55 protein-coding genes (2 of these 55 running past the window's edge) are annotated in these 57671 nt (G+C 59.1%); 33 read left to right on the top strand and 22 right to left on the bottom strand.

What is annotated here, in order from left to right; genetic code table 11:
- Positions 1-662, bottom strand: the 5' portion of a protein-coding gene (locus tag MJQ68_RS08140) for a methyltransferase domain-containing protein (protein ID WP_238750538.1). Its footprint begins 265 nt before the window's first position; 662 of the gene's 927 nt are visible here — the first part of the coding sequence; the start codon lies at positions 660-662; the stop codon falls past the left edge of the window.
- A gap of 110 nt (positions 663-772) precedes the next feature.
- On the opposite strand from MJQ68_RS08140, the gene ppk1 reads away from it, so the two are divergent.
- From ppk1 to MJQ68_RS08105, 7 genes are read left to right on the top strand one after another with little or no spacing between them, the layout of a single operon-like run.
- On the top strand, positions 773-2845 hold the full coding sequence (gene ppk1 / locus MJQ68_RS08135) for a polyphosphate kinase 1 (protein WP_238750537.1): 2073 nt from the start codon (positions 773-775) through the stop codon (positions 2843-2845).
- Entirely contained in the window at positions 2842-3444 is a 603-nt protein-coding gene (locus MJQ68_RS08130; RefSeq protein ID WP_238750536.1) for an acyl carrier protein phosphodiesterase, read from the top strand. Before ppk1 ends, MJQ68_RS08130 begins: the two co-directional genes overlap by 4 nt.
- Complete coding sequence (locus tag MJQ68_RS08125) at positions 3413-3883, top strand: type I restriction enzyme HsdR N-terminal domain-containing protein (protein WP_238750535.1); 471 nt, start codon at positions 3413-3415, stop codon at positions 3881-3883. The genes MJQ68_RS08130 and MJQ68_RS08125 overlap by 32 nt, the downstream gene beginning before the upstream one ends.
- A gap of 11 nt (positions 3884-3894) precedes the next feature.
- On the top strand, positions 3895-5403 hold the full coding sequence (locus tag MJQ68_RS08120) for an ABC transporter ATP-binding protein (RefSeq protein ID WP_238750534.1): 1509 nt from the start codon (positions 3895-3897) through the stop codon (positions 5401-5403).
- 17 nt (positions 5404-5420) lie between these two features.
- Complete coding sequence (locus MJQ68_RS08115; RefSeq protein WP_238750533.1) at positions 5421-6020, top strand: hypothetical protein; 600 nt, start codon at positions 5421-5423, stop codon at positions 6018-6020.
- A 44-nt stretch (positions 6021-6064) separates the two neighbouring features.
- On the top strand, positions 6065-7240 hold the full coding sequence (locus MJQ68_RS08110; protein ID WP_238750532.1) for a geranylgeranyl reductase family protein: 1176 nt from the start codon (positions 6065-6067) through the stop codon (positions 7238-7240).
- Positions 7237-7485, top strand: coding sequence for a 4Fe-4S binding protein (locus tag MJQ68_RS08105; protein WP_238750531.1), 249 nt, complete (start codon positions 7237-7239; stop codon positions 7483-7485). The genes MJQ68_RS08110 and MJQ68_RS08105 overlap by 4 nt, the downstream gene beginning before the upstream one ends.
- Here MJQ68_RS08105 and MJQ68_RS08100 read toward each other — a convergent pair.
- The 5 genes from MJQ68_RS08100 to MJQ68_RS08080 are packed head-to-tail and all read right to left on the bottom strand — an operon-like array spanning position 7433 to position 12472.
- Positions 7433-8464: a threonine aldolase family protein gene (locus MJQ68_RS08100; protein ID WP_238750530.1), complete on the bottom strand. Its 1032-nt coding sequence runs from the start codon at positions 8462-8464 to the stop codon at positions 7433-7435. The genes MJQ68_RS08105 and MJQ68_RS08100 overlap by 53 nt on opposite strands.
- Positions 8465-8467: 3 nt before the next feature.
- Positions 8468-9697 (bottom strand): NAD(P)-dependent oxidoreductase, encoded by a 1230-nt coding sequence (locus MJQ68_RS08095; RefSeq protein ID WP_238750529.1) that lies wholly within the window; start codon positions 9695-9697, stop codon positions 8468-8470.
- Positions 9698-9703: 6 nt separating this feature from the next.
- Positions 9704-10420, bottom strand: coding sequence for a phosphatase PAP2 family protein (locus tag MJQ68_RS08090; protein WP_238750528.1), 717 nt, complete (start codon positions 10418-10420; stop codon positions 9704-9706).
- 17 nt (positions 10421-10437) lie between these two features.
- On the bottom strand, positions 10438-12093 hold the full coding sequence (locus MJQ68_RS08085; protein WP_238750527.1) for an LptF/LptG family permease: 1656 nt from the start codon (positions 12091-12093) through the stop codon (positions 10438-10440).
- A gap of 52 nt (positions 12094-12145) precedes the next feature.
- Positions 12146-12472, bottom strand: coding sequence for a hypothetical protein (locus MJQ68_RS08080; RefSeq protein ID WP_238750526.1), 327 nt, complete (start codon positions 12470-12472; stop codon positions 12146-12148).
- 97 nt (positions 12473-12569) lie between these two features.
- Between MJQ68_RS08080 and MJQ68_RS08075 the strand changes: the two genes are divergently transcribed.
- The gene (locus MJQ68_RS08075; protein WP_238750525.1) at positions 12570-12860 is read left to right on the top strand and encodes a TIGR03643 family protein; all 291 of its coding nucleotides are present in this window, start codon (positions 12570-12572) and stop codon (positions 12858-12860) included.
- A 45-nt stretch (positions 12861-12905) separates the two neighbouring features.
- Positions 12906-14165 carry a diaminopimelate decarboxylase gene (lysA, locus tag MJQ68_RS08070; protein ID WP_238750524.1) on the top strand — a complete coding sequence of 420 codons (1260 nt, stop codon included), beginning with the start codon at positions 12906-12908 and terminating at the stop codon, positions 14163-14165.
- Between the two features lie 10 nt (positions 14166-14175).
- On the opposite strand, the gene MJQ68_RS08065 is transcribed toward lysA, so the two are convergent.
- The 6 genes from MJQ68_RS08065 to MJQ68_RS08040 all read right to left on the bottom strand — a co-directional run bounded on the left by MJQ68_RS08065 (position 14176) and on the right by MJQ68_RS08040 (position 22345).
- Positions 14176-15426, bottom strand: coding sequence for a tetratricopeptide repeat protein (locus tag MJQ68_RS08065; RefSeq protein WP_238750523.1), 1251 nt, complete (start codon positions 15424-15426; stop codon positions 14176-14178).
- 93 nt (positions 15427-15519) lie between these two features.
- Complete coding sequence (locus tag MJQ68_RS08060; protein ID WP_238750522.1) at positions 15520-17616, bottom strand: T9SS type A sorting domain-containing protein; 2097 nt, start codon at positions 17614-17616, stop codon at positions 15520-15522.
- A gap of 68 nt (positions 17617-17684) precedes the next feature.
- Positions 17685-19424, bottom strand: coding sequence for a DUF4331 domain-containing protein (locus MJQ68_RS08055; RefSeq protein WP_238750521.1), 1740 nt, complete (start codon positions 19422-19424; stop codon positions 17685-17687).
- Positions 19425-19615: 191 nt separating this feature from the next.
- The gene (locus tag MJQ68_RS08050) at positions 19616-20362 is read right to left on the bottom strand and encodes a copper homeostasis protein CutC (protein ID WP_238750520.1); all 747 of its coding nucleotides are present in this window, start codon (positions 20360-20362) and stop codon (positions 19616-19618) included.
- Positions 20355-21356, bottom strand: coding sequence for an isoaspartyl peptidase/L-asparaginase family protein (locus MJQ68_RS08045; RefSeq protein ID WP_238750519.1), 1002 nt, complete (start codon positions 21354-21356; stop codon positions 20355-20357). Before MJQ68_RS08045 ends, MJQ68_RS08050 begins: the two co-directional genes overlap by 8 nt.
- An 11-nt stretch (positions 21357-21367) precedes the next feature.
- Positions 21368-22345 (bottom strand): agmatine deiminase family protein, encoded by a 978-nt coding sequence (locus tag MJQ68_RS08040; RefSeq protein ID WP_238750518.1) that lies wholly within the window; start codon positions 22343-22345, stop codon positions 21368-21370.
- 39 nt (positions 22346-22384) lie between these two features.
- Here MJQ68_RS08040 and MJQ68_RS08035 point away from each other — a divergent pair, with 39 nt between their 5' ends.
- Entirely contained in the window at positions 22385-23173 is a 789-nt protein-coding gene (locus MJQ68_RS08035; RefSeq protein WP_238750517.1) for an SUMF1/EgtB/PvdO family nonheme iron enzyme, read from the top strand.
- A 505-nt stretch (positions 23174-23678) separates the two neighbouring features.
- Complete coding sequence (locus tag MJQ68_RS08030) at positions 23679-24938, top strand: putative DNA modification/repair radical SAM protein (RefSeq protein ID WP_238750516.1); 1260 nt, start codon at positions 23679-23681, stop codon at positions 24936-24938.
- Between the two features lie 145 nt (positions 24939-25083).
- On the opposite strand, the gene MJQ68_RS08025 is transcribed toward MJQ68_RS08030, so the two are convergent.
- Entirely contained in the window at positions 25084-26415 is a 1332-nt protein-coding gene (locus tag MJQ68_RS08025) for a tetratricopeptide repeat protein (protein ID WP_238750515.1), read from the bottom strand.
- 148 nt (positions 26416-26563) lie between these two features.
- Complete coding sequence (gyrA, locus tag MJQ68_RS08020) at positions 26564-29128, bottom strand: DNA gyrase subunit A (protein ID WP_238750514.1); 2565 nt, start codon at positions 29126-29128, stop codon at positions 26564-26566.
- A gap of 139 nt (positions 29129-29267) precedes the next feature.
- Here gyrA and ubiE point away from each other — a divergent pair, with 139 nt between their 5' ends.
- Positions 29268-30011, top strand: coding sequence for a bifunctional demethylmenaquinone methyltransferase/2-methoxy-6-polyprenyl-1,4-benzoquinol methylase UbiE (gene ubiE, locus MJQ68_RS08015; RefSeq protein ID WP_238750513.1), 744 nt, complete (start codon positions 29268-29270; stop codon positions 30009-30011).
- Positions 29954-30700 (top strand): type IX secretion/gliding motility protein PorT/SprT, encoded by a 747-nt coding sequence (porT, locus tag MJQ68_RS08010; RefSeq protein WP_238750512.1) that lies wholly within the window; start codon positions 29954-29956, stop codon positions 30698-30700. Before ubiE ends, porT begins: the two co-directional genes overlap by 58 nt.
- A 17-nt stretch (positions 30701-30717) precedes the next feature.
- Here the strand turns inward: porT and tpiA are convergent, their stop codons facing one another.
- From tpiA to gldG, 4 genes are all read right to left on the bottom strand, one after another.
- Positions 30718-31470, bottom strand: a complete 753-nt coding sequence (tpiA, locus tag MJQ68_RS08005; RefSeq protein WP_238750511.1) for a triose-phosphate isomerase — start codon at positions 31468-31470, stop codon at positions 30718-30720.
- Between the two features lie 27 nt (positions 31471-31497).
- A complete protein-coding gene (gene bioB / locus MJQ68_RS08000; protein ID WP_406612755.1) occupies positions 31498-32505 on the bottom strand; it encodes a biotin synthase BioB in 1008 nt (335 codons plus the stop codon).
- A gap of 130 nt (positions 32506-32635) precedes the next feature.
- Complete coding sequence (locus MJQ68_RS07995) at positions 32636-33844, bottom strand: zinc dependent phospholipase C family protein (RefSeq protein ID WP_238750509.1); 1209 nt, start codon at positions 33842-33844, stop codon at positions 32636-32638.
- 10 nt (positions 33845-33854) lie between these two features.
- Positions 33855-35576: a gliding motility-associated ABC transporter substrate-binding protein GldG gene (gldG, locus tag MJQ68_RS07990; protein ID WP_238750508.1), complete on the bottom strand. Its 1722-nt coding sequence runs from the start codon at positions 35574-35576 to the stop codon at positions 33855-33857.
- A gap of 64 nt (positions 35577-35640) precedes the next feature.
- Between gldG and MJQ68_RS07985 the strand changes: the two genes are divergently transcribed.
- From MJQ68_RS07985 to MJQ68_RS07970, 4 genes are all read left to right on the top strand, one after another.
- The gene (locus MJQ68_RS07985) at positions 35641-36615 is read left to right on the top strand and encodes an alpha/beta hydrolase (RefSeq protein ID WP_238750507.1); all 975 of its coding nucleotides are present in this window, start codon (positions 35641-35643) and stop codon (positions 36613-36615) included.
- A gap of 87 nt (positions 36616-36702) precedes the next feature.
- Positions 36703-38073, top strand: a complete 1371-nt coding sequence (locus tag MJQ68_RS07980) for a vanadium-dependent haloperoxidase (RefSeq protein ID WP_238750506.1) — start codon at positions 36703-36705, stop codon at positions 38071-38073.
- On the top strand, positions 38070-38330 hold the full coding sequence (locus MJQ68_RS07975) for a hypothetical protein (RefSeq protein ID WP_238750505.1): 261 nt from the start codon (positions 38070-38072) through the stop codon (positions 38328-38330). The genes MJQ68_RS07980 and MJQ68_RS07975 overlap by 4 nt, the downstream gene beginning before the upstream one ends.
- A 41-nt stretch (positions 38331-38371) precedes the next feature.
- Positions 38372-38749, top strand: coding sequence for a diacylglycerol kinase family protein (locus MJQ68_RS07970; RefSeq protein WP_238750504.1), 378 nt, complete (start codon positions 38372-38374; stop codon positions 38747-38749).
- Here the strand turns inward: MJQ68_RS07970 and MJQ68_RS07965 are convergent.
- Both MJQ68_RS07965 and MJQ68_RS07960 read right to left on the bottom strand, forming a co-directional pair.
- The gene (locus MJQ68_RS07965) at positions 38746-39582 is read right to left on the bottom strand and encodes a ChaN family lipoprotein (protein WP_238750503.1); all 837 of its coding nucleotides are present in this window, start codon (positions 39580-39582) and stop codon (positions 38746-38748) included. The genes MJQ68_RS07970 and MJQ68_RS07965 overlap by 4 nt on opposite strands.
- 118 nt (positions 39583-39700) lie before the next feature.
- Positions 39701-40612, bottom strand: a complete 912-nt coding sequence (locus MJQ68_RS07960; RefSeq protein WP_238750598.1) for an SDR family oxidoreductase — start codon at positions 40610-40612, stop codon at positions 39701-39703.
- A gap of 38 nt (positions 40613-40650) precedes the next feature.
- Between MJQ68_RS07960 and MJQ68_RS07955 the strand changes: the two genes are divergently transcribed.
- Positions 40651-41247 carry a WbqC family protein gene (locus tag MJQ68_RS07955; RefSeq protein WP_238750502.1) on the top strand — a complete coding sequence of 199 codons (597 nt, stop codon included), beginning with the start codon at positions 40651-40653 and terminating at the stop codon, positions 41245-41247.
- On the opposite strand, the gene MJQ68_RS07950 is transcribed toward MJQ68_RS07955, so the two are convergent.
- Positions 41238-41927 (bottom strand): hypothetical protein, encoded by a 690-nt coding sequence (locus MJQ68_RS07950; RefSeq protein ID WP_238750501.1) that lies wholly within the window; start codon positions 41925-41927, stop codon positions 41238-41240. The two genes, MJQ68_RS07955 and MJQ68_RS07950, sit on opposite strands and share 10 nt — an antisense overlap.
- An 82-nt stretch (positions 41928-42009) precedes the next feature.
- Between MJQ68_RS07950 and MJQ68_RS07945 the strand changes: the two genes are divergently transcribed.
- The 14 genes from MJQ68_RS07945 to MJQ68_RS07880 all read left to right on the top strand — a co-directional run bounded on the left by MJQ68_RS07945 (position 42010) and on the right by MJQ68_RS07880 (position 56055).
- Positions 42010-43725 carry a dynamin family protein gene (locus tag MJQ68_RS07945; protein ID WP_238750500.1) on the top strand — a complete coding sequence of 572 codons (1716 nt, stop codon included), beginning with the start codon at positions 42010-42012 and terminating at the stop codon, positions 43723-43725.
- A gap of 11 nt (positions 43726-43736) precedes the next feature.
- Positions 43737-44306, top strand: a complete 570-nt coding sequence (locus MJQ68_RS07940) for a pseudouridine synthase (RefSeq protein WP_238750499.1) — start codon at positions 43737-43739, stop codon at positions 44304-44306.
- Positions 44307-44336: 30 nt separating this feature from the next.
- Positions 44337-44552, top strand: a complete 216-nt coding sequence (locus tag MJQ68_RS07935) for a PspC family transcriptional regulator (RefSeq protein ID WP_238750498.1) — start codon at positions 44337-44339, stop codon at positions 44550-44552.
- A 176-nt stretch (positions 44553-44728) separates the two neighbouring features.
- Positions 44729-45712 (top strand): aminodeoxychorismate synthase component I, encoded by a 984-nt coding sequence (locus MJQ68_RS07930; RefSeq protein WP_238750497.1) that lies wholly within the window; start codon positions 44729-44731, stop codon positions 45710-45712.
- A gap of 83 nt (positions 45713-45795) precedes the next feature.
- Complete coding sequence (locus tag MJQ68_RS07925; RefSeq protein ID WP_238750496.1) at positions 45796-46416, top strand: aminotransferase class IV; 621 nt, start codon at positions 45796-45798, stop codon at positions 46414-46416.
- An 87-nt stretch (positions 46417-46503) separates the two neighbouring features.
- Positions 46504-47751: an inositol-3-phosphate synthase gene (locus tag MJQ68_RS07920; RefSeq protein WP_238750495.1), complete on the top strand. Its 1248-nt coding sequence runs from the start codon at positions 46504-46506 to the stop codon at positions 47749-47751.
- A 7-nt stretch (positions 47752-47758) separates the two neighbouring features.
- Positions 47759-48691, top strand: coding sequence for a hypothetical protein (locus tag MJQ68_RS07915; RefSeq protein WP_238750494.1), 933 nt, complete (start codon positions 47759-47761; stop codon positions 48689-48691).
- Positions 48682-49842: a class I SAM-dependent methyltransferase gene (locus MJQ68_RS07910; protein WP_238750493.1), complete on the top strand. Its 1161-nt coding sequence runs from the start codon at positions 48682-48684 to the stop codon at positions 49840-49842. Before MJQ68_RS07915 ends, MJQ68_RS07910 begins: the two co-directional genes overlap by 10 nt.
- Positions 49836-50825, top strand: coding sequence for a Gfo/Idh/MocA family protein (locus MJQ68_RS07905; RefSeq protein WP_264758997.1), 990 nt, complete (start codon positions 49836-49838; stop codon positions 50823-50825). Before MJQ68_RS07910 ends, MJQ68_RS07905 begins: the two co-directional genes overlap by 7 nt.
- Positions 50825-51676, top strand: coding sequence for an MBL fold metallo-hydrolase (locus MJQ68_RS07900; protein WP_238750491.1), 852 nt, complete (start codon positions 50825-50827; stop codon positions 51674-51676). Before MJQ68_RS07905 ends, MJQ68_RS07900 begins: the two co-directional genes overlap by 1 nt.
- Positions 51660-53129, top strand: coding sequence for a YcaO-like family protein (locus MJQ68_RS07895; RefSeq protein ID WP_238750490.1), 1470 nt, complete (start codon positions 51660-51662; stop codon positions 53127-53129). Before MJQ68_RS07900 ends, MJQ68_RS07895 begins: the two co-directional genes overlap by 17 nt.
- A 9-nt stretch (positions 53130-53138) precedes the next feature.
- Positions 53139-53987, top strand: coding sequence for a sugar phosphate isomerase/epimerase family protein (locus MJQ68_RS07890; RefSeq protein ID WP_238750489.1), 849 nt, complete (start codon positions 53139-53141; stop codon positions 53985-53987).
- 32 nt (positions 53988-54019) lie between these two features.
- Entirely contained in the window at positions 54020-55285 is a 1266-nt protein-coding gene (locus MJQ68_RS07885) for a glycosyltransferase family 4 protein (RefSeq protein ID WP_238750488.1), read from the top strand.
- Positions 55282-56055, top strand: a complete 774-nt coding sequence (locus MJQ68_RS07880; RefSeq protein WP_238750487.1) for a PIG-L deacetylase family protein — start codon at positions 55282-55284, stop codon at positions 56053-56055. Before MJQ68_RS07885 ends, MJQ68_RS07880 begins: the two co-directional genes overlap by 4 nt.
- Here the strand turns inward: MJQ68_RS07880 and MJQ68_RS07875 are convergent.
- Positions 56024-56659: an SRPBCC family protein gene (locus MJQ68_RS07875; RefSeq protein ID WP_238750486.1), complete on the bottom strand. Its 636-nt coding sequence runs from the start codon at positions 56657-56659 to the stop codon at positions 56024-56026. The genes MJQ68_RS07880 and MJQ68_RS07875 overlap by 32 nt on opposite strands.
- A 128-nt stretch (positions 56660-56787) precedes the next feature.
- Between MJQ68_RS07875 and MJQ68_RS07870 the strand changes: the two genes are divergently transcribed.
- Positions 56788-57671, top strand: partial view of a 3-keto-disaccharide hydrolase gene (locus MJQ68_RS07870; protein WP_238750485.1) — the 5' portion only. Its footprint extends 478 nt past the window's final position; 884 of the gene's 1362 nt are visible here — the first part of the coding sequence; its start codon is at positions 56788-56790; its stop codon lies off the right edge, out of view.

Genomic DNA, 57671 nt, shown 5'->3' with positions numbered 1-57671 from the left:
CCCTCGGCGTTAGGGCTTTTGCCCGGTTTGGGTTTGGTGCCGACGATGGCGATACCGTAGCGCTCGTTGTCTTGCCAGTGGGGGCGGATGTACGCCCAGTCCACCTCGGTGAATCCGGCCTGGTGGAAGTACATGTGGTAGTCGTTCTCGGGGGGGAACAACATCCAGGTATTGGCGATGAACTTACTAATGGGGTTGACCGGCTCGATGGGGCCGATCATGAGCGCCTGACCACCTTCCTTGATCACGCGGTAGGCCTCGTTCAGACCGCGCTGCGGATCGGGCCAGTACTCGATACTTCCGGCACTGACGTAGCGATCGAAGGTATCGTCATCGAAGGGGAGGTTCTCGGCGTCACCCAGCCGGAACCGGCAGCGCTCCAGGTCGGGCTTGACCATGGCACGTTCCATCTGCTGCGGGCTCTGGTCTACGCAAACTACGTTCCCGGCGGGTACGCGCTTGACGATGCCCTGAGTGGTGAATCCGGTACCCGAGCCGACGTCGACGACCCGAAGATTTTCGCCGTCGGACCAGTCTGCTACGTCCAGCGACTTTTCCCGCATCCGCTCCGTCCAGAACAGGGGGTTGACCAGTTTGTCGTAAAAGTTGGATAGGTAGCGGTAGAACCAGAAGGCCTCCCGTTTATGCTGCATCAGTCTCATCGGCGTGATTGGGTTGTTGCTTTAATACCTCGCGGACGTGAATGTTCGCACTATTTACTTCGCACCCGCGTTCCCGGCAAACACCTACCTTGAAGGCCAAACCTCCCCCCTTGCCGACCGAACTGATCAAACGCGATTCCTCCTGGCTCGAATTTAATGCCCGGGTGCTGCAGGAAGCATCCGACCCCCGCGTACCCCTCTACGAGCGCATCCGCTTCCTGGCGATCTATAGTTCCAACCTGGATGAGTTCTATCGGGTGCGCGTCTCTAGCCTGCGACAGTTTAAAAAACTTCCCAAGACCGAACGCCGGGAGCTGTTCGACTTTAAACCCAAGCGGGAGCTTAAGGACATCCGTGCCGCCGTATACCGGCAGCAAGAGGAGTTCGGTCGCATCTTCCGCGAGGAGATCCTGCCGCAACTGCGGGACGAAAATATCCACCTGATCCACTCCGATCAGATGACGAAGTCGCAGCGTGCCTTCGCCGCCGATCACTTCGACCATCATATTTCGCCCCACCTCGAACTGCACTGGCTTGCTACGGATGAGGATGGCGAAAGGGAATTACCCTACCTGGACGATGGGCAGCTGTGCCTGGCCGTATCCATGAATGAGCCGGAGGCCGAAGAGACCGGAGAAATAGCGCTGGTGCCCATTCCCGTCAAGCAGACCGGTCGCTTCGTCGTACTGCCTAGCCCGGAGAAAGACGCTGAGGGCTATTACGTCATTTTCACCGACAGTGTGATCCGGGCCAACCTGAGCCGCTGGATGGACCGCCGGACTGACTTCGGCTACAGTTTCAAGCTCAGTCGCGACGCCGAACTATACATCGATAACGAATTTGACGGAGATCTACTGCGCAAGATCGAGCGGAGCCTGTCGAACCGCGATACGGGGTTGCCGACCCGCTTTCTGTACGACGGCGACATGCCGAGCTGGATGCTAAAGCGACTCAAGACAGCACTGAAGCTGTCGAAGTACGATATGATCCCGGGGGCACGCTACCACAACTTCAACGACTTTTTCAGCTTTCCCCAGCCCCCCGGCAGTGATGCACTAGCCTATCCCCCGATGCCGCCCCTGCCGCACCCCAAGCTGGAAGGGGCGGACAGCCTGATGGAAGTGATCCAGCATACGGACGTCCTCCTGAGCTTCCCCTACCAAAAATACGATTACGTGCCCGAGCTGATCCGGGAGGCGGCCGATCATCCGGAAGTCACTACGATCCGTATCACCCTGTACCGCGTGGCCAAAAAATCGCAAGTGGTACAGAACCTGCTGTACGCCCTGCAGCAGGGGAAAAAGATAGAGGCTTTCGTAGAGGCTAAGGCGCGCTTTGACGAGGCGAGCAACCTGTACTGGGGAAAGGAGATGACCGAGGCCGGCGCCTACGTGCGGTACAGCTACCCGGCCGTCAAGGTGCACACTAAGCTACTACACATCGAGCGGCGCACCGGGCAGGGAGAAACCGTTCACTATAGCTACATCGGTACGGGTAATTTCAATGAAAAGACGTCCAAGCTATATACCGACCACGCACTACTGACCTGTCGGCCAAAGTTAGGCAAGGACGTGGAGCGGGTATTTGATCTGCTGCGCGGTAAGCTGATCCTACCGCGCTGTAAGCACCTGCTGGTGGCCCCCTTCAATCTGGAGTCTGAATTCCTGGCCCTGATCGATCGGGAGATCGAGACGGCGAAGTCCGGTGGACACGCCTACCTATTCCTGAAAATGAACAGCCTGGAGGAGCCCACGATGATCCAGAAGCTCCGGCAGGCCGCCCGCGCCGGGGTGGAAGTGCGACTGATCGTGCGTGGTATCTGCCGGCTGGTGCCTAAAGAGGAAGAGAACATACAAATCATCAGTATCATCGACCGCTTCCTGGAACACGCCCGGGTGTTCATCTTCGGCAACAATGGGGATGAACTGGTGTACATCGGCTCGGCCGACTGGATGAACCGCAACCTCTACCGCCGCGTCGAGGTCGTCACGCCCATCTACGATCACCTCATCAAACTCGAGCTGCGCCGCATCATGGATATGCAGTGGCGCGACAACCAGCGGGCCCGCCTGATCCAGCACGGTAAGCTCAATGACTACCGTGAGCCCCTGGCGACGGACGGACACTTCCGGGCCCAGATGGACATCTACGACTACTTTCAGGGGCAGCTCGCCGAAGTGTGAACTACCTAGCCCATCTAGCGCTATCTCACTTTTCTCCGGACCTGCAGGTCGGAAATTTCCTAGGCGATATCCTGCGGGGAAGTGAGGTCGATCTCCTGCCCGCCGGCATCCGCCGGGGCGTGACGATGCACCGTGCCATCGATCGGCTGACGGACGCGGACCCCGACGTACGGAGGCTGAACCGGCTGCTCACCGTCCGCCACAGCCGCTATGCCCCGGTACTGTCTGACGTCGCCTTCGACTACTTTCTGTGCCTCAACTGGTCGCAGCTGATGGACGTGGATATTGTTGCTTTCCGAACCCGGACCTATGGGAACCTGCAGGCTGCCCGGGAGCACATGCCGGAGCGGGCCGCCCGTCACGTGGATGGAATGACCAAAAGTGACTGGCTACGTCTCTACACCAGCGCCGCCGGTATGCAGCAGGTGTTTCTACGTATGCGCCCCCGGATGAGTCAGCCGCACTATCTGAATGACATTGACGAAAGCTTACGGGAATTAGCGCCTCAATTCAACCGCACCCTGCTGCTCCTGTTCCCCCGCTTACAAACCCTCGCCGACACCTTTCGTGATCCCACCCAACTCCCCGACCCCCATTGACCTGCGCCTGGAGCGTTTCTCTGACTACCTGTCGATCCGGCTGGAGGGAGACCGCCGCATGGTACTCGGCGACATCCGCAAGAAGTGGCTGGTACTACAGCCGGAGGAGTTCGTACGGCAGTTACTGCTGCAGTTCCTGATTCGGGACATGAAGTATAACCGCAACCGCATCACGGTCGAGCGTGGCGTGGCGGTTAACGGGGATCCGAAGCGGACCGACATCCTGGTGTTCGACAACGATATGCGCCCCTTCCTGCTTGTGGAGTGTAAGGCGCCCAAGGTGCCACTGAGCACGGATACCTTTCGCCAGGTAGCCCATTACAACGGACCCCTGCAGGTGCCCTTCCTGATGATCTCTAACGGGCGGGAGTCATACGTGGCCCGCATCGATTACAGCACCGAGTCGTACCACTTCCTCCCGGCGGTACCCGAGTGGTAATTCCCAGTGCCGTGACCGACTTACTCCACGTATCTGATCTATCCCTGGCCTACGGCACGGGTACGCCGCTGCTGGGCGGACTATCCTTCGAGCTAAGTCCCGGGGAAAGTGTGGGCATCGCCGGTCCCTCCGGTAGCGGTAAGAGTCTGCTGACCATGATGCTGCTCGGACTGGCTCCCCCCGCGGCACGGGTGGTAGACGGGCACGCAGCCTATCAACTCAAGTCCGGTCTGTCCATCAACCTGCTCGCTACGGTGCCCGGGCAGCGCGACGATCTGCGGGGTACGGAAATAGGTCTGGTGTTCCAGGAGCCGCAGCGCGCGCTTAACCCCGTTCTGACGTGCGGCGTCCAGTTGCGGGAAGCCATTCGCTACCTCTGTCCGGACGAGCCGGCTCCCGGGGCTTATCTGCTGCAGCTCCTCCGCTGGGTGGAGCTAGCGGAGCAGCAGGACCGCGTTCTCCGGTCGCTATCCAGTCAGCTTAGTGGCGGACAGCTCCAGCGCGTACTGATCGCTATGGCACTGGTGGGCCGGCCGCGGTTACTCATTGCCGACGAGCCCACTACGGCCCTGGATGGGATCACCGAGGCCGCCATAGTGCGCCTGCTGGACCGCCTGCGCTACGAGCTGCAAATGGGCTTGTTGTTCATTACTCACGACCGCGCGCTCCTCGAACGCGCCACGGACCGGGTAGTAGAACTGCCCAACCAACAACGTATAGTTCCCAAACCTAGGCCAACCCCCACGGTCAAACCGCTGAACAATAATATATCACTGCTGAAGATCGAGCAGCTGAGTGTGCGCTACACCCCGGCTACAGCGATGGTCCTCCAATCCCTGAACCTCGTGGTGCGCCGGGGTGAGTGGATTGCCATCACGGGTCCCAGCGGCTGCGGCAAGAGTACGCTAGCGAGTTGGCTGGTCGGACTGGTGGAGGGGTGCCAGGGTACGTTCACCGTGGCCGATACGGTATACGAAATGCCACTATCGGGCCGGGCGGTGCGTCTGGCTACCGGCGCCCAGCTCATTTTCCAGGATGTGGACGGCTCCTTCAACCCCTCCATGACGGTACGTCAGCACATCGCCAGTGTGCCGGGTAACGCGGGTGCGGGGGTAGAGCAATTGCTGCAGGAGGTGGGACTTTCTTCGGACCTAGGCGACCGACGGCCCGATCAACTGAGTGGCGGACAGCGGCAACGCGCGGCAATTGCCCGCGTGCTCGCCACCCATCCAAAACTGATCATCTTCGATGAGGCTTTCTCGGGGCTGGACGTTGATAGCCGGCAGGTCATTCAGGACCTACTGCACGCGCTCACTGTGGCGCGCGGTATCGGGGTGATGATGATCACCCATAGCCTAACGGATATTACGGCCTACGCCGATCGCGTGCTCATTATGGACCACGGTACGGTGGTCGAGTCCGGAACACCCGCTGCTGTATTTGACGACCCGCAATCTGCGATCGGTCGCAAGCTCGTAGCCGCGGCGCTACTGGGCCGCAATAAACCAAAGCGCCCGTAGCTCGCGTTATACGTGCCATGAGAATACTTCTCCTAGTAGCCACGCTGATCGTACCGTACGCCATCTGTGCACAGTCCTATGACGTGGCGCTGGGACTACGGGTCGGTACAGAGTGGGGGGCTACCGCACAGTTGCGCCTACCGCAGATCGACAAGAATTTTGTCCTGGAGGCCATCGTACTTTCCTCCCTCAGCAAGGACGAAGGGAGTCTTACGCTGCTCGGCAAGCAACATCAGCCATTGCTTTCCCGCCGGCTCAATTTATTCTATGGAGCGGGCCTCCACGCCGGCTGGAACAACGAGATCAACACCGAGACCGGACAAACCTTTAATGGTCCCAAGGGCCTCACGGGCGTCGTAGGTCTGGAGGCTACGGTAGGGAAGGTAAATCTGAGCTATGACTTCAAGCCGGCGCTAAACGTGACGGGCGGGGAAAGCATCTTGTACACCCACACGGCCGTCAGTGTACGCTACGTTATTGCCAAACGCAATAGTGTTTGGAGCAAGGATATGGAGCGCACTATCCGCAAGCGCCGCAAGGACCGCCGGCGTACGCAGCGGCGGGAGGAGCGCGCCGCACGCGACAAGCGCTGGTATGAGGTTTGGCGGCGCGACTGAACCGAGTGGGGGAGGCGGGGTTTGTTGGTATAACCACTGCATTGATGCCCCAAACAGACTACGACCTTATCATCATCGGCGCCGGCCCGGCCGGCTCCACCACCGCCCGCTTTGCCTCCACGGCGGGCCTGCGGGTCCTACTGGTCGATAAGCGGCAAGAATTGGGCTCACCCATCCAGTGCTCGGGCGCTATCAGCGGTCACGGACTGGAGGCCGCCGGCATTGATGCCAATCCTGAATTTATCCACGAAGCAATCTACGGCTTCGCGATCTACGACGAAGCAGGCGCACGTACCGTCCACGACTACCGTCAGCTTAAGCCCGACGACTACGGCAGCGGGCCGGGTAAAAAACCGCTGGGATACGTGGTAGACCGCCGGCGGTTCGATCGCTACCTGATGACGCAGGCCGAACGCGCCGGCACCGAGGTATGGCTCAAGACGGAGGGGGTAGGTTATCAGCCGCAGGCTGATGGGAGCTGTACTGTTGCACTCCGCCGCTACAACCAGGACATCACCCTGAGTACCCGCGTCCTAGTAGGCGCCGATGGACTACAGTCGCAGGTCGGTAAGTGGGCCGGTCTGCAGACCCACATCAAGATTACCGAACTGGCCGGCTGCCTGCAATTTATCGTCGACGGCGTAGAGACTGAGGGACTGCTGGAGATCGTCACCGGACACGAGTGGGCACCGGGTGGGTACGCCTGGGTGTTCCCGAAAGGGCACGGCTACGCGGAGATCGGCCTAGGTGTCATCGCTACGATGACCGATAAACCCGCCCAGTGGCACCTGGACAAGTTCATGCAACAGAGCTTCTTCCGGAAGCGCTTCGCCAATGCCCGTATTCTGGAGGTGCAGGGTGGGGGAGTCCCCCTGGCCGCGCCCCTGCGCACGCAGTATGCGGATAACATGATCCTCGTGGGCGATGCCGCCCGCCACGTCAACCCCATTACGGGAGGCGGACTGCACACCGCAGTGGCCGGTGGTAAGATCGCCGCTGACTTCTTAATCGGTCACTTGCAAGACGGACTACCTCTTCAGGAAGGTGCACTACAGGCCTATCAGAACGTATGGCTGAGCGAGCTCGGAGACAAGATGTGGAAGCTTTACGGGATCAAGACCGATATTTTCCACAACATGAACATTGCGCAGCGCGACGAGCAACTGTATGCTACTATGTCGGACTACTTTAGTCCCACCTCGGAATTCAAGAAAATATGAGTAAACAACAGCCCGTACTGTTCAGCATCGGTTGGAACGCTTGCATCAACTGTGGTGCCTGCGTGGCGATCTGTCCGCAGGAGGCTGGCTTCGTCAGTCCCTTCGATACCATCGCCGTCGATCGTCCCTGCGACATTGCCTGTCTGCTCTGTGAGTCGATCTGCCCCGTGGACACGATCACTCACGTGGCGGTCATGCAGCAGGTGCCTCAGCCCGCGCTCGTAGTCGATCCATCACGTAGCTGATCTGTTCCTCATCTACGCCCAAGTGGGTAGTGAATCGTACGGTCTTGGGTCCGAAGGCCGCGGCCTGAATGCCCTCTTTGGCTAGATCGGCCAGAAAATCAGCTGCCATCTGCTCCACCAAGTGAAAGATGCAGATGTTGGTTTGTGTCTGCTCTACGGAAGCTACGTACGGAAGCGTCGCAATCAGCTCGGCGAGCGTTCTGGCGCGCGCATTGTCTATCCGCAGGCGGTCCACGTGATGATCGAGGGCATACAGACCGGCTGCCGCCAAATAGCCCGCCTGCCGCATCCCGCCCCCGAACACTTTGCGGAAGCGCCGCGCGGCATCGATCTGCTGCTGCGAACCGAGCAGTAGGCTACCCACCGGGGCGCCCAGCCCCTTACTCAGGCAAATAGATATCGTATCGCATACCGCGCCCCACTGATCGGGGGTCTCACCCGTCTCCACCAGGGCATTGAACAGCCGGGCACCGTCCAGATGGACGGCTAGTCCATGGCCGCGCGCCTCCTCGGCCAGCGCAGTGGCCTCCTCGATGGTATAGATGCTGCCGCCGCCCTTGTTACAGGTGTTTTCCAATACGACCAGGCGCGTGCGTGCGAGCCAATCCTGCCTGGGCTTCACCGCCGCGGTGATCTGTCCAGGCAGCATTTTTCCGCGCTCCCCGTGCACGAGGTGCATACTGATACTTGAAAGCAAGCTGTACACCCCACCTTCGTACTGGTACACGTGACTCTTCTCCTCACAGATCACTTCATCCAGCGGCTGGGTATGCACCTTGATGGCCAGCTGGTTGGTCATGGTGCCGGATGGACAGAACAGCGCTGCTTCCATGCCGAACCGCTCGGCGGCGCTTTCCTCCAGCTGATTAACGGAAGGATCCTGCCGGAAGACGTCGTCACCGACCAGCGCCGAAAGCATAGTATCCAGCATGGCGGGGGTGGGCTGCGTAGCCGTATCGGAGGTCAGGTTGACGTGCATCGCTTAGGTACTAGCTTGAAGTTTGCCCGCGGCAAAGTCGCTCAGGTAGGTAAATTGTTCGCCTAACTCACCCGCCCGGGTGACCGTGGCTCCGTCCAGAATCTTGCTCTGCGGTTTATCGAACTCGGGCAGGATAGTGGAGAGTAGAATATCGCCGAAGGCCTTGCTCGCATCCCGGGGGAGCTCACTGGGAAGATTGTCGATGGACATCACGTCGATGGCATTCCGGTAGGGAGCAACCTCCTCACCGGTCTGCGGATCGAAGCCAAACACGGGATCGGCAATAGTTGATGCCTTCAGCGTTGAGGGTACGCTGGATAGCGGCGCGATGTCGCAGGTCACGTCGGCGATCGTCTTGATCCGAAAGGATTCCGTGGCCATATCCTCCCGGGTGAAGAAAGCCGGTGCTTTGCCATCCCAGTAGATTCCGTTGACAAACACATCCGCCACGGCGGCGTAGGGTAGGAACGTACTGACGTACTCTTCACTGTGCTTGTAGAAATGCTTGCGTACCACAGCCTTGCCGGACTGGTGGCGGGCGTACTTTTCGATGGTGAGTTGAGTAAACACGGCGTCCTCGGTCTCTTCCAGGAACTCCGCTGCAGACACTCTGCGCAGGCCTGCATCCGTGAGTACCCGCGCCGCACCTGCGCCCACCCGCCCGGTGCCCGTAAGTACGACCTTGAGTTTCGGCAGCTTGAGTTTGGCGTATACCGCTTTGGCAGCTGCGTAATCATACAGCTCGTGCAGGCGGGGTAGGGTGAACTGCCCCGTCCGCTTGCCGTAGGCCCACAGGCCGTTATGCGCGCCGACCATCCCGGCCCAGTAGCCGAAGGCAATAAGTCGTTTGCCTGCATCGTCGCGCAGGTACTCGTAGTCTATGTGGGTAATCCCCTTATCCAGCAGAGCGCGTAGCAGCGGCTGGTTGTAGGCCTGAAACTTGGCGACGTGAGCGAAGTTGCAGTAGGTCTTGCCGGCGAGCAGCCGATCGATGGGTACTTCCTTTATGCCGAGTAGGAGCGCCCGATCGCTTAGGTCTTCCTGTAGGGGTATGCCCAGCTTGCGGTACTCCTCATCGGTGTAGCAGCGGTGGGGGCTGGGCTGTACGACAATGTCATAGCCAGCCTTGCGCAGTTTGGCTACCTGGCGTGGCGTGAGGGCTACCCGGGCGTCGGGTGGGGTCTTGTCTTCGCGCAGGACGGCGATGGTGGGGGTGTATTCGGTAGGGGACATAGGGGGTTACTTAGGCGTACGCGTCCACCAGATACCGTCATTGAGCCGGGCATTATTGGGGTAGAGTTTCCACTGGAGGAAGAACATCGCAATGGCTACTAACAAACCAAGGAAGGCCCCGGCCGTGACGTCGCGCAAAAAATGATACAGCAGGTACATCCGGCTAAAGCCGACCATCAACGCCAGGAGAAAGCAAAGGATGCTGATGACGATCTTGGGTCGGCGGACATTGAAGCACACAAAGCTATACAGCGCAAAGGCCGAGGCGGTGTGCCCGCTCGGGAAACTGGAGTAGCCCCAGTTGCGCATGTTCTCATCAAACAGGTTGAGGCTGTGCCACGTAGCTTCGAAGTTGTCGAAGAAATACCGCATGGGTCGGGCCTCAGCGAAGTACAGTTTGAGCAGGCCGGCCACGACCGCCACGGTAGCACCGGTCAGTACGGTAAAGAGTGCCGTGCGCAGGCGAAAGGTCAGGGCGATCAGTAGCACTACGACGTAGGCGATGGGCTCACCCAGTTGCGTGCCGGTGATGAATACCCAGTCCAGCCGGTCCGTCCGTAGCCCATTGATCGCAATCAACTCGTCGCCCTGCTGGTTGGTAAACAGCAGATAGAGAAAGCCCAGCAAGAGGAGGAGTACGCCGATGAGGAAAAATCGGTTGGCCCGCAGGAAGGTCTTCAGACGCAGACTCGGGGGCGTATAGTGACGGCGAACGAACGGCATGCCGCGAAGGTAGCCATTTACCCCTTGCGCACCGCCCGGCGCAGGGCGGCTACCTGCTTGCTGTCGCGGGCGCGGCGGTAGGCCTGCCCCAGTTTCTCGGTACTGATCAGCTTGGCATCGTTCATGGCCCGCAGGGTGATCCACAGGCTGACCGGAAAGAGGATTACGCAGGGTAGCCAGCCGGCGAACACTCCATTGACCACGAAGCTTTCGGCCAGCTTGCGACAAAAGATGGTGAGAATGATGAAGATGACGAAAAAGATGATGCTCACTAGGATGGGGTAGCCGAAGCCCCCCTTGCGCACGATGGCCCCCATGGGCGCCCCGATGAAGATGAAGATGATACAGACCACGGCCATGCTGTATTTCATGTGCATGTCGTATACGTGCTTGACCCGTGATTCCTCTATTCCCGGTAGCAGGCGTATAGCCGACTCCGCCTGCCCGGTCACCGACCGCAGACTCGACCGGGATCGGTTGTACACCCTGTCCCTATCCTCATCAGTGAGGCTATTCACGATACTGTCGAGGCCCGGCCACTCCGCCCTACCGAAGATCAGTGGGTGATCCATCAGCTTGTCACGTAGTGCGCGATTGAGCGCTTCCTTAGTCTCGTTGTTCTCGACTACGGGAATAGCGTTTCGCCAGCTGCTGTCAACCTTCTCCTCCATATTCTCTACCAAGGCGAGCGAATCCCCAAGGTCCAGGTAGCGTGGCTGCGCCATTTGATCCGCCGCGATAGCCACCGGGGGCCGGATCACCGTCGTATCGCGGGGCAGTTCCGGTAAGTAGGCCAGCAAGTGGTTGCTCAGCCCCTGCTTGCGGGTAGCGATGTCCAAGCTGATCGAGTCCACCCCTTGCCGCAGCTGCCAGGTGGAAAGCATGGTCCGGTTCGTCGAGAACAGCGACGAAGCATGCCGCTGCAGCTCGAATTCACTAAGGTCGAAGATCTTCGTGTAGCTGGCGAAGTTGGTTCGCATGAAGGGCGTGCTACGGCCACTTGCTCCCCCGGGACGCTGTTCCACGTACTGGTGTCCGTCGTAGAGTTTCATCACAAAGAAGCGGCCGTCGCCAGCCGAGTACATCACGCCCTTATCCGCCATGATTTCGCTCAGCTCGCCCAGGTTCGCCTTCGTCTGATCGTAGATCAGCACGTCGCTGATGTCACGGCCGTTATCGCTGCGCCCACCGAGTCGTATGGTAAACTGACTGAAGTCTTCGTTGAATACCCCGGGCTCCATATTAAGCGTAGGCTTCTTCTGCTGAATGTCGTACATCCGTGATCCAAACTGCAGGTTGGCCGCCGGGATGACGTAATCCGAGCAGGCGTAGGACACCGCAGCGCTCAGCGCACCGATCACGATCAGCGGCCGCATCACCCGCAACAGGCCCACACCCGCCGACTTAAAACTCGACAACTCGTAGTGCTCCGCCAGGTTGCCCAGCACCATGACCGATGAGATCAGTAGCGCCAACGGCAGGGCCAGCGGCACCAAGCCTACGCACTTGTAGGCTAGCAATTCCATGATGAGGAAGAAGCTGAGCCCCTTGCCCGCAATATCGTCCAGGTACAGCCACAGGATCTGCATCAATAGCACGAACAGCGCGATCCCGAAGGTCACGATGAATGGACCCACGAAGGATCGGAGCATCAGTTTATCCAGCTGCTTCATGCTACGCAGGAAGACGCCCCGGTACGCTGCTTTGTTGCCCGCCCGGTCTACACTACTCGTCCTTCTTCATATCCTTGCGCAGCCGGTAGAATTCTTCGTCGCTGGGGATGTGGCCGGTCTCCTTCATATTTTCGGCTTCCTGTCGCGCTTCTTCGGCGGTCAGCTCTTCCTTCCCCTCCTTATCGCCCAGGCTGTCCTCATTGATATTGTAGCTGGTCGTATTGACCACGTTGTGGCGTGGATCGTTCGTTTTCAGGTGTTTGGCCCGCTGGGTGCTCTGCGCCCTTTTCGTGAGGAAGAGTACCACGAGCAGTACAATGAGCGCTCCGATGAACCAGTACAGGTCATCCCATAGTCCGCCAGCTTGTAGATATACCATAAGGTTTTATTCTTTAAACCCCCTTGCCCATATCCTGTGTTCACTCAGGGCGGGGCCGCCGGTGCCGTGTTTCTACTAAACAAGACCCCACACCCCAATGGACCTCATCAAAAAATATGATCTGAACGAGCGCGACGTAGACCGCATCATCGGTATGGCCTGGGAAGATCGCACCCCCTTCGAGGCCATCACGTTTCAGTTTGGTCTGTCCGAGGCCGAGGTCATCCGCCTGATGCGGGACCAGCTCAAACTGCGCAGCTGGAAGGTGTGGCGGGCTCGCGTGCAGGGTCGTAAAACGAAGCACCGCAAGCTGCGCGATAATACGGTGGGGCGGTTCAAGGCGGATCGCCAGCGCGCGATCAGTCACAACAAGATCCCGAAGCGGTAGTCTACTACCGGCTTACCGTACCTTTGCCGGCATAAGTATCCCCCCATGGAGTTTGTTGATGGCCGCTATCAGATCGCTGGCGTAGACGTGTTAAGCCTGGTCGAGCAGTTCGGTGCTCCCGTTTATGTATACGATGCTGCGCGCATGAAACAGCAGTACCATCGCATCAGCAAAGCCTTTGGGGGAGCAAAGCGGCTACGTATCAACTACGCCTGCAAGGCCCTCACGAATCTGAACGTCCTGCGCCTGTTCCAGCAGTTGGGTAGCGGACTCGATACCGTCTCCATGCAGGAGGTCGAGCTCGGTCTCCTGGCGGGTTTCGATCCCCATGACATCCTTTTCACGCCAAACTGTGTGAGCCTGGAGGAGGTGAACCGGGCGGTCAGCAAGGGTGTACGGATGAACATCGATAACATCTCCATCCTGGAACAATTTGGTGATCAGCACCGCGGCGTTCCCATCTGCATACGCCTCAATCCCCACATCATGGCGGGGGGCAACAGCAAGATCAGCGTAGGCCACATCGACTCCAAGTTCGGCATCAGCATCCACCAAGTGCCCCACGTACTCAAGGTAGTGAGTGCGCTGGGCCTCAAGATCGAGGGCCTACATATGCATACCGGCTCTGATATACTTGACGCGCAGGTTTTCCTGCAGGGTGTAGAAATTTTACTGCGCGCGGCGGTAGATTTTCCCGATCTGGACTACATCGACTTTGGGTCCGGCTTCAAAGTGCCCTACAAGGAGGGTGGTATCGCCACCGATATCGAGGACCTGGGCGCACGCCTGACCGATCGCTTCAATGCCTTCTGTGCTGACTACGGCCGCGAGTTGGCCCTGATGTTCGAGCCCGGTAAGTTTCTCGTCAGCGAAGCAGGTACCTTCCTGATGCGGACCAATGTGGTCAAGACTACCCCAGCCACCGTATTTGCCGGAGTAGACAGCGGACTCAATCACATGATTCGCCCAATGTTCTACGACGCCTACCACCACATCGTGAACGTAAGCAACCACGGAGGTAAGCCCCGTATCTATACAGTAGTCGGATACATCTGTGAGACGGATACCTTCGGCATAAACCGGCAACTGGCTGAGGTGCGGGAGGGTGATATACTCTCCATGGCAAACGCCGGAGCCTACTGCTACATGATGGCCAGCAACTACAACAGCCGCTTCCGACCCGCTGAAGTAATGATCCTGGACGGACGGGCCCACCTCATTCGTCGCCGCGAAACTATGGAAGACCTACTCGGCACCCAGGTGGAGCTACCCGCCCTGGCCCGACCCGTCGCTACCGTCGAGTAGCGGTATGCAATCACTTAGCTAGCGCCGCTTCCAGCTCCTGGAGTTCCGGGTGCTTCGACTCGGTGACCTGTGCCTTACTCAGATGCTCTTTCGCCTTAGCCGTGTCACCTCGCTTGAGGTAGATGCTGGCCAGCATGCGGTTCACGTCGATATTATTGGGACGCACCTGGTACTCCTTAAGCATATAGTCCAGGGCTTTATCGTAGTCTTCGTACTGGTCACGGTAGAGTGCGGCGTACTCCATATCCATATTGTGGCCGCTGTCTACATCCTCCTGTAGCATCACCAGGATCTCTTCCTTCAGCGCCTGAGCTTCCTCATCTCTGCCCTGTATCGTGTACAACTCCGCCAGGTCGATGTAGTAACCGACCTCAGGGATGATATTCTTAGCTTCGATCAGTAGCCGCTCAGCCTCTTCGTAATCCTCGCGGTCCATGGCCAGTTCGGCCTGCGCAGCGATAGCGAAGGGATAGTTGGGACGCTCCTGTAGAATCGTTTTATACTGGGCGGCCGCATCCTCCGGCTGTCCGTATCGGTGGTACAGTTCTCCGAGGGTGAGCCGTGCCCAGGCCGTAGACTCGTAGCCCGGCGCGCCGGCATTGACGGCGCGTTTCATGGCTTCGATGGCACCATCCACATCACCGTGAATTTCGCGCAGGTAGGACACCCGGCTGTAGGATCGCAGGTCTGGACGAATCTCGTTCATCTTATCCGCTGCAGCAATGGCGGCCGGATAGTCACCTAGCTCGACGTGGGCATCCACGACGGCTCCGTATACCTGTGCGTTGTAGGGGTTGATGCTAACCGCCTGCTTGGCCGTAGCCAAGGCTTCCTTGAAGTCGTGCTGCGAAAGCTGTACGCCGGCCTTTGTGGCTAGCGCATCGAATTCCAGGTTGGTATCTCTGGGTCCGTCGTGATTTAGTTCCAGGGCCTCATCGAGCATCTTTAGTGCGGCAGGGTAGTAGTGTCCGTGCTCCCCGGTCACGCGGGCCTCGTTCACAAAGATCTTTGCCAGGGTGATACGCGGCTCGATGGCCTGCGCATCATCCAGTCGTAGCGTACTGCTCATCTGCATGTAGCCACTCTGTGTCTTGTCCCATTCGGCCGCATTTTGTAGGGCTTCGGGACGCTTTAGTAGATCCGGAATATCAATATCCTTCCCCGTCGTGCTGGTGTCAGCGGTGGACGATTCATCACCTCCGCAGGATATGAGGAGACAGGAAATTAGGATCGGGAGGACAGATGTAAGAATAGTACGCATACGCAGTTTACTGAATGAGGCTAAATAAAAAGCGTGGTACTCCGAGTTTCGAAGTACCACGCTAAGGTGATGGTCACTGTCGCGACGGTTAGTTTAGTGCGACTTAACCATCCGTAGTGTCTGCATTACTTCACCGGAGCCGTTGCTGACTACTGCGAAGTAGATACCCTGTGGCAAGTTAGTCACTTGTACGGGAATCAGGTGCTCACCGGCGGGGAAGGCACGACGGGCCAGATTACTCATCCGGCGACCGTTGACGTCGTAGAGATCGATATTGACCGCGGTCGTCTCACGTACCCGCAACTTGATGGTCGTCTGGGTCTGGAACGGGTTAGGGAAGTTGATGCCCACTACACGGGGTGCATCGATACCCAAACCGTCGGTCGTGAAGAAGTCATCTACGGCGTTAGGACGGATCGCACCGCTACACTCACCCTTGGCACTGTGGGGCAGAGCCAGGTAGGGGAAGGTATCGCGGAAAGCCAGGTCGTTCTCCTCTACACCGGTGGTGTAAGAGTATACGCCCAACAGATCGGGACTGGCCAGACTTGCGTCTGCGTCAGTGATGTCGTAATCATCGTAGCCTAGACCCACTGCGGCGAGAACCAGACCAGCGACGGCCTGCAGCTCGATGCGGGTCACGTCATCCTCCAGGCGGCGTCCGTTGGGGAAGCCATCCATGTTAGGAATGAACTGGATCTCCGTATCTCCATTGAAGCGGGGATCGGTCAGACCGAGTACTGCGGCCTGAATAAGGCCGAGCGAGCTGAAGTCAGCCGAATCACGGGACGTAGCGGGTACAGCCATGTTCAGACGCAGCATGTCACCGCCATTGGGCAGGAAGTTGTTGATGAAGGGCTTACCGGCGGTTAGGGGGTTACCCGGAGTCTTGCCGGTCGCAAGTTGGTAGGGTGCGAGGTTAGGTACACCCGTATGGAAGATGGGCCACAGGTCAACGGAGCGTGGCTTACCGGCTCCGGGGAGCAGTAGATTGCCAAAGACGTCGTCATCTAGCGCGCTACCGTCGAGGGCAGCATTTCCCTTCAGTATGAAAAGGCCGTCCGCACCATTGGTGAAGTCGACGTTTCCGAGTACGGTCTGGCTAGCCGTTTGTACACGCAGGGGAGCGAACGCAGGAACGGCACCGCCGAACTCATCGTCGTCCATGTACAACGCCAGCTCGGGGTTGTAGAAGTGCTTATCCAGTAGGGTATCGGCAAGCTCCTCGTAGGGAGTCAGCGCATTCCAGTAGTCCTTCATGCCGACGGGAATGACCGCCTCATTGGTCAGTGGCATACCCAGACGGCTTACCTGTACGTAGGTGTTGTCGGTGATTTCTGGCTTGGAACCATCGTCCTGTAGCACCCGTACGCGGGGCCGGCTGGCCGAAGCCCAAACACCGATCACGTAGTCGCCGTCGAGAATGTCATCGGGCATACCGTCGTCATCGTCATCATCGTCGCGGGTATTATCGCGGCGCAGCATATCGATGGGTACGTTAAGTACCAGGGCATTCACGTTGAAACAGGCTAGTCCGTCAATGGGATCGCCATCCTGACGGGGAGTATCACCAAGGTCGAAAATACCACCCAGGTCTACGAAGAAGGGATCGTCTACCGGGCCGGCAAATACCATCATACCATTATCTAGGGTATCGACTGCACTGTTGGAGTAGCTTTCGTAGCTGTCCTGACCGAGGCCGACACCGGACTGGATGGAGCGAGGACCGATGTTCGGTGCAGGCACTACACCATCCGTGACCAGGCGGGTAGCCCTCGCACTGCGATCGATCATATCCAGATTATAGGTGGTCTTCAGGTTTTCCTTACCTAAGCGAATGTTGAAGAAGGTAGAAGGATCTTCGTTCTTGCGCTTGAAGGTGAAACGGAATACCATGTCGTCACCCTTGGTATCGGCATCGTTGTCGACGTGGATCTCGTAGCGGATGTCTTCACCGAAGTGGTACCAGTTTGGTCCACCGTGGGGAAGTTGCATGGGAATATAGGTAGCGATCAGCGTAACCATACCGTCCATATCGGGGGAGCGGAAGGCGTATACGTCGACGTTGTCCGCGAGCGGATCATCGGATATGAGGGGCGCTTCTCGGTGAGACGAGGCCAGCAGACCTGTGCCCATCAACACCCCGAGCAGGAGCAGGAGCGCGCTTTTAGTGGGTTGAATTAAATGCATAGTTAGTTTATGGTAAGCCCCGGTCGAAATCCGACCGGGGCGGTCGTTTAATGAGTTGGTCCGGTGGATTACTCCGCCAGGTTGGTGTGATCGACTTCGGTGCCGCGCCAGGGTAGGGCGACGTAGGGGAAGGTCGAGCGGAAATCCCGATCGTTAGATTCTACTTCGGTGGTGTAGTTGAGTACGCCGAGTAGCTGTTCGGTGACGGGACTTTCATCCGTGGCAGGGTCGTAGTCGTCGTACCACAGGCCGATCGCGGCCAGTACTACGCCACCTACGGCCTGAAGCTCGATCCGGGTCACGTCATCCTCCAGGCGGCGTCCGTTGGGGAATCCGTCCATGTTAGGAATCATCTGCAGACTAGCATCTGCGAAGTTGGCGTCCGTCAGTCCTATAACTGCGGCGGCTACGAGACCGCGTGAGTCGAAGGCATCGGAGTTGCGGGGCGTAGCGGGTACGGCCATGTTGAGCCGGAGCATATCGCCACCGTTCGGGAGGAAGTTGTTGATGAAGGGCTTTCCAGCAGCCAGGGGGTTGCCACCCTTGCCGGTAGCGAGCTGATAGGGGCGCGCATTAGGTACACCGGTGTGGAAGATGGGCCAGAGGTCCACCGAGCGGGGCTTACCGGCTCCGGGGAGCAGGATCGGGCCAAACGTAGGATCTGCGAATACAGTACCCATCTTCTGCTCGTCCGTAAGGCCGAACAGGCCGTCAGCACCATTTGTGAAGTCGAAGGAACCAAGGCTGGCTTCCTGCAGACGCAGCGGCGCAAAGGCTGGCACAGCGGCAGCGAAATTCGCGGTGTCCATATATAGGGCCAATTCGGGGTTGTAGAAGTACTTATCCAAAACGGTATCGCCGAGCTCCATATAGGGGGTGATCGCGTTCCAGTAGTCCTTCATACCCACGGGGATGATAACCTCATTGGTGAGGGGCATACCCAGGCGCGAGACCTGTACGTAATCGCCGGAGTCGACAATGGAGTCACCATCGACAATGGTGCGGATAGCCGGCCGGCTGGCGGAGGCCCATACACCAATGACGTAATCACCGTCCAAAATGCTGGTCGGCGTAGCGGCAGCTCCCTGCTTGAGCAGGGTGGTCTTAGGTACTTTGATGGCCAGCGTATGTACGTTGAACTGTGCCAGGCCATCGCGGCTGGCATCGTCTTCTCCCTGTCGGGGTGAATCACCCAGGTCGAACACACCACCCAGGTCTACGAAGAAGGCATCGTCGGAAGGACCGGCGAATACCATTTCTCCGGTCGTGGCCGTAGCGATGGAACCTTCCCAGATACTGGCGTACGTGGTGTCGAGGCCGGCACCACCTTCAATGGAGCGTGGCCCGATATCGTAAGGAGGTACGATACCATTGCGCACGATCGTATCGAAGGTCATCATGCCATCCATGCTCCGTTCGAGGGTGTAGGTGGCCTTAATGTTTTCCGCACCGAGGCGGATGTTAAAGAAGGTCGAAGGATCTTCATTGGTCCGTGCGAAGGTGAACCGGTAGGTGATCTCGTCTCCGACAACGCCGGCATCGTTATCCACGTGAATCTCGTAGCGGATGTCTTCGCCGAAGGTGTAGTAGTTGGGTCCACCCTGGGGCAGCTGCATAGGGATGTAGCTCGCGATGAGGGTTACGGTAGTAGAATCGTCAGGGGAGACAAACGCATAGACGTCGGTGTTGTCTGCAAGCGGATCGTCGGCAATCAGCGGGGCTTCCCGGTGGGAAGACGCCAGGGCGGTTTGGCCCAGAAAGACGATCAACGCAAAACAACCGAAACAGCGGAGGTAAAGCTTGGTCATAAAAATGGTGTCTGATAGAAGGTTAGTAAAAATGGATGGATGAACGGGGTTCACCTACCTGTAGGTACGTTGGACGTAGGCCAAGTAGATTTGTTTACCGGCAAATTAATTCACAAATCGCGTAATAAGAGCGAATTATATTCGCTAGCTCGGTTGTATGCTAAATATGTTGGTCGATCCTCCAAAAGTAGTCATTTACACGTCACTGCCGCGCGCAGGTATTTTTCTACTACCTCCTGATCCGTTACCGCTCTACGATACTCCGGCCATCCAGGTACTCCCATGTAGATGCGATCGTTGCGGTGCTGCATCCGACTGTCCACCTCCCGAAAGGCCGTCGCGTGAAATTGCCGTGCCCCGGTGTACCGTAGTACGTGGGCCACATTGTTTACGGTTATCCCACAGCCCGGCAGGATCTCTATGTCGCTTCCCGCCCGGTCCACTAGCTGCTGAATTAGGTCTAGCCCCTCTGGTACCGTAGCGGCCTGCCCCGAGGTAAGTACCCGCCGCACCCCGAGATCTCTAAGTATATCGAGCGCTTCCAGCGGATCGCGACATACGTCGAAGGCCCGGTGGAAGCATACCTGTAGCGGTCCGGCCGCAGCCAGTAAGCGTTGCACCTGCGGCCGCGCCACCTGACCCTGGGGGGTTAGCATACCAAAGACTACCCCCGCTACGCCAAGCTCCCGGCAGTGTGCGATGTCGGCCTCCATGACCGCCAGCTCGCGCGCCGTGTAGTCGAAATCGCCACCGCGTGGACGGATCATCACCATGACCTCAATGGGTAGTGCCGCGCAGGCCGCAATGGTGGCCAGGCTCGGAGTCACGCCTCCCTCCACGAGGGCAGCGCAGAGTTCTACCCGCTGGGCGCCGCCGGCCTGTGCTGCGACGACGTCGTCTACGCTCTGCAGACAAACCTCGAAAATAGGATCACTCATTTCCTGTGAGTTTACTGGGGGGGACCACCAACTGATTGTCTACCTGCGGCGAGTAGACCGCATAGTCAAAGTCAGGCTGAATACAGTAGCCGCCGGTACGCCCCAATTTATCCAGCGCGATGAAGCCGACCTGAATGGACCGGTAGTCCGGATTCTTGGCGATCACCCGCTCGACGGCCAGCCGGCACGCTTCGGTGGGGGAGTGGCCCTGCCGCATCAATTCAACCACCAGAAAGGACCCACAGGCACGGATCACCGCCTCACCCCAGCCGGTAGCGGTGGCTGCACCTACTTCGTCGTCCACGTAGAGCCCGGCCCCGATGAGGGGGGAGTCACCCACCCGACCGTGGTATTTGTAAGCCGCTCCACTCGTCGTACAGGCTGCCGCTAGGTTGCCCTGTTGGTCCAGTGTAAGCAGTCCAATCGTATCGTGGTTCTCCACGTTGATGGGCGGTCGGTAGCCCGGATTGTCACGCTGCCATATTTTCCACTCTTCCTCAATTTCGGGAAGCAGTAGGTCGGTAAGCGTAAAGCCCTGAGCCAGCGCGAATTGCTGTGCACCGTCACCGACTAGCATGACGTGTGGGGTGGCCTCCATTACCCGGCGCGCCACGGAAATAGGATGCAGGATGCCCTCCAGCGCCGCTACACTGCCACAACCGCCCGCGCCGTCCATGATGGCCGCATCCAGGGTGACGATGCCGTCGCGGTCCGGTCGCCCACCCAGCCCGACGGTGCGCACTGCGGGATCGGCTTCGGTGACCCGTACACCTGCTTCCGCGGCATCAAGGGCAGTTCCTCCGTCGACCAGCACGGCGTAGGCGGCGGCATTAGCAGCCAGTCCGTGTTGCCAGGTGGATACGACCACGGGCCGGGTGGTCGGAGGGAGGTGTTCCTGCGTGGTACTTTGCTCCGTTCCGCAGGCGGCCAGCGTACCGGCTACACCCAGCACGGGAAGCTGGCGGAGAAAACGGCGTCGGTCGGCGGTTGACATAGGTAGGTGGTTTACCAGCTAGGAATTTGCATCGTCAGACAGTGTAAGCCGCCATGTTGCTCAATGAAGCTGCGGCAGGGCACCGGCACTACCCGGTAGCCGAAGCCAGCCAGGATCGATTGCGCTAGCTCGTCAGTTGCTACCCCGTAGGTGGGTAGAAATAGGTGACCGTTACTGATCAGGAAGTTAGCGTAGGAAGCAGGTAGCTGGTGGCCATCGATGCTGCTGTAGATTGTGTCCACCCACGGTAGTTCCACCAGCCTATATCCAGTGCTTCGTTCACGCAGCTCTTCACGCATACGGGTGAACTCCGCGTGCTGAGGATCACCGGCCGGGGGTGGCCCTACGTAGGCGATGGTGTCGGCGGTAAGAAAGCGTGCCACGGTATCAATGTGGGCATCCGTATCGTCGCCGATCAATTCTCCATGGTCTAGCCAGATAATACGCTCGGCCCCCAGGGTAGTGCGTAGCATGGCTTCTGCGGTCTGTTTGTCCGTAAACCCATTGCGTCCTGTCGAGAGCAAACAGCGCGTGGTGGTAAGTAAGGTACCCGCCCCGTCGCTTTCGATGCTGCCCCCCTCCAATACCTGTGGCACTTCCTGGTACGCGGTATGTGGGTACAGTGCGCGGTGGATCTCGCGGGGCAGTGCATTATCGCGGGTGGCATCGAATTTACCGCCCCATCCATTAAACTGAAAGTCAAGCAGTAGGGGACCGTCTTCAAAAACCGTGATCGGTCCGGAGTCCCGTATCCAGCTATCGTCGGCGGGCAGGTAGCAGACGGCGCCCGTAAAATCAGTAGCGTAGGGGGAGAAGAAGGACCGGTCGGGAACGATCAGCGTAACGGGGCACGCCAGCTGAATGAGGCGGGCGGCCTCCAGCATGGCCCGGGCCGCCTGATCGAGCACGTCACCCCAGTCACTATCCCGTCGCGGGAAGCAAAGCAACACCCGCTGCTGGGGGTGCCATTCGGCGGGTAGTCGGCGCATCTTCGTAATTTACACGGTCAATATGGCCCAATATATACTATGTACTACCTGAAGTGGATCCTGGTGGGCGCGCTCGCGGGTGCGGTAGCCTGTGCAGAAAGCCCTGGCTCAACGGATCAGGCAGCTGCCCAAGCCGCTGCGCCCGGTCCGGGTATGGTATGGATCGAGACCCCCGGCGGCGGTTTCTGGATGGATGCGACCGAAGTGACTACCGGTGAGTTTGCCACATTCATAGCGGCTACCAGCTACCTTACCGAGGCCGATAGCTTCGGCTGGTCCGGTGTGTTCTCTACAGAGCAGCAGGCCTGGCTACCCGTAGAAGGAGCCAACTGGCAGTACCCCCTCGGCCCCGATCAACCCATGGCGCTACCGGAGCAGCCCGTCACCCAGGTCAGTCTGAAGGACGCGCGCGCCTACGCCAGCTGGGCCGGCAAGCGGCTGCCTACTGAAGCGGAGTGGATGCTTGCCGCTACCCAGGGTGGACAGCATACGGACTTCCCCTGGGGCGAAGAGATGCTGCCCGGTGGCAAATATCTCGGTAATTGGTGGCAGGGCCCCTTCCCTTTTGCCGATGAAGTGCTAGATGGCTTTCCCGGCATTGCTAGAGTCAAGCAGTTTCCTGCCGCCGCGAACGGACTCTACGACATGGCCGGCAATGTATGGGAGTGGACTGCTACCGAGCGGGCCGCCACGGCGGAGAACGTCATCAAGGGCGGTTCCTTTCTCTGCAGTACGTCGTATTGTACCGGCTTCAATCTGCAGCAGAAGCAGTACACCGCTAAGGACAGTGGACTGAACCACCTCGGCTTCCGCTGCGTAGCCGGCTAAATGAAATGGCTTCCCGCAGGGGAAGCCATTTCGAACAAAGCTTAAAGTCGATCATGCCGGTAGAGAGAGTCGGTAGTCCCGGTACGCTGCGCGGTGGTGTACCTATGCCTTGTCCGTGGTGCTGTCCGACTGACCTGCCAAAGGTAGAGCGGGGTGCTGAAAATCGAGGGGTCGATCCGTCTGGATGTATGTGATGCCCACGGAGTAATTTTAACTGTAGATGTGCATCGATTAAGATGAAGGTGGTAGTATTTACAGAGTAGTACATATCCTATTATATAAAGTCAATCTGTTATGCCCAGGCTGCTAATTGGTCTTCCCGAACCTTGTTAGTGGTGTACCTGACTATACAACTATCCTCCACGGATAAATTGCCTGGTGGACCACCACCGAGACAGGCAAAGAAGAATAAACAAAAAACGTAAAAACGTATTTATTTTGCACAATTTGTGTTACTTTGTGGTGGGTTTGAAGCCCCCCTCAGAGAACTTAGTGCAGTAGGAATATGAACGAACGGACCGCGGAGAAACTCACCATTTTAGCCGACGCCGCCAAGTACGATGTATCGTGCAGCAGCAGCGGCAGCAAACGCAAGAATACCGCGGACGGACTGGGAAACGCCACCGGAATGGGTATCTGCCATACCTACACCCAGGATGGTCGCTGCGTATCGCTACTCAAGATCTTGCTGACCAACCACTGCATTTTCGACTGTGCATATTGCGTCTCCCGGCGTAGCAACGATGTCAAGCGAGCCGCCTTCACCGTCGATGAAGTCGTGGATCTCACGCTCAACTTCTACCGGCGCAACTACATCGAAGGCCTGTTCCTCTCCTCCGGTATTTTCAAGAGTGCGGACTATACCATGGAACGCCTCGTTCGCATCGCCAAGAAGCTGCGGACCGAGCATAAATTCAACGGCTACATCCATCTCAAGGCGATTCCCGGAGCCAGCGACGAGCTGATTCACGAAGCCGGTCTGTACGCCGACCGCCTGAGTGTCAACCTGGAAATGCCCAGCGAGGTCAGTCTCAAGAAAGTAGCCCCCGAGAAGAATTACGCCGAGGTCTACCAGCCCATGAATTTCCTCAAGGAGTCTATCGTAGGCTACAAGGAGGAGAAAAAGGCGCTGATGAAAACGCCTAATTTCGCCCCCGCCGGTCAGTCTACTCAGATGGTGATCGGTGCCAGTCCCGAAAGCGATAAGGATATTCTTACCCTTTCCGCCTCCCTCTACGATCAGCAGAACCTTAAGCGGGTCTACTACAGTGGCTACGTCCCGATCAGCGACGACAGTCGCCTACCGACCCTGTCCGCACCCCCGCTGCGCCGGGAGAATCGTTTGTACCAGGCGGATTGGCTAATGCGCTTCTACGGCTTCCGTGCCGACGAGATTGTCGACGACAGCCAGCCGAACCTGGATCCCGACCTGGACCCGAAACTCGCTTACGCACTCCGGCACCCGGAAATGTTCCCCGTCGATGTCAACACCGCTCCTTATAAGCTCATCCTCCGTATCCCTGGGGTAGGGGTGAAGTCTGCTCTCAAGATCGTCAACAGCCGTCGATTTCGCCCGCTCCGCCGCGAGCACCTCCGTAAGATCGGCGTAGTCTGGAAGCGCGCGCAGTACTTCCTCCTCTGCGCCGACAAGGACTTCCGCCAGCTAGGGTTCGACCCCGCCGCGATCCGTCATCAGGTCACTGCCAGCGCGACTAAGACGGGGCGGCACGCCGTGGATACCGGACAGCTTGCGCTGTTTGGTTAGTAGACCATTGCCACACCCGCGATCACTGTACCTTGACCTAACGAAAGAACCCCCGCCAGACGATTGTCCGACGGGGGTTCTTCCTGTATGTACACACTAGAATCTGCGCTTAATCCGTGCAGCAATCCGTGTACGCGGTGGTTAACTACATGCCCTGCTCCTCGAAGTAAGACTTCTCGATCTTCTCGCCGGCCTGGATCTTCTCGATACGTGCCTTCATTTCGTTGGACGCATCGTAGTTATCACGACGGGCAAAGATCTCTTTGAGCGCGTTGAGGGTGTTCAGGTTATTGGGATCCGTCTTCTCGGCCTTTTGAAAGTAGGGGTAGGCCGTGTCGAACACACCGTTGATCTCCTCTTCCATCTCTTCGTACTTGGCCTGACCTTCCTTGCTGAAGTCGTTGCCTAGCTCCACCAGTTCGTTGGTCATGGTAGCGGCACGGTTGTAGTACAAGGCACCAAGGCTGTAGATGAGCGACGCATTGTCGGGCTGGATCTCGAGACCAGCTTCGTAGTTTTCCTTAGCCTTGTCAAAGTACTCGGCAGCCTTCTCGGGGTTCTCTGCCCGGTTGGTCTGGTAGAGTTGGTCGTAGACCGATCCGAGGGTGCTGTACAGGCTCACGTTCTCGGGCTCGGCGGCGATCGCTTCGTCTAGCTTACCGGTCAGTTCGTCCAGTTTACCTTCTGCGAGGTAGTAGTTGATCTCGGTGAAGAGCAGTTGGGTCTCTTCGGGGTACTTTTCGCGACCTTCCTGCAGGTACTTGCCGGCTGATTCCATATCACCCTTACCGCTGTAGACCTTGTAGAGTCCGTCGTACAGACCCACGTCGCTGTAATCACTCTCGTAGAGTGCCATGAACAGGGGCTCGGCTGCATCGTAGTTCTCGTTCAGTACGGCGGATAGAGCGGCGTAGTACCGCTCGTCGTTGAGCTTGGTCTCGTCGTCAGCGAAGGCGCTTTCACCGTCGTTGCTGCTCAGGAACTCGTGTACTTCTACGCTCTTGTTAAAGGCTTCGTAGCTGTCTTCGTAGTTCTTGTCCTGGATGGCGTAGATGCCTTCGTTAGAGATGTTACCCTGTAGCGTTTCCAGACCCTTCAGCGCGGCTTTTTTGGCGCTCTTCTTATCGGCCATGTTGTACGCCTTCATGTAGTAGTCGGCGGCTGTAGCAGCGGCACGGCCTACCATCGGCTCGATGGGCTCGTTGTTGGCCAGCGTACGATCCTGTACGTACTGATTGATGGCGGCGGCATAGATGTCACCAGCCTCGAGGTAGGCTTTGTAATCAGCCTGTACGGTGGGATCCTCCATCGCGATCATGACGGCATCTACTGCTTCCTGCAGTTTGACGGCATCGCGGTTCGTGTTGTAGTTGTCGTAGGCTTTGGACGCCTCCTTCATTTTGTCCTCGCCACTCTGAGCGAAGGCGGTAGAGACCGCAAGCAGTGCGACTAGGGCACTTAGCATAAGATTACGCATGGTATGTATTGTTGGTTTCAATGAAATGTGTGTATTCCTAAGACAGCGTTTCGGCTCGAAGGATAACAGGAAAACGTTAAGGGAGGCCCCACCGGTGGTTAAGGCTCCCTTAAAATTATAAAACAGTGAAGTATTGGACGTGTTCGCCCTACTCCTCCTCGCCTACGATGTCGTCCTCATCGACGCTCACCACGGCCACATCGGCGATGGCATCGTCACTACCTATGTTGATCAGCCGGACCCCCTGCGTGGAGCGACCCATCACGCGAAGCTCCTCCATGCCCGTGCGGATCAGGATGCCTGACCGATTAGTAATCATCAGATCGTCGTCTTCCGTGACAGCCTTGATCGTGACCAGCTCACCGGTCTTGTCGGTGATCTTCATGGTGCTCACGCCCTTTCCGCCGCGGTTGGTGATGCGGTAGTCGGTCCATTCAGACCGCTTACCCATACCCTTCTCGCTGACCACTAGGATAGTCTTGTCCGTATCCAGCTCGTGGTCGATCGTAACCATACCGACTACCCGATCCTTGGGTCCGTTCAAACTGATGCCCCGTACGCCGGCCGCGTTGCGCCCCATGTTACGTACCGCACTTTCTTCAAAGTGAATGGCCTGCCCCTTGCTGGTGGCCAGGAACACGTGGCTGTTGCCGGTCGTCAGGCGAGCCTCGAGGAGCTCATCTCCGTCGTTGATGGTGATCGCATTGACACCGTTGGTCCGGGGCCGACTGTACTCCTCCAGACTCGTTTTCTTGACCTGTCCCTTCTTCGTGGCGAAGATGACTGAATGTTTGGCCAGAAACTCTTCGTCCGTCAGGTCGGCTACGTTGATGTAAGCCTTGACGTTGTCTTCCTTCGGCATGGCCAGGATGTTCTGGATCACGCGTCCGCCGCTGTTTTTGCCTGCTTCGGGGATCTCGTAGATCCGCAGCCAGTAACACCGCCCCTGCTCCGTGAACAGCAACAGGTAGTTGTGATTACTGGCGATGAAGAGGTGCTCCACAAAGTCGGCGTCGCGCGTTTTACTGCCGCGACTGCCCCGACCACCACGCGATTGTGCCCGGTATTCGGATACCAGCGTGCGCTTGATGTAGCCTAGGTGGCTAATGGTCACTACTACATCCTCGTCGGCGATCATGTCCGTGATGGAAATGTCAGCCGTATCCAGGCTGATCTCCGAGCGCCGCTCGTCGCCGAAGCGGGTACGCACGTCGTGCAGCTCGTCCTTGATGATATCACGCTGCAGCTTCTCGCTCTCCAGGATGGCCCGCAAGTTATCGATCAGTGCACGGATCTCCCCGTACTCGTCGCGGATCTTGTCGATCTCCAGACCAGTCAGTTTTTGCAACCGCATATCGAGGATGGCCTTGGCCTGCTCCTCACTCATCACATTACCTTCACTGACGCGCAGCTCCTCGGTCTGCACTTCCTGCACGAGGTCGCCAAACTTATCCCAGAATGCCTTCTTATCCTCGACGAAATCACCGGCCATCAGGCCTTGCTTAGCCGCTTCGGGATCAGCGCTTGCACGGATCAGCTTGATCACTTCGTCCAGATAGTCGAGCGAGATCAGCAGCCCGATCAGAATGTGGGCCCGAGCCAGGGCCTTGTTCAGCTCGTAGGCCGTACGCCGCTGGATCACTTCCAGGCGGAAGGCTACGAACTCTTCGATGAGGTCCTTTAGGTTCAGCGTCATCGGACGTCCACCCACCAGGGCCACATTATTCACGCCGTAGCTGGTCTGTAGCGGGGTATACTTGTACAGGTAGCTCAGTACGATCGACGCCATCGCGTCGCGCTTCACTTCGATGACGATGCGGAGGCCGTCGCGGTCGGATTCGTCGCGTACCGCGCTCACTCCGGTGATGCGGCCCGCATTGACCAGCTCGGCGATCTTAGCCACGAGAGTAGCCTTATTGACCTGATAGGGGATCTCGCTGATGATGATCGTCTCCCGGTCGTTGCTGTCCACTTTGATATCGGCCCGTCCGCGCACCACTACGCGGCCACGCCCGGTGCGAAACGCTTCCCGCACGCCGTCCATGCCGTAGATGATTCCACCGGTAGGAAAGTCGGGTGCTTTGATGAACTGCATCAGCTCATCAATGGTAACGTCCGGGTTATCAATCAGGGCGATCACGCCGTCCACTACCTCATTCAGGTTATGGGGTAGCATATTGGTCGCCATACCTACGGCGATACCCGAGGCACCGTTGACCAGCAGGTTAGGGATCCGTGTGGGCATCACGGTGGGCTCCTTCAGCGTGTCGTCGAAATTGAGCTGGTAGTCGACCGTGTCCTTGTCCAGGTCGCCCAGGATGCTATCGGAGATACGCTGCAGCCGGGCTTCGGTGTAGCGCATAGCCGCGGGGCTGTCCCCGTCCATGGAGCCGAAGTTGCCCTGCCCGTCCACCAGGGGATAGCGCAGCGACCAGTCCTGGGCCATGCGGACCATGGTGTCGTACACGGAGGAGTCGCCGTGGGGGTGATACTTACCCAGTACCTCACCGACGATACGGGCGCTCTTCTTGTGGGCGCCGCGGTAGCTGAGTCCTAGTTCGGACATGCCGAAGAGTACCCGCCGGTGTACGGGTTTGAGGCCATCGCGTACGTCGGGCAGGGCCCGGCTTACGATTACCGACATCGAGTAGTCGATGTAGGCGGACTTCATCTGGTCTTCGATATTGACCGGGATGATGCGTGGATTTGCCATAAATTCGTTTTAGCGGGCGGGTGCGCCGGTGCAGAGAAAATCTCCGGAAAAGCGCTGAACGACCCGCGCACGAAGGTACAAAAATCGTGCCTAAAAACCTACCTAAACCATACGTAATGTGGGGGGTTAAGTAGCCCATATGGCAGAGTCGAAAAAGGTAGTCAAACCCTACGGTGCGGGGGAGTCCAAAAAGCAGGAAGTCGGGCGTATGTTCGACACCATCGCCCCCACCTACGACCTGCTCAATCGCGGCACTTCCCTGGGGGTAGATACTCTGTGGCGCAAGAAGCTCATCGCCCAGCTCGACCCCGCCACTCACCGGACCATCCTGGACGTCGCCACCGGCACGGCCGACGTAGCCATTCAGACCGTGCTGCGCACCGGCGCCGATCACGTCACCGGCCTCGATCTGAGCGAGGGGATGCTGGCCTACGGACGCATCAAGGTGAAGAAGCGCGGACTGCAGGATCGTATCCGGCTCGATCAGGGCGACAGTGAGGCCCTGCCCTACGCCGATGCTAGCTTTGACGCGATCACCGTGGCCTTCGGCGTGCGCAACTTCGAAAACCTCGAGCAGGGGCTGGCTGAAATGCTGCGCGTGCTGCGACCGGGCGGTAAATTGGTCGTACTGGAGTTTAGTCGGATCAAGTACGCACCGCTGCGTTGGGCGTTCAATTTCTATTTTGGCAAAATTATGCCGCTCATCGGCCGTTTACAGAGCAAAGACCCCCGGGCCTACGCCTACCTCTTCGAGAGTGTACAGGCGTTTCCCAGCGGTCGCGATTTTCAGGCTATCCTTGCACGGGTTGGCTACAACGACACTACATGGCAAGCACTTACTTTCGGCATCGCCTCTATCTACACCGCCTACCGGCCACGCTGACCCTGCTCCTGGTTATCTTTCTTTGCACCTGCGGCCGCGCCCAATTTGTGGGGGGGAAGAACTACAACTTCTACGATTTTCAGGCCAAGCCCTATTACTTCGGTATCACGCTGGGCTTCAATTCTAGTCGCTACACGCCCTTTCGGAGTCGGGAATTCATTTTCACCGACAGCATCGTAGGCGTAGAAAGCCTCAACGGACCGGGCTTCAACCTGAACCTGATCGGTAACCTCAAGCTGGGTAAGTACTTTGATTTTCGCTTCACGCCGGGCTTTAGCTTCGCGGAGCGGAACCTGAACTACACCCAGAGCTCCGTCCGCAGGGTAGAGTCGCAGGAAAAAGTGGAGGCGGTATTCATCGAAATGCCCTTCTACTTTCGCTATAAGTCAGCGCCCTACCGCGATAAGCGGCTGTTCCTGATTGCGGGGGTGAAGTACTCCTTCGATGTGGCTAGCGAGAGCCGCACTCGGCAGGCGGAAGAATTGGTGCGGATCAGCCCTCACGACTTCTCGGTCGAGTACGGCGCGGGCGTGCAGATCTTCTTCCCTTTCTTTATTCTTTCGCCGGAGTTCAAGATCAGTCACGGCGTCGGTAATACACTGCTGTTCAACCCGACGCTGCCGGAGAGTCGGGTACTGGAGAAGGTGACCAGTCGCACCTTCACGATATCGTTCCATATCGAGGGCTAGACCGCTCGCGCTGGCGGCTATACGGCCTGCACGATGGCCGCGAAGCTTTCCGCGTCCAGGCTGGCACCGCCCACCAGGCCACCGTCTACATCGGGTTGTGCGAAGAGTTCGGCGGCGTTGCCGGGCTTCACCGATCCACCGTACAGGATAGTCATGTGCTCGGCCACGTCCGCACCGAACTGATTGCTGATCATGCGACGAATGTAATTGTGCATCTGCTGCGCCTGTTCCTTGCTGGCGGTGACGCCCGTACCGATGGCCCAGACGGGCTCATAGGCGATGACGACCGACTCGATCTGCGTAGGGGATAGCGAGCCCAGGGCCTGCTCTATTTGCTTGCCGACTACCACCTCCTGGTTGCCCGCCTCGCGAATGTCCAGCTTCTCACCGCAGCAGTAGATGGGTTTAAGACCGGCGGCGATGGCGGCTACGATCTTGCGGTTGATGAGTTCGTCATCTTCACCCGCATACTCCCGACGCTCGCTGTGGCCCAGGATGACGTACTCGATCCCGGCGTCTGCCAGCATGGCTGCGCTGGTTTCTCCGGTGAATGCACCGCTCTGCTCTTCGTGCATGTTCTGGGCGGCCACGGCGTAGCCGGACGGATCCTTCACCAAAGCCTGTACGGCCATCAGCTGGATCGCGGGTACGCCAAAAACGACCTTGGTCGCGGGGGTGCCCACGCGGTCGATCACCTGGCGCACCAGTTCGTGACCCTCCCGGGGCGTTGTATTCATCTTCCAGTTTCCGGCGACCATCGTGCGGCTCATAGTGTAGTGTCTAGGTAAAGTGTAGGGTTACTTGCGCTTGGCTTCGTTACGCTCGATCTTATGACCGGGGCGGCTCCACTTGATGCGCTGCTTTTCGGTGGGCGGACCGGGGTCTACGCCGGGTACCGGCCGTTCACCCTTCGCGTAGGCCGTCGTAGGCCGCAGGCCGAGCGCGTCAAACAGCTCCATATCCGCAAACGCTTCAGGATTGGGGGTGGTCAGCAGCTTATCGCCCGCAAAGATGCTACCGGCGCCGGCAAGGAAGCAGAGCGCCTGTCCCTCGGGGGTCATGCCGGTGCGTCCGGCGCTCAGGCGTACCGTCGTGGTGGGTAGTATGATGCGGGTCACGGCGATCATGCGCACCATCTCGAAGATGTTGATGGGGCGCTGCTCCTCCAGGGGCGTACCCTCTACGGCCACCAGGGCGTTGATGGGCACGGACTCCGGTACGGGAGTGAGGCTGGCCAGAGTAAGCAGCATCTTGAGCCGGTCGTCGGTAGATTCACCCATACCGATAATTCCGCCGGAGCAGACGGTGAGGCCGGCCTTGCGGGCATTGCCGATGGTTTCCAGGCGATCGGCGTAGGTGCGCGTCGAGATCACCTCTTTATAGTACTCTTCGCTGCTGTCCAGGTTGTGGTTGTAGGCATAGAGTCCGGCCGCGGCGAGTCGTTCGGCTTGATTGGGGGTCAGCATACCCAGGGTAGCACATACTTCCATGTCAAGCCCGTTCACGGTACGGACCAGTTCGAGGACCTGCTCGAATTCAGCGTCGTCGCGTACGTTGCGCCAGGCGGCACCCATACAGAGCCGGCTGCTGCCTAGTCCCTTGGCGCGTTCGGCGGCCGTGCGCACCTGCTCTACCGAGAGCATTGCGTTTTCTTCAATGTCCGTATGGTAGCGCGCAGCCTGCGGGCAGTAGCCACAGTCTTCGGGGCAGCCGCCGGTCTTGATACTGACCAGGCTCGAGACCTGTACTTCGTTGGGGTCGTGGTGCTGCCGGTGGACCGAGGCGGCCCGAAATACCAGCTCCATCAGGGGAGCGTCGTGCAGGGCCTGTAGCTCGGCCAGGGACCAGGAAACGGGGAGGGAGGAAGTCTGGACGGTCATAGGGCGGCAAATATAGCACCCCGACTGTAAGGGGGCGCGTCCGCCGGTGCACTACTTACTCGTGAACGCGACCGGTTCGTTGGAGAAGCAGCGGTGGGCCCGCCGCCGCATTGAGACTATCGGCTGTTTCGTCCCCGGTCGCCGGATTCAATAACTGTTGCATGTTTGGCTGTCCGGCATCCACCCAGCAGCTGTACCAGACGGATCCCACCGCGTGAATAGCCGCTCGAAAACGAGCCTCTACCATGCCGTCCATAGCATCCGACCATGCCGCGGCATACTCCCGACACTGTGTACGCACCTCCCGCCCCAGTCGCTCCTCAAAGCAGAATTGCTGGTCGACGGGGTAGACCTGTCGAAGATGGGCTTCGGTAGAAAGTACGCTATCCACTAGGGCGTGACTTTCCAGTACGATGTCCCAGTAATACGTAGTAGGATCTACGATGTAATCAGCCGGCCCCACCAGGTAATCGTAGTCGCGATCCGCAAACAACTCCGGTAGCCGGCTCTCCCAGAACGCATGGATGCCGAGCTGACCGCTGAGCTGTCCGTTGTAGTTTTCGGTAGTGTGCAGGGGCACGTGGGCATCGCCTACATAGTGACCGATCTCGGCGGCTAGCTGACGTATCCGCTGCACGTCGCCCACCACGAAGGCTTCGGTGAGTTGTCGGTGGTGGCGGACCAGGTGGTAGGGTAGGATGCCGTGGGCCGATAGCTCGTCTACTACTATTGCGGTACCCAGCGTGTCGGGAAAGCCGATAGCTCGCAGCGAATCGGTTGCTACCGCCCGCTCCTCGTACAGGGCGGGGAGGAAAGAGCGGTACCACAGATCGCGGTACGTGCGCAGGGGCAGATCGAAGCTTTCGGACGTGCTGCTGAGGATGGCCTGATCGAAGATCACCGTATCGAGTCGCCAGTGCGTAGTATCCCCGCCGTGCAGCACATCCAGGCCGCCCTGCCATAGCAGCGCATCGACGTACCGTCGGGGTACTTCCGTGAAGGGAGCCTGCCCCCAGTGATCGAGGTCGATATAGTGCCGTACCGCTTCGTGGGCGGTAGCGTAGCGCCGTTTATCGGGATCTACGGCGTGCTCGGCCAGGTAGTCTGCCTGTGCGCGGAAGTAGTGCCCCAGCTCGGGCGGTAGCGTGAATACGGCCAGACGGTTGATGCGCCGGTGGCCGTAGAAGCCCCACGGTGGGTAGGAAGTGACCGTCGCACCCGCGACCCCGCAGACCAATAGAAGTAGTAGGAACACCTTGCGCATAGCTACGTACTTAGTGAGCGTACCGCCGCCGCCGGAGGTAGGTGAATAGTAGTCCGAATAGGGCTAGTAGTAGGAGTGGGACGGCGATGTTCAGGATCCGCCAGTAGCCGGCCTCGGCCAGTGCGCGGTTCTGGTCCAGTAGACGCAGGCGGACGTCCTTGTTGCGGCTACTGATCACCCCGCCCGGTTCCAGCAGGTAGGCGATCGCGTTGAGCATAAAGGCTTTGTTAGCATAGGGGATACGGGAAAACGGGTTGACGCCCAGCGTGCCCACCTCGCCCCGGCTGCTGACGCTATTGGCTAAGACATCGCCGTCGCTGACGACCAGCATTGCCGTGGGGGGAGACGTGGCCCGGTAGTCCTGCCCACCACGCTCCAGCAGGTCGGTAAAGCTGCTACTCATACGGTTGGCGTAGGGGCTCGTGAAGGAGCCTTCCAGCAATAAAGCCAGGGGTAGATCGGCTTCGTTGAACCGGTCCAGCTCTACGCTAAATTTTTGCGCGTCCAGATCGATGCCCGACGGCAATTGCTGGCGCCGGCCGTTGTCGCTGCTGGCCAATAGGGTAGTTGAGGTAAGCCCGGTATCGGAGCCGGTGGGCTCGATCAGGGTGGGGTAGCGCAAGTCTACCGCGTCGATGTTTTGTACGATGGGATGATCCGTAGCCGGTAGCGCGGTAACGTGGTACGGGAAGGGGACCAGGGCGAAGCGTGGTCCGGATGGCCCCTGACTGGTCTCGATAGGAATGGGGCTGTTGGCCAGGTCCAGCACCAACTGACTGCTGAGGCGGAAACCGTAGCGGAAGAACAGGTCGTCCAGTCCGGTAGGGCGCGCCAGCGGGAAGGCCTCGCCGGTGGCCCGCAGACTATCGTAATCCATCGCTACGGCGTCGATGGCCCAGATCACCCGGCCGCCGTGCATGATGTACTGGTCCAACTGGAAGGCCGCCTCGGCGCTGAAGGGTACGGTGGGTTTGGCTACGATCAGCAGATCTACGCGTTCGGGGATCAGGGGTAGACTATCCAGGTATACCGGGCCGACCTCGTAGTCCTTCCGCAGCTCACTCACCAGATCGGCAAACTGCGCCGGGGGCAGTTCTCCATTTCCCCGGGTGAACCCGATGGTGTATTTGCTGGCGGATGTCATTCCGGCGATAGCGCGCGAAATGTTGTACTCCAGCAGGTTTTCGGCCTGATTGAGTTGCTGGTCCAGGGCTACATCCGGGCGGGTTGCTTCCAGTAAGGGTACGATACGCTGCTGCGTCTCAGTGTAAATGAGGGCGTAGGGGTAAATGGCACGGGCGCTGCGTTCACCGGCTGACTGCTGGTAGTCTGTAATGGGCACGATGTCGTCCTCAGCCATAGCCTCCTGACGCTGGCGTACTTCCTCCGGTGTACCGAGCAGTGGATCGGCAAATTCTACTTCCAAGTAGTCGGTGTACCCCCCAAAGTCCTCCAGCTTCTCCTGCACGGCCGTGCGAAGCCGTTGGTAGGGGGCGGGCAGGTCTCCCTCCAGGAGAATGCGGACGTACACGGGTTGGTCGAGGTCGGTGAGTACCTGGCGGGTGTAGTCCGACAGGGTGTAGCGCTGGTCGCCCGTCAGATCGAAGGCGGTGTATAGCCGCGTGTCGCCCAGGCGGGAGTGGGCCAGAACGTTGAGCACGATCAGCACGGCTAGCCCCACTCCAAAACGGAATAGGGCTTGCTGACGATAGAGGCGTTCACGGGTGGGCATAGGCGGCGGGAAGGGGTGAAGATAAAGCGCCTACCTTTGGCGAAATGCCCGCCCCCACGACGCTATGAAGAAAGTCCTGTTTGTACTCGCAGCCATCCTATTCCTATACATTGGCGCGACCTACTACCTGAGCTCCCTGGTATTGGATACACCGAATCGCAGCCTGGAGGAATCCTACGGCATCGCTACGGGGCAGTGGCGGGTCAACATCGATAGCCTGCGCGCGGAACTGCCCCCGGTGCAGGAGGTGAGTTTCGTCAGTCCGGTCGACGGGATCACCCTACGGGCCTGGCTCTACCAGCGGGAGGGAGCGAACTGCGGCATCGTGCTTTCCCACGGCTACCACGACAACCGGATGAGTATGCTCAAGTATACGCCGGCCTTTCAGGACTGCGGCTGCGACCTGTTGCTGTACGACCACCGCGGCTTCGGAGAGAGCGACGAGAGCTACGGCAGTGGGGGCATCAACGAAGCCACGGACCTGCTTACCGCACACGCCTTCCTGAAGGCCCGCAGCGGGTTGAGCGATGGGCAGATCGGCTGGCTCGGTGAGAGTTGGGGAGCAGCTACTGCCCTACAGGCGGCGGGTAGGGGACAGGTCACCCCGGCCTTCGTCATTGCCGAGAGCCCGTACACCGACTGGGCCACGGCAATCACCGAACGCGGAGAACGGGACTACGGCCCGGCACTGTCCGCCTTCACTCCGGGAACTTTTCGCTGGGTAGCCTACCGCAACGGGACGGATTTCGCCACTGCCAGTCCGCTGCAGGCTGCCGAGCGGATCACGGCACCCGTCCTGCTCTTTCATTCCCGGCAGGATACGCTGACTTCCCCCGATCAGTCGGACCGGATCGCCGAGCGGATCGCGCCCGGCCTGCTCACCTACCACGCACTAGACTGGGGTGCCTGGCATGCCCACAATGTGGTCTGGCGGCCGCGGGAGTACGCCGAGCTGATCCAGGCATTTATCGATGCGCGTCGCCCGGACTTTTGCCCAGCGAATGTCGGTCAGCGCACGCAAGTCTCGGCGGTCGACTAATCCAGCCTGCTACTCCAGGCGTTGTACCTTCGTATTGCCCGCAAATGACGTGCTGCCCAGTTGATTGTATCACAGCACCCGTATCGTATGAAGCTTAGTAGTCGCATCCTCACATCTCTCGTTCTCCTGCTCACGCTCGTAAGCTGTGGGGAAGACATCAATCCCAACTACCAGGAAGAGGTAGCCGAGCCGGAGTTCTACCACCGGTCGGTCAAGCAGCTCACCGACGTGATCGTGCACGATATCTTCTCGCCGCCCGTAGCGAGCCGCATCTATTCCTACTCCAGCATTGCCGGCTACGAGGCGCTGGCCGCCGGCGACCCTGGTCTGGAGAGTCTTGCCGGTCAGGTACCCCACCTTGCACCCGCGCCCGCGCCCCCTGCCGGTACGGAGATCGCCTACCCCGTAGCTGCTGTAGTCGCGCAACTGAGGGTAGGTAAGAGTCTGATCTTCAGTGAGCCGAAGATGGATGAGTTCCGCGATGGACTGTACGAGGAAATTCGGCGTATCGGCGTGCCGGAGGAGGTGTTCCAGGCTTCCGTAGCCTACGGCGAGCAGGTGGCGGATCACATCATCGATTGGTACGGTGGGGATATGTACAAGCAGACCCGCACCTTTCCGAAGTATTCCATTACGGATGACGAGACCAAGTGGCAGCCTACGCCTCCGGACTATATGGACGGCATCGAACCCAGCTGGGAACGTATCCGGCCCTTCACCCTGGATAGCGCCAGTCAGTTTCGCCCGCTGCCTCCGACGGATTATAGCCTGGAACCCGATAGCCGCTGGATGCAGGAGGTGAATGAGGTATATACCGTGTTTACCGGGGTGGATGAGCAGGAGAGTGCCGAGCGGCAGGCAATCGCACAGTTCTGGGATTGCAACCCGTATGTGAGCCACACCGTGGGTCACCTCATGTTTGCCACTAAAAAGATCACGCCCGGGGGACATTGGGTTAATATCGCCGCTATTGCCGCCAAGCAAGCGGACGCTGACTTTGCCCGGACGGTAGAGACCTACGCCCTGGTCAGCATGGCGATGTACGACGCATTTATCAGTTGCTGGGAAGAGAAGTACCGCTCGAAGCTGGTGCGTCCAGAGACCTTCATTAACCGCCACATCGATCAAGAGTGGCGGCCGCTCCTGCAGACGCCGCCCTTCCCGGAGCATACCAGCGGTCACTCCGTAGTGAGTCGGGCCTGCGCGGTCGTACTGACCGATCTATACGGCGACAATTTTGCCTTTGCCGACGATAGCGAAGAAGAGTACGACCTACCTACCCGGGAGTATCCGAGCTTTCTAGCTGCTAGTGATGAAGCTGCCCTGAGTCGCCTGTACGGCGGCATTCACTACCGGCCGGCCATCGAGTACGGCGTGACGCAGGGCGAGGCTGTGGGCCAACACCTGCTGGAGCGTATTTCCACCCGCGCACAGATCACGGAGGCGCGTAGTCAGTGAATACCGCCCTGCTGCTCATCGGTCAACTGATCATCTATTCCCTGCTGATGCTGGCGGATGAGTACGCCGGTACCCTATTAGCCGCCATACTGGGTACGATCTGCTTCGCAATATGGGGGTTGAGCCATCTGGTCGAACTGGTGCAACCCAGCAGGGTAAGTAAGTCTTACTATACCTACGTGCTTACCGGATGGGTGGCGCCGGCACTGGCGCTTATCGGCTTCATTTACCTCCGTGGGGGGATCGGCTGGCTCTGAGGCCGAACAACTATCCCACCGGTCGGCTTTCCATACAGCACATGAAGGGACTCCTCAAGTACTCACGCGGTCGTTTTGCCGCCTTCGGTTATGCCTTTCGTGGGGCGTACGATCTGCTGCGCAATCACGCGCCATCCAGGATTCACCTGGCCGCCCTGGTGGCGATGATCGCCATCGCCTGGGGGCTCGACTTTCCATTGTGGAAGTGGGTGGCCGTACTGATTTGTGCCGGCATGGTACTGGCGGCCGAGGCACTTAATACCGCCGTGGAATACGTCGTGGACCTGGTGAGTCCGGAGTACAACATACTAGCTGGCAAGGCCAAGGACGTGGCGGCCGGTGCGGTGCTCTTCACCGCGGTGTCCTCCGGTCTGATCGCGCTAATGCTGGTGTATGACGCCCTCTGGGGGGTGGTCTAGTAGGTTTTCGTCATGTTCTCCGGCACCAGGATCGTAAAGTCAGCTTTCCCCCGGTTCTCATCGATCAGATCATCCGTCTGTGATTGCTCGAGGGTAGTGATGGTGACTACCCGAAGCTGCGGCTTATACCGCCGGATGTACCAGCCAATTCCCTCGAAGCCGTCGCTATGGTAGCTGCCGTTGATGTGCAGCAGCGTACGCCCCGCGCGGGCATTTTTAGCGATGAACCACCCCATAGTAGCGTCCTTGATGGCCTGGGCTTTGGGAAAATTCTCTCCGCTGTGGCCGCCCATACCGTTGTCCGGACCCAGCATGGCCCGGTAGCCCGGCAGCTCGGCATCGTAGGGTGGGGGCAGGGGGGGGAGTTCCGCCTGTTGCTCGGCGGGCAGGGATTGTAACACTACGAAGCCCCGCTGGAAGACCATTCGGGCGTATGCCCGTGGGGTGTTCGTGGCGTAGACGGCCGCATCGTTCCGTCGGGCTTGCTGTAGCAGGGGCAGGTAATCGGTATGGAAGTTGGGCCACAGACCTCCCACTGTACTGTCGAGCTGCTCCACCGTCAGGCTATCGGCCATGAATCGGTCGAGCGCGTCCTGCTCGTCGGTCTCGAACATTTCCATGCCGAGATCATAGCCCTCCAGATCGTCAGCGATCTCCAGTTGCAGCCAGTGGGCGATGGGATTGTTGTGGTATTCGCCGAAGAGGATCACATCGGCGTCCCGCAGGCTACGGACCATCTTTTTGTAGGAGACTTTCTTACCGTCCTTATTGTACAGTTGGTAGGCCTCGGGAGTATTCTGTGCCGCCAGGCCGGTGGCACACAGCAGTAGCATACAGATACAGTGATATAACATGGGGGGTAGGTCTAAAATGAACGGCCCCGTCCCGTCCGCCGGCCCAATTAAGGAGTGAGGCGGACCGAACGGGGCCGTGCTAAGGTAAGGTGCCGGACTAGTACGGCATCTCCCCACCGGTAATGCCCATCACTTCACCCGTGATGTAGCTGGCCTCCTGGGAAGCGAGTAGAACGTACAGCGGCGCACACTCCACGGGCTGACCCGGACGACCCAGCGTAGTAGAACCACCGAACTTCTCGATCTTGTCCTGGGGCTGTCCACCCGATGACTGCAGCGGCGTCCAGAACGGACCGGGAGCCACGGCATTGACCCGGATACCCTTCTCGGCCACCTGTGCGGCGAGTGCCTTGGTAAAGGCTACGTTACAGGCCTTGGTCTGGGCGTAATCCAGCAGGCTGGACGATGGGTCAAAGCTCTGCACCGAAGCGGTGTTGATGATGGATGCGCCCGCTCCCATGTGGGTGAGCGCTTCCTTGGTGATCCAGAACGGTGCGTATACATTCACCTTGAAGGTGTTGTCGAACTGCTCAGTGGTGAGGTCGCTGATGGACTTCTGGGCGGTCTGCCGACCGGCGTTATTGACCAGAATATCCAGTCCGCCGAGCTTACCTACGGCGGTGGTGACCAGCTCCTTACAGAACGACTCCTCGACGATGTCTCCGGGGATGGCAACGCCGATCCGGCCTTCGGCTTTGATCAGCTTGATCACCTCCTGGGCGTTCTGCTCTTCGGAGGGTAGGTAGTTGATGGCCACATCCGCACCCTCGCGGGCAAAGGCGATGGCGGCGGCGCGGCCGATACCGGAATCTCCTCCGGTGATGAGGGCCTTGCGTCCCTTCAGCCGGCCGAAACCGACGTAGCTATCCTCTCCGTGGTCGGGCTCGGGGTCCATCTTATTGACCGAGCCGGGGCGGTTCTGCGGCTGCCGGGGAAAGGGCGGGCGGGGATACTGGGTTAGCGGGTTTTGCTTTTGGTAGCGGTTGCTTAGTTTATCTGTTGTACTCATGTAGCCGTAACCGAGGCTATTTCTCATATGTTTGCCATATGCCCACATCATCTCATCTGGTCACGACCACCGCGTATTTTCCGCCCCTGGAGTGGTTTGTCGCGGCTCTAGCCAGTAACGAATGGCGGTGGGAGGCCAAGGAGAACTACCAGAAAGGTGGGTGGCGTAACCGCTGCATGATTCTCTCCGCAAATGGCCCCTTACGACTCTCCGTACCCCTGCTCGGCGGCAAGCATCAGCAGATGCCAATCCAGGAGGTGCGCATTGACCGGCGGACCGACTGGCAGCGGCAGCACGTACAGAGTATCCGGTCAGCCTACGGGCGGGCACCGTTTTTCGAGCACTACGGTGAGGAGGTACTACAACTCATTGATAGCGATACAGATACACTATGGGAGCTAAACTGCAAAATTGCTGAAGGATTGCTCAGATTATTCGGTGCTTCGATCGAGCTACTACCCACCGAAGTATTCCGGGGCGGGGCCGCTGGTGCGGGGTATAGCACGCCGCCACCGCTCACCTCCTACCCGCAGGTGTTTGCGGATCGCTTCGGCTACGTAGGCGGGCTTTCGGTGCTGGACGGCCTGTTCTGTCTGGGGCCCGAACTGGCCGTACTCGGCCTGGTTCAGAAGTAGTACATCAGGCGCAGGTCGAGCGGAACGTTGAAGGTCCGATCCCTGCGGGGCACGTTCGGGTTATCTAACAGCGTGCCGGCGAATAAGCTTTCCCACTGCTGATCCGCCGGTCGGATGCGGTCGGTGTGCCCTAAGCGTTTGTACCGCACCCCCAGGCCAAAGGACACGTCGATGGTCAGTGGCCCCAGGTCGTATTCCAAGCCCAGTATCGCGTTCAGCGTGAGAATATTGGTTCGCACGCCGATCGAGTCCTGATAGGTCAAGTCGCCACCCAGTGTGGAGTCGCGTTCCATGACGAAGGTTTCTACGCTTCGGTGCCGTCGTACCATATAGTCCGAACGCAGCTGGGCGTATGGATGAAGACCGCTGTGTCGGCCCATATCGAAGTAGCGCCGTAGCGACAGGTGGAAGCGGTGACCGGTGCTGGACCCTCGGCTGCGGTACTCGGGTTTACGGGAAGACAAGCGCAGGTGGCCTACTTCCACGGCATAGCCAGACGACCAGCGGAATCCCCCACCGTAGAGAAAGCCCGGGTTGGCGATGTCGATCAGCTTCAGGGGGGATACAAATACATAAGCCCGTGACGCGGGCGGCTGATGGGCGGGCATGGTATCCTGAGCGCATAAGCCACCGCAGGTCAGCAGAATTGAGATAGCGACGGTAAGTATCCGGTATGCCATGATCGGCGGGTTTGGGGAAGGGAAGTAGGTGTACACTAAGATAGGTAGTCGCCGCTCACCCCGCCTGCTTTACCTTCGTACAATGGCACAATTACTCGACGCGGGGCTACAGGCTGACCGTGCCCGACTGGAGGAGATCATCAAGCGCTTGCACGAGCTGACGATCCGCATCGGTCATGATGAGATGGCACAGACCGTCAGCGACCTGCGCAACCGCATATTCGAGCCCTTCATGTTCGTCATTGTCGGCGAGGTGAAGGCCGGTAAATCAAGCTTCGTAAACGCGCTGCTGGACACCGGGGAGGAGATCGCCAAGGCCGCCCCCCAGCCCATGACCGATACGATCCAGCAGATCATCTACGGCGAGGAGCGACGGGAGGTGATGGTAAATCCCTACCTGAAGAAGATCTTCCTGCCGGTCGATATCCTACAGGAGATCGCTATCGTAGATACGCCGGGTACCAATACCATCGTGGCCCACCACCAGGAGATCACCGAGCAGTTCATTCCCGCCAGTGACCTGATCGTCTTTGTGTTCGAGGCTAAGAATCCGTACCGGCAGTCTGCCTGGGATTTCTTCCAGTACATCCACGGAGACTGGCGCAAGAAAACCATCTTCGTACTGCAACAGAAGGATCTGGCTACGGAGGACGAGCTGAGTGTTAACCTCGGTGGCGTAGCCGAGAAGGCCAAGCAGGAAGGTATCGAGCACCCCCGTGTGTTCGCCGTCTCCGCCAAGCAGGAGCAGGAAGGGATGTACGGTAGTGGGTTCGGTCCGCTACGGCAGTATATCGCCGATAATATCACCGGAGGGAAGGCGCCGCGGCTGAAGCTGAACAACAGCGTACTCACCGCCCAGACCATCAATAGCCGCATCGCCGACGGGCTGCTGCTGCGCCGTAGTCAGTTCGAGGCCGATACCCACTTCCGGCAGGATATTCAGCAGACCCTCGATGAGCAGGTAAGTCAGAGCAATAAGCAGGTAGACCTGATGGTCGAAAACCTGCTGCTGACCTACGATGGCATCACGGGCCAAAAGCTGGCGGAGCTACGCAGCGGCCTGAGTATGTTCGGGCTCGTCAAACGAAGCGTAGCTTCCACCTTCGGTAGTACGCCGAGCGCCAAGACCTGGCTAGAGAACCTGGCCCGCGACCTGGAGACCGACCTGAACGACAAACTTCGGGCCCGTCTCAATGACAATGTGGTCGACCTGGCCGAGAGCATCCAGCAGATGGTCAAGACCATTGATCTCAAGATCCGCAGTAGTCAGACTATCCTGAGCAACGACCACGAGATCTTTTCCAGCATCGCGGAGCGACGGGAGAATGTGCTGCGGGACCTACAGGATCAGTTCAATCGATTCGTGAGCAAAACGGAGAATTTTACCGACGAGGCCCTCTTCGCCGACCGCGAAAACCTGGCGCCCAATCTGGCTGCCGGCGGAGGCATCGCCGCGCTCGGGGTGATCCTGATGGCCCTGAGTACGCTACCCGTACTGGACGTGACCGGTGGGGTACTCACTACGGTGGGGGTGATCTTTGCGGGGTTCAGCACGCGAGGTAAGCGCCGCCGTATCGTAGAAAGCTTCGAGCAGGAGATCGAGACGGGGCGGGGCCGGCTGGCTACCGAGCTTGAAGATAAGCTGAAGGTCTATATCAGCACCCTGCGCCGACGCATCGAAGCTAATTTCGGGCGCTTCGACGAGATGCTGGACCGGGAGCAGAAGAACCTGCTGATCCTGGAAGGAACCCACGCCGAGGTGGATAAGGAGCTGGACGAACTGAGCCAGGAAATCTAGTGCGCTACTTTTTGCTTAACAAGCCCTATGATGTACTCAGCCAGTTTACGCGTGAAGTACCTAGTCACCGGACCCTGGCCGATGTGTATGACTTTCCTCCCGGTGTATACCCCGTAGGCAGGCTGGATCGCGATAGTGAAGGACTGCTATTGCTTACTGATGATAAACGCCTCAATCAAAAGCTCTTAGACCCTTCGAACGGACACTCCCGCACCTATCACGTACAGGTGGATGGGGAAGTGGGTCAGGCCGCGCTAGACGCGCTGGCGGCGGGACCGGAGATCCGTGTGGGTGGGAAGGTGCACCGGAGTAAGCCCGTCCAGGTCAGAATCATTGCACCTGCGGTCGCGCCCCGGGTGCCGCCGATCAGGGTGCGCAAGCATATCCCCACTACCTGGTTGGAACTGGTACTGACGGAGGGGAAGAACCGGCAGGTCCGGCGCATGTGTGCTGCGGTGGGCCATCCGGTGCTGCGCCTGATCCGGTACGCGATCGGCGGGGTTACCCTGGATATGCTGGAGGGTGCACGGGCGCGCGAGGTAGATTGGACTTGGTTGCAGCAGCAAAGATTACTGAAATAGCGTACATTCGCTACGCAGCACAGCACTGATATGGAGCAACTTCGTAGGACACTGGAGCATTCGGCCTTTGGCGTATGCGCCTGGATGGGCGATAAGATGGGGATCTCGCGTTCGCGGGTACGGACCTATTTCATCTATCTTTCCTGCTTATCGCTGGGGTCTTCCTTACTGTTTTACTTCTTCGTGGCCTTTTGGCTCAACGTGCGGGAGTATATGCGGGAGGGACGGCGGCAGATGGGCTGGTAGCTTTAGCTGATAAAGTCTTCGATGGGACCTTCGCTGAGGGAGGTTAATGAGGGGATAGGCATGTGTAGGGTGTTTATTAAGCGTCTCAAATACGCCACAAAGGTAGGTATCTCCCCGCCGAAAACCGGGGTAAGACGCCCGAAATCTCGTACTTTTGCGATCTTTGTTTCGGTCCTATGCGTGAGCTCTATTCTGTTGCACTTTCCGATTGGGCCGAGCGGGTAAATGCAGCGGCCGTCGCCGCGCAGCCATTTTTCTTCCTGCTGGACTTCGAATTGCTTGAGCCCCGGCTATATACCGAGTCGGAGTGGCGGGAGCAGCAGCTGGTTTCCTTCGCGTTTCCCGGGGGCGAGGGTGGTGTGCGGGCCCAGCGGGATGCCGTGTCGCTGACTGCACATCCCATACCTACGCGACGCTACCGCGAGGCCTTCGACCTGGTGCAGTCGGGCCTACAGCGTGGGGATAGCTTTCTGACCAATCTCACCTTCGCTACCCCCATTGACTTGCAGGGTAGTCTGGAGGCCGTGTACGGCAATGTCTCGGCCAAGTACCGTGTCTGGCTACCGGAGCGCTTCGTGGCCTTCAGCCCGGAAACCTTTATCACCATCGATGCGGCTGGTTTCATCCGTACGAGTCCGATGAAGGGCACCGCGCTGGACACTCCGGCGGCGCGCAGCGAGCTGGTCAATGACCCCAAGGAGGTAGCAGAGCACGCCACGATCGTAGATCTGTTGCGCAATGATCTGAGTCAGGTAGCCCGGGGAGTACGGGTAAGTGCCTACCGCTACCTTAGGGCCCTCGAAACGCATGAGGGTGGCCTGGTACAGACAAGCTCAGACATCGGGGCAAACTTGCCGGAGGAGTGGCGCGAGCAACTGGGATACACCCTGCTACGGCTGCTTCCCGCAGGATCGGTAAGCGGGGCACCCAAGCCGGCTACGCTGGACCTTATCCGCCGAGCGGAGGGTGAACAGCGTGGGTATTACTGCGGTATTGCGGGCTACTACGACGGACGAGCGCTGGATACCTGCGTACTGATCCGATTCATCGAGCAACGGGACCAGGCGTACTATTTCAGATCCGGAGGGGGTATCACGGCGCGGAGTAATTGGGCATCGGAATACGCTGAGTTGAACGCAAAGATCCGCCTGCCCGCATGAGTTCCAGTAGCGGTGGCACTCCGTACGGTGGGTGTTAGTACGCGGTTACCTACCTTGGTACTCCCCGTTCAACTACCCTTCGATTGTCTACCAGCCGTACTATTCCTTCCCTTCTTGAGTCCATGCGACTGGTAGACGGGCAGGTATCGCTACTCGCCTATCACCAGCAGCGCGTGGATCGTTCCCGGCGCGCCTATTTCGGTAAGTCGCCGGTTTTCCGCCTTCAGGACGTCCTGTCCGGGCTCGACTTACCCGCACAAGGTACCTACAAACTGCGGCTGACCTACGCCACGGACCTGGTCGATTACGAAGTACAGCCCTACACCATCCGTCCCGTGCGCTCCCTTAAGGTCGTGCAGGGCGATCACCTGCGGTACGGTCGAAAGTATGCGGATCGCTCGGGTATTGAGGCACTGTTCGCGCAGCGGGGGGCGTGTGATGACATTCTTATCGTACAACGCAACCATATAACGGATGCCAGCTATGCAAACCTGGCGCTGTACGATGGCTCCCGGTGGTACACACCGGCCTGGCCCCTGCTACGCGGCACGCGAAGGGAGTATCTGCTCCAGCGCGGTATGATCCACTCCTCCGTGATTAGGTTACGCGATCTGGTGCATTTTGAGTCCATCAGACTGATCAATGCCATGATCCCCTGGGAACAGGGGCCGATCGTGCGGGTAACCGGGGTCACCGGACTCTAGGGTTTTGCCGTGTATACGGCAAAACCCGCGCGAGGGTATGAACCAAAACCTACTGATGTATCTTAGGCAGCCAAACAAATACGCACTTTGAATCAATCTAAGTATACTGCAGATCGTCCGCCGCTAGGTATCGCAATCATTGGACTGGGTGGCGCGGTCGCCACCACGGCCGTTGCCGGTAGCCTGCTTATTCAACGCGGTGCACAGGACACTACGGGTCTGCCCCTGGCCGAGCACGACGAGCTCGATCTGGCCCCCTACGGCAAGCTGCACTTTCGCGGTTGGGATCTGTTCGACGACAACCTGTATGCCGCAGCCAAGCACCACCGGGTACTGGATCGCGACCAGCTCGATGCGGTGACCGACGCGCTTAAGGAGATGCGCCCCTGGCCAGCCATCAGTAACCGGAACTACTGCGAGGGTGTGGTCGGTAGCAGCGATAGTACCGAGACCCACCGAGAGCTTGTACAGGACATCCAGGACAGGATCCGGGCGTTCGGCGAAGAGATCGGCGGCAACGTCGTGGTGATCAATTTAGCAAGTACGGAGCACGCCATCGATCCGGAGGAAGAAATCTACCAATCCCCCGATGCCTTCGAGCGGGGCGTGGACGCTAATGATACATCCATCAGCCCGGCCATGCTCTACGCGTATGCCTGCATTATGGCTGACGTACCCTACGGCAACTTCACTCCTAGCCGTGCGGCCGATATTCCCGCCCTGCGTAAGCTCGCTAATAAGCGTAATGTGCCCGTAGCCGGCAAGGATGGTAAGACGGGTCAGACCTACATCAAGACCGTCCTGGCCCCCGCACTCCGCGCCCGCGCCCTGCACGTCGACGGTTGGTTCTCCACCAACATCCTGGGTAACCGCGACGGAGAAGCACTGCGCAAGCCCAAATCGCTGGAGAACAAAATCACCACCAAGGGCGACGTACTTACCAACTGCCTTGGCTACCCGGTGGAAAGCCACCTGGTACGCATCAATTACTACAAGCCCCGTGGGGATGACAAGGAAGCCTGGGACAACATCGATATTTCCGGCTTCCTCGGACAGCGGATGCAGATCAAGGTCGACTTCCTGTGCAAAGACAGTATACTGGCTGCTCCGCTAGCCATCGAGATCGCACGCTGTCTGGATTTAGCCAGCCGACGCGGTCAGGGTGGGGTAGTGGAAGCGCTCGGCGTATTCTTCAAGGCACCCATGATGCGGGAGGGCAACGACCCGAACCACAACTTTGGCGAGCAGCAACTCGAACTTCTTCGGTGGCTTTACGAGGTTAACTCCCTGGAGGCCGTGACCGCTCTCACCGCTCCCAGCACCGAGACGGCCTGATCGAACCATGCAACACCCCGCTGATCTAGTACGCACCGCAGGCCTGATGGGCGAGCTGCAGGACCTCAAACGGCTGCAACCCGCTCACCTGTCCCACAGTGTAGCCACGGACCTATTCCTACGGGCCTGGCAGCACATTTTAGCCGGTCAGGATGTAGAGCAGGTAGCCCTGGACACCACGCTTAGGGCCCTGCTCAACATCCTCTTTCCGGGGGTAGACGGACGCTTCTTTACCGTTGCCAGGCTGGATCCTCCGGCCATCACGGAAGTGCTCCGTACGGCGCTACGGCGTGTATGCGACGGTGCGGTAGATTCCGTACTCGAGCGTCAACTGGAGCAAATGGTCCCAACGCTTGCCCAGGAATTTGCCCACTTGCCCGCGGAGCAGCCCATCGACGTGCCGCAACCCCTGCGGGTACTTTGCAACCAACCGCGGGCGGGAGCTACCCATCCACAGCTTCCGCGCTTGGTGCTGAGTCCACCCGAAATGCATTCCGATCACTGCTTGATGACCGCAGTCTACGCCGTAGTGATGGCCCACCGGTACGGAGCGGATTACGGTACTAGCTTCCTGGGTGCCCTGGCTCACCACCTGCATAATGCGTACTTGCCGGACTGTGGCTACGCCGGAGAGATCTGCCTCGGAGCCCATCTGCAGGCGGTGATCGACAACTGCCGGCAGGAGGCGCTTTCGCACTTTCCTACGCAGTTGCGGCCCCGCATTCTTGAGGCACTCTACCATCACGAACGGAGTGATACCCCGGAGGGTAAGGCCATCAGCGCCGGAGACGTGCTGGACCGGGTGATCGATGTAAAGTGGCGAACCCGCGCCGCGGCGGTCACGGATCAGGACATCCTCGGCGAGCTGGATCTGGTACACCCCGGCCCGCTCAAGTCATTCCAGACCGAACTGTTAAGTAGCACCGGACTATGGCGGTAATTCTACTTAGCCCCACCAACGGCCGACCGCTCAGACGGCGGAAGGATGGCCTGCTCGATGATGGTGAACGCCTCTGGCCGGTGGTGGAGGGCATTCCCTACCTGCGTCCGAAGGAAGACTTACGCGAGCAAGTGGTAAGCTCCCTGCGAGCCGGTGACCGACGTGCAGCCCTGCGGCTCCTGCTTGCCGATCAGGACCGCTTTAGTCCGACCGTACCCCCTAGCTCGGCGGCCCTGGACCAAGTCCTCGACCAACGGACTTCGCTCACCCTACGCCAAGCGATGGAGCTGCTACACTTTGGGGCGGTTGGGGACTACTTCGCCTACCGCTGGTGCTCCCCCACCTTCGTAAGTGGACTACGGCTACTGGAGCTAGCAGTACCCGGCCAGGGTAGTCCGGTCGTAGAATATGCCTGCGGCATAGGGCATTACCTGCGGGAGCTCGAACGGGTGGGCGTACGCGCTACTGGGGTAGATGTAGTCTTTGCCAAGTTGTGGCTGGCACGTACGTTTATGGGAGTACGGGGTACCCTGGTCTGCGGTGATATTGAAGCAGGACCAGTAGTGGCGCCGGACCGCCCGCGAACGGTACTGTGCCAGGATGCCTTCTATTTCTTCGAGCACAAGCCGGCGGCGCTGACGCACATGCGGGAGGTGGCTACCACAACCGGTAATGTAGCAGTGGGGCACGTCCACACTACCCTCGACCAGCACGAAGCTGGCTTTTCTAGTTCGGTAGACGACTACCGTGCGCTGGCCGGTGGTGCGGTATGGGATGACAGCAGTCTGGCTACTTCCTGGTACAGCGGGGCACCTCCGAATCCGGCGGAAGACTCATCCGCTACCGTAGCCTGGGTGGAGGGTCGTATTCCGGCGCCGACGCAACGACTATGCTTCAGCAGTCAGGGCGCCAGGCTGGTACTCAATCCACTACTCAGCAGCGCCGGTGTCGACTGGCCCAGTGCCGGCTGGCGGACGGAGTACACGGGTGATGCCACCTCACTTGGCACCCACACACTGTCCGAACTGTGCAGCCGTCAGGACGTACGCGCGCTCGTGGCGGACCCCACCCGGGTGCATCAGCTGGACGACGTCGCCCGGGAAGAGCTATACCGTCAACGCGTGCTCATCAATCTGCCCGCCCGATGGTAGTGCGCTTCGGTATCGTAGGCTTCGGTTGGGTAGCGCGTGACTATATGTTACCCGCATTACGCAAGCACCCGTCGGCGGAATTGGTCGCCGTGGTCAGCATACGGGAGGAGGATTTTAACGGTCTTCCCCCGGAGATCGGTACCTACACCACGGTACAGGCCATGCTCGGGGCGGGGCCGCTGGATGCGGTGTACGTGGCATCGCCCAACCACCTGCATGCCGAGCACGTAGCCGCCTGTGCCGCAGCCGGTGTGGATATCCTCTGCGAAAAGCCTCTGGCGCATACCTACGCCGCAGCCGCTGAACTAGTGCGAACAGTACGGGCAGCAGATAGCTACTTTGCCACGGCCTTCGATCAGCGACACCACCCCGCACACCGGCTTATGCAGTCCTGGGTCGCGTCAGGTCGGCTGGGCACCATCACACAGGCCAGATTAGACTACGCCTGCTGGCTACCCGCCGGTTGGAGTGCCAACAACTGGCGCATCGACCGTAAGCGGGCGGGTGGGGGAGCGATCATCGATCTGGCGCCACACGGATTGGATCTGCTGGAGCTGCTGGTCGGTCAGCCCATCGAGCAACTGCAGCTGTACCAGCAGCGGGTCGTGCAGGACTACGAAGTGGACGACGGCGGCGTACTGATCGCGAAATTTGGGGGTGGGGCACTCGGCGTCCACTCCGTAGGCTATAACCGACCGGAGACACTGCCCCGACGGCGCCTAGAGCTCATCGGTACACGGGGCATGCTGCTGGCCGAAAATACGATGGGCCAGGACCCGGGTGGGCGGCTCACCTTCTTGGCGGCTGATCCTGGTGCAGCTCCCCAGGAAGTATCTTTCGATCAAACGACCAGTCCGTTCTACCTCCAACTCGATGCCTTTCTCCGCGATCGCCGGGGTGGGGTAAACCTTGTCCGCACACTGGACGATGATATACGACTAGCTAAATTACTCGACGACGCCCTCGCCGCAAATCCACTCTAATGGCCCTGACTCACTATGCCTGTCACCACTGCGGGGGCTGGATCCTCTGGTTCGATAGCCGCCTGCCGGTGGCCTGTCCGAACTGTACCGACGTGCGCAACGCGCTGCCCGAAGAAGACTTTACCTATCTTCCCATCGATCAGGCTGCCGGGCAGTATCGTACCAAGTGGCAGGAGACGCTTCCGGGCTTATGGGAATTTTGGACTGAGCCGCAGCTCGGACTTGGCTCCCACGGCTGGCTCTTGCAACGTCCGGAAGGAAACATCGCCTTCGAAGCGGCACCGTACTACGACGAAGCTGCCCGTGCACAGCTGACCAGCCTGGGAGGTGTCAGTATCCTCAGCTCGTCCCACCCGCATGGCTACGGGGCACTATGGCAGCTGCAGGAGTTCTTCGATCCGGAATTGATCATTCACAAGGACGACCTGCAGTACACAAAGGCGTTCCGGGTCAACCATCCCATCGACGATTTCCACCGCATCGATACCGGCTATGAGATGCTGCGACTGGGAGGGCACTACGAAGGACAAACAGCGCTCTACGACCGCGCACGCCGTATTCTGTTCTTAGGCGATGCGCTAAAGATTGACTTCGATGCACAGGGCGTACCCGTAGCCCTAAGCTGTCATAAGGGGTACCACTACGCAATTCCGCTCACCCGTGACGAGCTATTGCACTACCGCGACGTATTCAGCCGCTTCGATTTTGCCCACGTCTGCACCCCCTTCGAACTCGGACGGGGCGTAGACCGTAGCCGATCCATTGCCCTGATCGATTACCTCCTCACACACGGCATTCACACCAGTCCCGTACCCCTCACAACGCTACAGTCGTATGTCCAGCCAGCATGAACGCGCCCTCGCCGCCTACCGCGACTCCCTGCCCGGGGGCGTCACCGAGACATTCCGTATCGATGGGGTGGACCACTTGGGTATTCCGATCTACAACGTAGATCTGTTCACTGACGACGGTCACTTCAACGGTATCGGTTACGGCGCCACCGAGACCGAGGCGCTGGTCGGAGCCTACGGCGAGCTGGCGGAGGAATGTCACCGGCACCTGTCGCTGGCCGATCTAAGTATGCGGGAGTCAAGCTATGCCGCACTGCTCGAGGAGGTGGGTAGTGCGGGCGTTCTTGATCCGCTTACCCTCGTACTGCCCGCCGGCTCTGCGTATACGCCAGATCTGGTCTTGAAATGGCTGCCCGTAGCGCGTCTGAAGGATAACCGAACGGTGTGGTGCCCGGCCGAATTTGTCGTCAGCGGCAACTGGGAGCTGCCCGACTACCCCAATCGCCTCACGACCTGCATCACCAACGGGATGGGAGCCGGGGACACGGAGGAACGCGCGCTCCTGCACGGCTTACTGGAACTTTTACAGCGCGACGGAAATGCCGACCGGTTCAGGGCACTGGACCGGGGACAAGTGATCGACCCGGCCACCGTGACTGAGCCCGTACGGGAGATCATTGCGTACATGAAGGAGCGAGGCCTCGATGTGACCATGAAGCTAGCCCGCGTCACCTGCGGCTGTGCCAGCGTATACGCCGTGGGCGATGACCTGAGCGATGACGCCTTCGGACTAGCCGCCACCGGCTGTGGAGAAGCCGCCGACCCCGACGTATACCACGCGCTGCGCAAGGCCGTGCTGGAATGTGCCAGCAGCCATAGCCGCAAGCGGTTCAATAACTTGCCCTTCGAGCAGCTGGAGCACGAGGTGCCGGAGGGGTACTTCACGCGCATTCGTGCCGCTATCGATTTGGAGACCGAAGAGCAGCGCGCCCTGCGGGCCATGGTAGAGTTCGTACGCTCGGATAAGGAAACGGTACGGCAGCAGCTAGCTGATACCATCTTCAATCGGCAGACTACCGTATCGGCGGCTGACCTTCCTTCCTACACGGCCACTGACGTTCCCTCCCGCTTACAGTATGTCATTCAGCAATTAGCCGGAGAAGGGATGGAGCCCTACGTGTACCGCTCCACGTCTACGCGGGGCAGTTGCAGTGTAGTGAAAGCCATCGTGCCGGATATGGAGATGGAATTCGGTAGCTACCACCGGGTGGGCTACCGCGGCGTGAAACGACTGCTGGCGGATGATCCCTTTCACCTACTTAAGCGGGCACCCGGTCCGGGTTTGGCCCTCATTCGATTGACCGAGGCGCGCAACCAGGAGCTCGATGGCCCATTCTACCTCAACACCAGCCGACTGGATGAAATTATCGATCCACTCTATGCCCTCTACCGCGAGCCCACCGCCCACGCTGCTCCAATCGCCCTGGCCACCGACTACTTCGCCGATCTTTAACCTCACCGCATGAAGCTGCGCTACGCGTACAATACCAATGGCTGCGCCCACCACCGACTCAACGATGCGCTGCGGCTCATCGCCGATTCCGGTTACGACGGCGTGGCGCTGACCATCGATTGGCACCACCTGGATCCGTTCTCCGATCGGTGGCAGGCCGATACCTACAACATTCACCGGTCGCTGGAAGAACTCGGCCTGAGCTGCGTGATAGAGACCGGCGCCCGCTACTTGCTGGATGCTACGGATAAACACGAGCCTACCCTGATCAGCACCACCGCCGAAGGACGTGCCCGCCGCGTAGCCTTTCTGAAGCGCGCCATTGATATTGCCGGCCTACTGCACGCCGAGACTATGTCGTTCTGGGCCGGCGTACGCAAGTCCGCCGTGTCGGAGCAAAATGCTCACCAGTACCTGGGGGAAGGACTGCTAGAGGTGGCTAGCTACGCGGAAGAAAAATCGGTTCATATTAGTCTGGAACCTGAGCCAGGGATGCTGGTAGAAACCAATGCGGACTACGACCAACTACTCACCGCTCATCCCGAGCTTGAGCGCACGCTCCACTTAGCGCTCGACCTGGGGCACGTCTGGGTGACCGGAGAGGACGACCCCGCCCGAGCCGTGCACCGCTATGCCGACCGGCTCGGAACCGTCTCGATCGAGGGCATGAATAAGGGCCAGCATCTCCACCTGCCGCTGGACCAGGGCGATATGGATATACCCCCGCTGCTACGCGCTCTCCGGGATGTCGCGTTCGACCGCTTGGTCTGCGTAGAACTAAGCCGCGAAAGTGTACGGGCGCACGAAGCGATCCCCCGCAGCATCGACCTACTTAAGCAAATGGAGCGTGCACTCTAGTCCGGCCTGCCCAACCTAAATTCTTCGCACCTATGCGCATCTGTTTTATTTCACGCCGGTACTTTCCTGCAGTATCGGGCATGAGTGTCTACGCCCGTAATTTCACCAAGGCGCTGAGCGAGCACGGGCACGAGGTGGTTATGATCAGTCAGTACCGCGAGGACCCCACCGGCGTACGCATCTACGGCGGCGGACCACCACCCGACGAAACCTGGATGGAGGTGCACGGCCTGCGGTCGGTCGGGGAGGAGCAGGGCGCTATCGACCCGCCGGCCGACTTTGAAGGGGATGCCCGCGCCATGATCGCGCGTGCCGAGCAGCTACACGCCGAGCACCCCTTCGACGTAGTGCACGCTCAGTACGCCTACCCCACCGGACTGGCCGCTATGGAAGTCAGTCGCCGGCTAAGCATTCCTAATGTCGTATCTATTCAGGGGGGCGACGGCCACTGGGTGGGGCTATGCTGCACCACACACCACCGGGCCATGCAGGCGGTACTCAACCATAGCATGGCGCTAATTATCGGATGCGATAGTTTCCGCGATGAGGTGGTAGAGAACCACGGCACCGCACCCCGGCGCTTTACGGTCATTCCCGGAGCTACTAATACGGACCTATTCCAGCCACGATCAGCTGAGCCGGGCACCTTGCGCAGTCCGGCCCGCCTGCTGTACCACGGGCGCGTAGACCAGCGAAAGGGAAGCTTGGACTTCATCCGCTGCGGAAAACGCCTGGTCGACGAAGGCTTTGACCTGCGTCTGATCGTGTCCGGTATCGGACCGGATTTTGAGGCTACGGAGGCACTAGCCCGGGAGCTGGGGATGGCCGACCGAACCGACTTCCCCGGTGAGGTAGGGTATACGGACGCACCCCACCGCTACCACAGTGGCGATCTATTTCTCAGCCCCACCTACGCGGAGGGCTTTTCGAATACCATCCTGGAAGCTATGGCCTGTGGGCTGCCCATCGTCTCTACCCGTACGGTAGGAGTAGTCGACTGCATCCGCGATAACGAAAATGGGCTGCTGGTGGAAGCCGGTGACCTGGACGCACTGACCTCCGCAACTCGCTCGCTACTGCAACAGCCCGAGCTCCGCCACCGACTGGCCATGACGGCGCTTCGCGAGGTGCAGACCAGGTACACCTGGCCCGTCGTAGCCAAGCAGATCGAAGAGGTCTATACCTCGCTCATCGGTCGTCCCATCGACACCTCCTGGACATCCATCATCAGCCTGGATGAGCAGGCCGCGGAGGCTGACCTGAGCTGCCCCTTTCGCACCGAACCCCACCTGCTGTGATTCTGGTCCTGTCACCTCATCTGGACGATGCCGTGTTCTCCTGCGGCGGATTGCTGGCTACCCTAGCCTCCGAGCGAGTCTTGGTGGTGACCTGCTTCACGCGTTCCATGGCTGATCCGCAGGGATTTGCGTTGGCTTGTCAACTGGATAAAGGACTTTCCGCAGAGGTAGATTATATGGCGCTGCGACGCGCCGAAGACGTGCAGGCCCTGGAACTACTTGGAGTTCACCACCACCACCTGGACCTGCCGGAGGCTCCCCACCGGGGGTACCACAGTGCAACTGAACTGTTCGGCGCTATCCATGCGGACGATACGGTAGGAGAGGAGTTGCAGCAGCAGCTTGCCCTTGTCGTGCATGAATACCGTCCGCTCACTATCCTATATCCGCTAGGAGCGGGCAATCACGTCGACCACCAGCAGGTCGTACGCGTAGCCGAGAATATCCGTAGTCAGCACGAGCAAGTGGACTTCATCCAGTATTACGACCAGCCCTACACCCACCGACATCCGCTGCAGCACCCTGACTTGCAGCAGGCCGCGGCATGGCGGCCAACCCAATCGCTCCCCCCACGGGCGGCTGTCCGGTTTGCCCTCGATGCCCCGTTACTGGAGCGTAAATACGCCGCTTGCCGGGCGTACACCACTCAAGTCGGGTATCAGTTCAAGGATGAGCGTGGTATGCAGACCCTGCTGGGAGATCGGGAGTACTTCCGGGTCTACCGCCCCTACCGTCCTACTACGCTGCTTCGAGGCGGTGGCGCAGGTTGAGTACGGTCTTTACCGGGCCGCCGGTCATGATCTCTTTGCGCAACCAGTTTGGCAAGCCGGCACCTGCGTCGGTGCGCACGGTGACCTGCAGGTGAACCCTGCCATCGGGTAGGGGACGTACGATCCACTCGCCGTTGTAGACGGTCGGGCGGTCCCTGCCCTTGGTTGCCGGTATGGCGTGTGGCGAGCCCGTGATCGTGCGGGTGAGCACGCCGCTGGAGTCTACTACTTGTGTCACCCGGGCAACAATCTCTTTATCCTGAAAGGGAAAGGGCATGTCGATGCCGGATACGAATACGTAGTCATCCGGCTGTCCGCCCGCCACGATATAGGCACCATCACAGCGGTGCACCCACTCGGAGTAGCCCTTGGCGTGATCCAGTACCGCGCCTACCCCCTGCACCTGCGCCCGCGCCTCGGTACTTACCCGCACACTCATGTCACCATTGGACTCTTCACGCACGGAAACGCTCACGCCGTCGTCCGTCGATTGCAGTACAAAGCCATCCGAAACCTGACCAAAAAGAAGGGCGGGACCGCAGGTGCAGAGTAATAGGAAGAAAAGGGCTCCGGGAGTGGGAAGCGTAGCGTATTCATTCGGCATAGGCTTCAATAACGGGAATTATATTTGTACGTTGTGTGCTCTCACTTTTGCTTACCTTGGCCAGGACAATCGGTTGCATTGATTCAGTGCCGGCTTTCATTCCACAGTTTATTAAGCTATCTTTCTGTATGCGATTAATCGGTACCACGCTCTTACTGTTGCTTGCCATCACGTCTCTAGTGGCCCAGGGGGCATTTACCTCGCTGACCAACGGCTCCGATCTGAGTAATTGGGAGACGTACGGCGGAGAGGCGCCCTACACGCTATCGGGTGACACGATCACCGGCACGGCCGTAGTGAATACGCCCAACACCTTTTTGTGTACCGACAGACCGTATGAAGATTTCATTCTCACCTTAGAGTTCAATGACGATGCACCCCTCAACAGTGGGGTAATGGCGCGCGGCCAGTGGCGGCAGCAGGACGACATCCGGCGGATCTACGGCTACCAGGTCGAGATCGACCCCAGTCCGCGGGCCTATACCGGCGGTATCTACGACGAAGCGCGCAGGGGCTGGATCTACCCCCTGCATTACAACCCACCGGCCCGTGAACTCTACCGCCACGGTGAGTGGAACGCGCTGCGTATCGAGGCCATCGGCAACAACATCCGCACGTATGTGAACGGGCAGGCCGCGGCCAATCTGGTAGACACCTTCGATGCGTCCGGACTGATCTGTCTGCAGGTCCACGCCATAAAGAAGGAGCTAGAAGGCAAGCAAGTCCGCTGGCGTAATATCCAACTACTGGACAACGCGACCGAGGCCGATCGCCTGCAGGCCGTACAGGCCCCGGTGGAGAATTTGATGGTCAACAGCCTGACCGAAGCCGAACGTCGGCAGGGCTGGCGCCTGCTATTCGACGGCAGCAGCGGGGCCGGATGGCGTGGCGCCAAACTGGACGATTTTCCCGCCCGCGGCTGGGAAATTACGGACGGCGAACTGCGCGTACTGCCCGGCAACGGCGGAGAGAGCACCAACGGTGGCGATATCGTGACCGAGGAACACTTCAG

Source organism: Neolewinella maritima, from assembly GCF_923081025.1.
Classification (GTDB): Bacteria; Bacteroidota; Bacteroidia; order Chitinophagales; family Saprospiraceae; genus Neolewinella; species Neolewinella maritima.
The sequence above is the reverse complement of the archived record's forward strand: the minus strand, read 5'-3'. Positions and strand labels throughout refer to the sequence as shown.

Excerpts from the sequence above, each read along its gene's own strand:
- MJQ68_RS08115 (WP_238750533.1), top strand. The coding sequence starts at position 5,421 with ATGAGAATACTTCTCCTAGTAGCCACGCTGATCGTACCGTACGCCATC.
- MJQ68_RS08110 (WP_238750532.1), top strand. The coding sequence starts at position 6,065 with ATGCCCCAAACAGACTACGACCTTATCATCATCGGCGCCGGCCCGGCC.
- MJQ68_RS08105 (WP_238750531.1), top strand. The coding sequence starts at position 7,237 with ATGAGTAAACAACAGCCCGTACTGTTCAGCATCGGTTGGAACGCTTGC.
- MJQ68_RS08100 (WP_238750530.1), bottom strand. The coding sequence starts at position 8,464 with ATGCACGTCAACCTGACCTCCGATACGGCTACGCAGCCCACCCCCGCC.
- MJQ68_RS08095 (WP_238750529.1), bottom strand. The coding sequence starts at position 9,697 with ATGTCCCCTACCGAATACACCCCCACCATCGCCGTCCTGCGCGAAGAC.
- MJQ68_RS08090 (WP_238750528.1), bottom strand. The coding sequence starts at position 10,420 with ATGCCGTTCGTTCGCCGTCACTATACGCCCCCGAGTCTGCGTCTGAAG.
- MJQ68_RS08085 (WP_238750527.1), bottom strand. The coding sequence starts at position 12,093 with ATGAAGCAGCTGGATAAACTGATGCTCCGATCCTTCGTGGGTCCATTC.
- MJQ68_RS08080 (WP_238750526.1), bottom strand. The coding sequence starts at position 12,472 with ATGGTATATCTACAAGCTGGCGGACTATGGGATGACCTGTACTGGTTC.
- MJQ68_RS08075 (WP_238750525.1), top strand. The coding sequence starts at position 12,570 with ATGGACCTCATCAAAAAATATGATCTGAACGAGCGCGACGTAGACCGC.
- lysA (WP_238750524.1), top strand. The coding sequence starts at position 12,906 with ATGGAGTTTGTTGATGGCCGCTATCAGATCGCTGGCGTAGACGTGTTA.
- MJQ68_RS08065 (WP_238750523.1), bottom strand. The coding sequence starts at position 15,426 with ATGCGTACTATTCTTACATCTGTCCTCCCGATCCTAATTTCCTGTCTC.
- MJQ68_RS08060 (WP_238750522.1), bottom strand. The coding sequence starts at position 17,616 with ATGCATTTAATTCAACCCACTAAAAGCGCGCTCCTGCTCCTGCTCGGG.
- MJQ68_RS08055 (WP_238750521.1), bottom strand. The coding sequence starts at position 19,424 with ATGACCAAGCTTTACCTCCGCTGTTTCGGTTGTTTTGCGTTGATCGTC.
- MJQ68_RS08050 (WP_238750520.1), bottom strand. The coding sequence starts at position 20,362 with ATGAGTGATCCTATTTTCGAGGTTTGTCTGCAGAGCGTAGACGACGTC.
- MJQ68_RS08045 (WP_238750519.1), bottom strand. The coding sequence starts at position 21,356 with ATGTCAACCGCCGACCGACGCCGTTTTCTCCGCCAGCTTCCCGTGCTG.
- MJQ68_RS08040 (WP_238750518.1), bottom strand. The coding sequence starts at position 22,345 with ATGCGCCGACTACCCGCCGAATGGCACCCCCAGCAGCGGGTGTTGCTT.
- MJQ68_RS08035 (WP_238750517.1), top strand. The coding sequence starts at position 22,385 with ATGTACTACCTGAAGTGGATCCTGGTGGGCGCGCTCGCGGGTGCGGTA.
- MJQ68_RS08030 (WP_238750516.1), top strand. The coding sequence starts at position 23,679 with ATGAACGAACGGACCGCGGAGAAACTCACCATTTTAGCCGACGCCGCC.
- MJQ68_RS08025 (WP_238750515.1), bottom strand. The coding sequence starts at position 26,415 with ATGCGTAATCTTATGCTAAGTGCCCTAGTCGCACTGCTTGCGGTCTCT.
- gyrA (WP_238750514.1), bottom strand. The coding sequence starts at position 29,128 with ATGGCAAATCCACGCATCATCCCGGTCAATATCGAAGACCAGATGAAG.
- ubiE (WP_238750513.1), top strand. The coding sequence starts at position 29,268 with ATGGCAGAGTCGAAAAAGGTAGTCAAACCCTACGGTGCGGGGGAGTCC.
- porT (WP_238750512.1), top strand. The coding sequence starts at position 29,954 with ATGGCAAGCACTTACTTTCGGCATCGCCTCTATCTACACCGCCTACCG.
- tpiA (WP_238750511.1), bottom strand. The coding sequence starts at position 31,470 with ATGAGCCGCACGATGGTCGCCGGAAACTGGAAGATGAATACAACGCCC.
- bioB (WP_406612755.1), bottom strand. The coding sequence starts at position 32,505 with ATGGAGCTGGTATTTCGGGCCGCCTCGGTCCACCGGCAGCACCACGAC.
- MJQ68_RS07995 (WP_238750509.1), bottom strand. The coding sequence starts at position 33,844 with ATGCGCAAGGTGTTCCTACTACTTCTATTGGTCTGCGGGGTCGCGGGT.
- gldG (WP_238750508.1), bottom strand. The coding sequence starts at position 35,576 with ATGCCCACCCGTGAACGCCTCTATCGTCAGCAAGCCCTATTCCGTTTT.
- MJQ68_RS07985 (WP_238750507.1), top strand. The coding sequence starts at position 35,641 with ATGAAGAAAGTCCTGTTTGTACTCGCAGCCATCCTATTCCTATACATT.
- MJQ68_RS07980 (WP_238750506.1), top strand. The coding sequence starts at position 36,703 with ATGAAGCTTAGTAGTCGCATCCTCACATCTCTCGTTCTCCTGCTCACG.
- MJQ68_RS07970 (WP_238750504.1), top strand. The coding sequence starts at position 38,372 with ATGAAGGGACTCCTCAAGTACTCACGCGGTCGTTTTGCCGCCTTCGGT.
- MJQ68_RS07965 (WP_238750503.1), bottom strand. The coding sequence starts at position 39,582 with ATGCTACTGCTGTGTGCCACCGGCCTGGCGGCACAGAATACTCCCGAG.
- MJQ68_RS07960 (WP_238750598.1), bottom strand. The coding sequence starts at position 40,612 with ATGAGTACAACAGATAAACTAAGCAACCGCTACCAAAAGCAAAACCCG.
- MJQ68_RS07955 (WP_238750502.1), top strand. The coding sequence starts at position 40,651 with ATGCCCACATCATCTCATCTGGTCACGACCACCGCGTATTTTCCGCCC.
- MJQ68_RS07950 (WP_238750501.1), bottom strand. The coding sequence starts at position 41,927 with ATGGCATACCGGATACTTACCGTCGCTATCTCAATTCTGCTGACCTGC.
- MJQ68_RS07945 (WP_238750500.1), top strand. The coding sequence starts at position 42,010 with ATGGCACAATTACTCGACGCGGGGCTACAGGCTGACCGTGCCCGACTG.
- MJQ68_RS07935 (WP_238750498.1), top strand. The coding sequence starts at position 44,337 with ATGGAGCAACTTCGTAGGACACTGGAGCATTCGGCCTTTGGCGTATGC.
- MJQ68_RS07930 (WP_238750497.1), top strand. The coding sequence starts at position 44,729 with ATGCGTGAGCTCTATTCTGTTGCACTTTCCGATTGGGCCGAGCGGGTA.
- MJQ68_RS07915 (WP_238750494.1), top strand. The coding sequence starts at position 47,759 with ATGCAACACCCCGCTGATCTAGTACGCACCGCAGGCCTGATGGGCGAG.
- MJQ68_RS07910 (WP_238750493.1), top strand. The coding sequence starts at position 48,682 with ATGGCGGTAATTCTACTTAGCCCCACCAACGGCCGACCGCTCAGACGG.
- MJQ68_RS07905 (WP_264758997.1), top strand. The coding sequence starts at position 49,836 with ATGGTAGTGCGCTTCGGTATCGTAGGCTTCGGTTGGGTAGCGCGTGAC.
- MJQ68_RS07900 (WP_238750491.1), top strand. The coding sequence starts at position 50,825 with ATGGCCCTGACTCACTATGCCTGTCACCACTGCGGGGGCTGGATCCTC.
- MJQ68_RS07895 (WP_238750490.1), top strand. The coding sequence starts at position 51,660 with ATGTCCAGCCAGCATGAACGCGCCCTCGCCGCCTACCGCGACTCCCTG.
- MJQ68_RS07890 (WP_238750489.1), top strand. The coding sequence starts at position 53,139 with ATGAAGCTGCGCTACGCGTACAATACCAATGGCTGCGCCCACCACCGA.
- MJQ68_RS07885 (WP_238750488.1), top strand. The coding sequence starts at position 54,020 with ATGCGCATCTGTTTTATTTCACGCCGGTACTTTCCTGCAGTATCGGGC.
- MJQ68_RS07875 (WP_238750486.1), bottom strand. The coding sequence starts at position 56,659 with ATGCCGAATGAATACGCTACGCTTCCCACTCCCGGAGCCCTTTTCTTC.